The following is a 57,671-nucleotide window of genomic DNA, read 5'->3' as shown; positions in this document are numbered from 1 at the left end:
TCGACCAACACGTCTTCGAAGGTGCGACCCTTCTCGCGCATTTCCGTCAGGATGAAGTTGCCGGTGCCGTTGATGATGCCCGCCACCCAGTTGATACGGTTGGCAGACAGGCCTTCACGGATCGCCTTGATCACCGGAATGCCACCGGCCACGGCCGCTTCGAACGCGACAATCACGCCCTTCTCGCGCGCCTTGGCGAAAATCTCATTACCGTGAACGGCGATAAGCGCCTTGTTCGCGGTGACCACATGCTTGCCATTCTCGATGGCCTTGAGTACCAGCTCGCGGGCAACGGTATAGCCGCCCATCAGCTCTATGACGATGTCGATCTCAGGGTTCGTGGCCACTTCGAAGACATCGGTGGTAATCGCAATACCGGTCGTTTGGAACTGAGGCTTTGGCGTGCGAATGGCAATTTGTGCCACTTCGATCCCACGCCCGGCACGACGAGCAATTTCCTCGGCGTTGCGCTGAAGTACGTTGAAGGTTCCGCCACCGACGGTCCCTAACCCACAGATGCCTACTTTGACCGGTTTCACTGTGAACTCCCCATAAAACGGCCGACACGAGGCCGGCCGTGAAAACAGCCGCAGGTTCGCGGCTCTCTATTGATGGTCCGGCCAATACTGCCACCGGACCATGACCGCCAGGACCATGCCCTGGCGATGCGAAATCACTTCGCGCCCAGTGCCAGTTTGGCGACTTGTGGCGCAGGCTGATAGCCCGGAATCACCTGACCGTCGGCCAAAACGATGGCCGGCGTGCCGTTCACGCCAATCGACTGGCCGAGGGCAAACTGCTTGGAAACCGGGTTGTCGCACTTGGCGGCCTTGATTTCCTTGCCATCGACCATCTTGTCCATGGCCGCTTTCTTGTCTTTCGAGCACCAGACCGCCTGCAGTTGCTCGTCACCTGGCGAACCCAGGCCCTGGCGCGGGAACGCGACGTAACGCACTTCGATGCCGCGCTTGTTCAGCTCAGGCACTTCGGCGTGCAGTTTGTGGCAGTACGGGCAGGTGGTGTCGGTGAACACGGTGATGTGCGACTTGGTTTCGCCGATGGCCGGGTAGACCACGGTTTCGGCAACCGGGATGTCGTTGATCAGCTTGGAGATGCCCAGGCGTTCGGTCTTCTCGGTCAGGTTGACCGGCTTGCCGTCCTTGAGCTGGAACATGTAGCCCTGCACCACGTACTGGCCGTCGGCGCTGGCGTAGAGGACTCGGCTGCCCTTGAGCTTGACTTCGTACAGGCCGGGCAAGGGGCTGGCGGAAATGCTTTCTACCGGGACTTCGAGCTGGAGGTTTTCCAGGCTTTTACGGATGGCTTTGTCGGCCGCGTCATCGGCGACGGCAAAGGTGCTGACCAACGCAATGGCTGCGGCGGCGAAAATCTGGGTCAGACGCATGAGAACTCCTGAAGGCGGACAAATGGGACGATCAGAACGCCCGTGCCGAAACACCGGGTCATAATCGCCCATCGTGCAAACCGGCAAAGCCTACCACATAAGGGCCGCAGGGCCGAATGCCGGTGATACAAGGCGCTGGCGAACGATCAATTGCCATGAGGAACAGCTTGTCTGTGGGAGCGGGCTTGCTCGCGAAAGCGGTGTGTCAGTCACGTAATTTGTATCTGATACACCGCTTTCGCGAGCAAGCCCGCTCCCACTGGGGACCAGCGCTCACCCCCGCGGATGATGCCTGGCGTGCAGGTCCTGCAGCCGCGCCCGGGCAACATGGGTGTAGATCTGGGTGGTCGACAGGTCGCTGTGGCCGAGCAGCATCTGCACCACCCGCAAGTCGGCACCGTGATTGAGCAAGTGGGTGGCGAAGGCATGACGCAGGGTGTGCGGCGACAGCGATTTGCCGATCCCGGCGACCTTGGCCTGATGCTTGATGCGATGCCAGAAGGTCTGGCGCGTCATCTGCTCACCGCGCTGGCTGGGAAACAACACGTCGCTCGGACGGCCGCCCAGCAGTTCTCCACGGCCATCGCGCAGGTAGCGCTCGACCCAGACAATCGCCTCCTCCCCCATGGGCACCAGCCGCTCTTTGCTGCCCTTGCCCATCACCCGCAACACGCCCTGGCGCAGGTTGACCTGCTCCAGCGTCAGGCTGATCAGTTCCGTCACTCGCAAACCACAGGCGTAGAGCACTTCGAGCATGGCACGATCACGCTGGCCGATGGCTTCGCTCAGGTCAGGCGCCTTCAACAGCGCTTCCACATCCGCTTCCGACAGGGATTTGGGCAACGGTCTGCCCAGTTGCGGCATGTCCACACGCAGCGTCGGATCGACCGCGATCAGCTTTTCCCGCAGCAGATAGCGATAGAAGCCCCGCACGCCGGAGAGGAAACGCGCCGTGGAACGCGGCTTGTAGTTCTGCTCCAGGCGCCAGGCCAAGTGATCGAGGATCAACTCGCGACCGGCGTTGATCAATTCCAGGTTTTTATCCTGCAACCAGCCGTTGAACAGTGCCAGGTCGCTGCGATAGGCATCACGGGTGTTATCGGAAAGACCTTTCTCCAGCCACAGCGCATCGAGAAACTGGTCTATCAGTGGATGATCAATGGCAGGCATAGAGGCTCAGGCAAAAACCGGCAATACGGTTCGGAACGATAAATCGCGGGCAACAAAAAAGCAGCCCGCAGGCTGCTTTTTTTGCATCGGAAGCTGGACTTAAACCAGTTTTTCCTTGATGCGAGCTGCTTTACCCGACAGGTCGCGCAGGTAGTACAGCTTGGCTTTACGTACGTCACCGCGACGCTTGACAGCCATGCTGTCGATTTGCGGGCTGTAGGTCTGGAAAGTACGCTCTACGCCAACACCGTTGGAGATTTTACGAACGGTGAATGCACTGTTTACGCCGCGGTTACGCTTGGCGATAACAACACCTTCGAACGCTTGCAGACGCGAACGGTCGCCTTCCTTCACTTTCACCTGAACGACAATGGTGTCGCCCGGGGCAAAGGTAGGGATTTCTTTGGTCATCTGCTCTGCTTCGAGTGCAAGGATGATTTTGTTAGTCATGCTGTGCTCCTAAGGTAAATCGTCGGATCTACCATCGATACGTTGTTAACTATCGTCCCGCTCGCGGATGTATTCCTCGAGCAGCTTCTTCTCTTCTCCAGAAAGCGAGCGGCTTTCCAGAAGATCGGCGCGTCGTTCAAAGGTCCGACCAAGGGACTGCTGTAAACGCCAACGCCGGATGTGCGCGTGATTGCCACTTAGCAATACGTCGGGAACACGCTGATCCGCATACACCTCAGGTCGGGTGTAGTGCGGGCAATCCAGCAGACCATCCGTAAAGGAATCTTCCTCGGCGGAGTCCGCATGCCCTAAAGCTCCGGGCAGCAGTCGTGTAACCGCATCGATCAGGACCATCGCCGGCAGCTCGCCGCCAGACAGTACATAGTCGCCAATCGACCACTCTTCATCGACATGAGCCTCGATAAAACGCTCGTCAATGCCTTCATAGCGACCGGCAATCAGGATCAATGCATCCAGATTCGCCAACTCGCGTACCGCCGACTGAGTCAGTTGACGGCCTTGGGGGGACAGGTAAATCACCTTCGCCGCCTCCCCGGCTGCTGCCTTGGCCTGAACCAGAGCATCTTCCAGGGGCTTGATCTTCATCACCATGCCCGGACCACCGCCAAATGGGCGATCATCCACCGTGTGATGTCGATCCGTCGTGTAGTCTCGCGGATTCCAACAGGTCAGCTGCAACAGCCCCTGTTTCACCGCCCGACTGGTGATGCCGTACTCGCTGATGGCGGAGAACATCTCGGGGAACAGACTGATCACTTCTACGCGCAAGTTAGCCACGCTTAGAAGTCCGCGTCCCAATCCACCTTCATCTCGCCTGCGGCAAGGTCGATGGCCAACACGCATTGCTCGGTATAGGGCAACAGGCGTTCGCGATCATCCAGGCTGCCAGCGCAAGGCTTGACCACCATTACATCATTGGCGCCGGTTTCCAGAAGATGATCGATTTTCCCGAGCAATTGCCCGAGTTGATCAATAACCTTCAGACCTTCCAGCTGGTACCAGTAGTACTCGCCGTCGGTCAGTTCAGGGAACAGGTTACGCGGCACGCAGATCTCGTAACCGGCCAGAAGACGCGCTTCTTCACGATCATCAAGACCCTTGAGCTTTGCGACCAGGAACTTGTCGCTCCCACGTCCGCTGACCAGCTCGACCTGTTTCACACTTCCTTCGCGCTTGAGCGTCCAGGATTTGTACTGCAACAGGTTTTCAGTCGGATCAGTAAAGGAATACACCTTCACTTCGCCGCGAACGCCATGAACCGAATAAATTTTGCCGATAACGATCAAATCATCAGCAACAGCTGGCGTCGCGTTCATATTGCTCAGGCCGCAGCCTTAGCAGCGTCCTTCAACAACTGAGCAACGCGCTCAGAAGGCTGTGCACCAACGCTCAGCCAGTAGGCTACGCGCTCTTGGTTCACGGACAGACGAACTTCCTGACCACGGGCAACAGGGTTGAAGAAACCAACCTGTTCCTTGTGCGAACCGTCGCGCGGGTTGCGGCTGTCGGTTACGGTCAAGTGGTAAAACGGGCGCTTTTTGGAGCCGCCAAGGGCAAGACGGATTGTTAGCATGTGAACATCGTTCCTGTAGTCGGTGCTGCAAATCTAAAGGCACAGCGGGCATAGGTGCCCGAAAGGCCGCATATTCTAAGGAATATCCGGACTTTTGCAAATGACTTTTTCCGGCGGTCTATCGGCCGCCATCCAGATTTGCTATAGAGCCGTCGTTGACAACGGCCAGTCAGCTCCCGCCAAGTGCGGGTTTGCTGGAGATCCCGCCTCCCTGCGGGCCTGCGCCGATGCGATGACCGGCGCCTTCCTTATAGCTTCGGCATGCCGCCGCCGGGCAACATACCGCCCATGCCGCGCATCATTTTGGCCATGCCGCCTTTTGCGGAAAACTTCTTCATCATCTTCTGCATCTGCTTGTGCTGCTTGATCAAGCGACCGATGTCCTGCACCTGGGTGCCGGAACCCATGGCGATCCGGCGCTTGCGCGAACCGCTGATCATCTCGGGGTCGCGACGCTCGGCGGGGGTCATGGAGTTGATTATGGCCTCCATCTGCTTGAACTGCTTCTCTGCCGCGCCCTGGGCGTTGCCCATCTGCGCCAGGTTCACGCCGCCGATGTTGGGCAGTTTGTCCATGAGGCCGCCGAGGCCGCCCATGTTCTTCATCTGTTGCAACTGATCGCGGAAGTCTTCGAGGTCGAAGCCCTTGCCCTTCTTCAGTTTCTTGGCCAGCTTGTCGGCCTTGTCCTTGTCGAGGGTCGCTTCCGCCTGCTCGATCAGGCTGAGCACGTCACCCATGCCAAGGATGCGCGAAGCGATACGCTCAGGGTGGAACGGCTCGAGCGCTTCGCTCTTCTCGCCCATACCGATGAACTTGATCGGCTTGCCGGTGATGGCACGGACCGACAGCGCGGCACCGCCACGGGCATCGCCGTCGACCTTGGTCAGGATCACGCCGGTCAGGGGCAGCGCATCGCCGAAGGCCTTGGCCGTGTTGGCGGCGTCCTGACCGGTCATGGCGTCGACCACGAACAGGGTTTCGACCGGGTTGACCGCCGCGTGCAACGCCTTGATCTCGCCCATCATCTCTTCGTCGATGTGCAGGCGACCGGCGGTATCGACGATCACCACGTCGATGAATTTCAGCCGGGCTTCCTTGATGGCCGCCTGGGCGATGTCCACCGGCTTCTGGCTCAGGTCGGACGGAAAGAACGTCACGCCGATGTCGTTGGCCAGGGTTTCCAGCTGCTTGATCGCCGCCGGACGGTACACGTCCGCGGACACGACCATCACCGACTTCTTCTTGCGCTCTTTAAGGAAGCGCGCGAGCTTGCCGGCCGTGGTGGTTTTACCGGCGCCCTGCAGACCGGCCATCAAGACGACCGCAGGTGGCACGGCGCTCAGGTTCAGGTCTTCGTTGGCCGCACCCATCAGGCTTTCGAGTTCGGCCTGGACGATCTTCACGAAGGCCTGGCCCGGCGTCAGGCTGCGCGACACTTCGGTGCCGACGGCGCGTTCCTTGACCGAGTTGACGAAATCCTTCACCACCGGCAAGGCGACGTCGGCTTCGAGCAGCGCCATGCGCACTTCGCGCAGGGTGTCTTTGATGTTGTCCTCGGTCAGCTTGGCCTTGCCGGTGACATGGCGCAGCGTCTGCGAGAGACGGTCGGTTAGGTTTTCAAACATTGCGCGATCCTTTCAGGCCCTGTGTGGACCGGGATAATGGCGGCCCAGAGCGGAAAAACAGGTGCTCGGCGAGCTGGCGGCGTGGGCAGGTCGCGGATTATAGCGAAGACTGCGTCTGGCGCACACCTCGCACTTTCGTGCCGTGGGGGTTCTATGCCAAACTCAGCGCCTTTCGGGCTTGCCTAACAGGATTTATGCTCCCCTTGTCACCCAGTTTGCTCACCACGCTCGCCGCCGCCTGCTTGTATGCCGCTGCGACCATTTATCAGGGCACTCGCCTGGCCTCCGGCGCCAAGGCGAACAAGCGCCTGCTGGTCACGCTCGGCGTGCTGGCGGTCCTGGCCCACAGTGCCAGCCTGTTCACCCACCTGCTGACGCCGATCGGCCTGGGCCTGGACTTTTTCAGCGCCGCCAGCCTGATCGCTGCCGCCGTCATCGCCCTGACCCTGCTGGCGTGTTCACGAATCCCCGTGGAAAACCTGCTGATCCTGCTGTTCCCGCTGGGCGTCGCGACCGTGCTGCTCGCCCAGTTCGCACCTGCCGGCACGGTGCAGATCATCGACGAAGAGCCGGGCATCCTCGCGCACATCCTGTTGTCGATCCTCGCCTACGGCATGTTCACCATCGCGGTGTTCCAGGCCTTGTTGCTGCTGGTCCAGGACCATCAGCTCAAGCACAAGCACCCGTCCGGGCTGATCAAGAACTTCCCGCCGCTGCAAACCATGGAAAGCCTGCTGTTCGGTTTCCTCTGGGCCGGCTGGACCCTGTTGTCGCTGTCGCTGATTTCCGGATGGCTGTTCGTCGACAACCTGTTCGCCCAGCACCTGGTGCACAAGACCCTGCTGGCGTGCCTGGCCTGGATCGTCTTCAGCGTGCTGCTCTGGGGTCGCAATCGCCTCGGCTGGCGTGGACACAAGGCCATCCGCTGGACCCTGGCCGGTTTCTGCCTGCTGATGCTGGCGTACTTCGGCAGCAAACTGGTCCGTGAATACATCCTGCATATCTGACAGGCGGCATTAATGGACGACTTGCCCATAGGACCGATGCTCGCCGTGGTGGCCCTGCTGATTTTATGGTCGGGGCTGTTCACCGCCATCGAGGCTGCGCAACAGCATTTGCTGGCCCAACGCACGGCCTCGCGCTCCAGCGACAAGCCGGTGGCGAAACTGAGTTTCCCGCTGTCCAGCCTGATCTTCTGCAACACCCTGTGTCGCGCACTGGTGGTGGTCATCAGCACCCTGCTGGCGATTTTCACCTGGGCCGAAAACGGCCCGTGGGTCGCCTGCCTCGTGGCGGGCGCGATGCTCCTGGTGTTTGCCGACTACCTGCCGCGCGCCCTCGCTGCGCGTTATCCGGATGCCGTCCTGTCCCTGGGCAATACCCTGCTCGGCGTGCCACTGAAAATCGTCTACCCCGCCGCCTGGCTGCTCGATGGCCTCAGCCGGTTGCTGACGCGACCGTTTGCCCGCAGGGTCCGGGTGGTGCAGCAGAGCGAGGACGAAACGCCGACCGATCGCCATGATGACCCGCAGAGCCCGGTCTGCCGACCACACCCGCTGCCGGGCATTCATGCGCTGGACAACATCACCGTCAATGACATCCTGGTGCCGCGCAGCGATGTCGACGGGATCAACCTGGACGACTCCATCGAAGAGATCGTCGAGCAATTGCGGGCCAATCGGCGCACACGCCTGCCGGTGTTCCACAGCGACATCAATCAGGTCGAAGCGGTGCTCAACACCCGCCAGATCCGCCATCTGCTGACCGAGGGCAACCTGACCCGCGAAGCGTTGCTGGCCGCCAGCTACGACCCGTATTTCGTCCCGGAGAGCACCCCACTGCAACTGCAATTGCTGAATTTCCACAAGCAGCAACGGCGCCTGGGCATGGTGGTCGACGAGTACGGCGAGGTGCTCGGCATTGTGACCCTGGAAGACATCCTCGAAGAAATCGTCGGCGAATTCGAAAGCCAGCACAGCCTGCATAACCCGCACATCCATCCACAGGCCGACGGACGTCTGGTGATCGATGGCGCGGCGTCCATCCGCGAGCTGAACAAAAGCCTCGGCTGGCACCTGCCCAGCGACGGCCCGAAAACCCTCAATGGGTTGGTGACCGAGGCACTGGAGACGATTCCGGACAGCCCGGTGTGCCTGAAGATCGGGCGTTACCGGCTGGAGATTCTGGAAACCGAGGACAATCGCGTGACCCGCGTATTGATCTGGCACACCAGCGCCGTTCCCGTCACCCCATAACCCTCGCCGATCCAGCCTGGATGCACAGGGGTTTGCCCTTGTTCAATCGTTAGCCACCTTCCTATAATCGCACCACGCTTACCCAAGCCCCGCCCTACCCGTGCTACCCGCACCCCGCTGCAAACCCACATCCCTGGGTGTTCAACCATAATAATTCGCTCCACGGGAGCACATGACTGTCAGGGACAACCGCATGACGACCAGCACGACCTTTACCGAAACCACGCCCGAACAGCCGACGAACTCAGCCACTCGGGTCGCGACGGCGAGCTTCATCGGCACTGCCATTGAGTTCTACGACTTTTATGTGTACGCCACGGCCGCAGCGCTGGTGATCGGCCCGGTGTTTTTCCCGCAGACCTCCGGCACTGCCCAGATGCTCTCGGCGTTTCTCACCTTTGGCATCGCTTTTCTGGCGCGCCCCTTGGGCTCGGCGCTGTTTGGCCATTTCGGTGACCGCATCGGGCGCAAATCGACCCTGGTCGCCTCGCTGCTGCTGATGGGCATCTGTACCACCTTGATCGGTGTCCTGCCGGGTTACGACAGCATCGGTGCCTGGGCGCCGATCCTGCTCTGCGTGTTGCGCTTCGGCCAAGGCCTGGGGCTGGGCGGCGAATGGGGCGGTGCGGCGCTGCTGGCAACGGAAAATGCGCCCAAGGGCAAACGCGCCTGGTTCGGCATGTTTCCCCAACTCGGCCCTTCGATCGGTTTTCTCGCCGCCAACGGCCTGTTCCTGAGCCTGGCCATGGGCCTGGATGACGAACAGTTCCGTTCGTGGGGCTGGCGGATTCCCTTCCTGCTCAGCGCCGCGCTGGTGATGGTCGGCCTGTACGTGCGCCTGAAACTCCACGAGACCCCGGTGTTCGCCAACGCCATGGCGCGCCAGGAACGGGTGAAGCTGCCGCTGGTCGAGCTGTTCAGCCAATACTGGGCGCCGGTGTTGCTGGGGGCCGGATCGATGGTGGTGTGCTATGCACTGTTCTACATCTCGACCGTGTTTTCACTCAGTTATGGCGTGTCGACGCTGGGTTACACCCGCGAAACCTTCCTTGGGCTGCTGTGCTTCGCCGTGCTGTTCATGGCCGCCGCCACCCCGCTGTCGGCCTGGGCCAGCGACCGCTACGGACGCAAGCCGATCCTGATCATCGGTGGCGTGCTGGCGATTCTGTCCGGATTTCTGATGGAGCCGCTGTTGACCCAGGGTTCGACCTGGGGCGTGGCGCTGTTTCTGTGCATCGAGCTGTTTCTGATGGGTGTGACGTTCGCGCCCATGGGGGCGCTGCTGCCGGAACTGTTTCCGACACACGTGCGTTACACCGGTGCGTCAGCGGCCTACAACCTGGGCGGCATTGTCGGAGCCTCGGCGGCGCCGTTCTTCGCGCAGAAGCTGGTGGCGATGGGAGGGTTGAGTTATGTCGGCGGGTACGTGTCGGGGGCAGCGGTATTGAGTCTGCTGGCGGTGCTGTGCCTGAAAGAGACGCGCAACAACGATCTGAATCGGGTGGCTTGACCGGTCGCCATCGCGAGCAGGCTCGCCCCCACAAGATCATACCGATCTGCGGGGGCAGCCTGCCTCCACAAGCATCACCCCTGTGGGAGCGAGCCTGCTCGCGATAGCCGCGCTGCGGTTTAGAGCTCGACCACCACCGCCTGGGCAGCACGGGTCGCTTTGGCCCGGGCAGCTTCGATCGACTCGTCCCGCGCCAGGGCCACGCCCATGCGGCGCTGGCCGTTCACTTCAGGCTTGCCGAACAGGCGCAACGCCGTGTCCGGTTCGCTCAAGGCTGCGCCCAGGTTGGCGAACGCGGTCTGGGTCGACTGGCCTTCCACCAGAATCACCGCCGAGGCCGATGGCCCGAACTGACGGATCAACGGGATCGGCAAACCCAGGATGGCCCGCGCGTGCAGGGCGAACTGCGACAGGTCCTGGGAAATCAGGGTCACCAGGCCGGTGTCATGCGGACGTGGCGAGACTTCGCTGAACCATACCTGATCGCCCTTGATGAACAGCTCGACCCCAAACATCCCGCGACCGCCCAGGGCTTCGGTAACGGCTTTGGCAACGCGCTCGGATTCTGCCAGGGCAACCGGGCTCATGGCCTGTGGCTGCCAGGATTCCTGGTAGTCGCCCTTTTCCTGACGGTGACCGACCGGGGCACAGAACGTGGTGCCGCCAATGTGACGCACGGTCAGCAAGGTGATTTCGTAATCGAAATCGATGAAGCCTTCGATAATGACCCGGCCCTTGCCGGCACGGCCGCCTTCCTGGGCGTAATCCCAAGCGGCTTTCACATCATCGACGCTGCGCAGCAGGCTCTGACCTTTGCCCGAAGAGCTCATGACCGGCTTGACCACGCACGGGAAACCCAGGTCCTCGACGGCTTTGCTGTAGTCCTCGAAGGTGTCGGCGAAGTGGTAAGGCGAAGTCGGCAGGTCCAGCTCTTCGGCGGCCAGGCGGCGGATGCCTTCACGGTTCATGGTCAGTTGCGCGGCACGCGCGGTCGGCACCACGGTGAAGCCTTCGGCTTCCAGTTCGACCAGGGTCGCGGTGGCGATGGCTTCGATTTCCGGCACGATGAAGTGCGGCTTCTCGGCTTCGATCACGGCACGCAGGGCGGCGCCGTCGAGCATGTTGATCACGTGGCTGCGATGGGCAACCTGCATGGCCGGTGCGTTGGCGTAACGATCCACGGCAATCACTTCAACGCCCAGGCGTTGCAGCTCGATCACCACTTCCTTGCCCAACTCACCACAGCCACACATCAATACGCGGGTCGCGGTTGGCGACAATGGAGTTCCGATACGGGTCATCTCAGGTCCTCAAAGGAGCGGATCATCGAGGAAGGCGCCCAGTGCGCTTCCCACGGGAAGAAAGCGCGGCATTTTACATGAACCTGAGGGTTTGGCTTCAGCTGGCGACGGCCTGTTTGCGCAAGCGCCAGGCCATGATCAGCCAGACCGCCGTCACCCCGGCGAACTTCGACCCCATGGCCGTGAGAATCACGGCCGGCGTGAAGGCGTCGATCATGCCGAAAAAAATGAAGGTATCGAGCGGGATGCTCAAGGCCGAACTTATCCACAGGCGGTCGTGCAGCGGGCGCCGGGTAATGCTGAACACCAGCCAGTCGATGCACTCCGAGACCGCGAACGCAGTGGCGCTGGCCAGTGCGATGGAAGGGTCAGACGTGACGTACGACAGCACCAGCGCCACCAGCATTGCCACGATGGCGCCATGACCGAAACGGATCTGCACCATGTCGCGCAGCACGAACACCAGGCCACCCCAGGCCGACCAGATGATGTCCAGGTGTGGCGCAGAGGAAAAGGCGTAGTTGATCAGCACGACGCTGCCGATATAGGCGATCAGGAAGAACATGGTAGGCGTGGCATGACCTGAGGAGCGGGTGTGCAGGTTACTTCACGCAGGGCCTCAGGCCAATATCGGCGGTGGCTGTGCCGGCTTGCTGGCGACGGGTGCTGTCAGGCGCCGGACTTCCCAGGGAGCATCCACAGCAACCCGCTGGACTTGGCCCGCTCATGGCACAACCCCAGCACCCGGCGCCGTTCGTCGTTGTCCATCCGGCTCCAGCCCGTGATCTCCTGCACGGTGCGCTGGCAGCCGGTGCAGATGTCATCGTCGTCCAGCGCACAGATGTTCACGCAGGGCGAAAGGACCGGACGTTCAGGGCTGGTCATTGTTCCTGCTCGACCAGGTCGCGGGCATAACGCTGCGAGTTATGCACATAGTGAGCAGCGCTGGCCTCGAGCATTTTCTTTTGCGCCTCGGTCAACTCGCGCACGACCTTGCCCGGCGAGCCCATGACCAGCGAGCCGTCGGGGATTTCCTTGCCCTCGCCGATCAGCGAGTTGGCGCCGATGATGCAGTGCTTGCCGATCTTCGCGCCGTTGAGAATCACCGCGTTGATGCCGATCAGGCTGTAGTCGCCCACGCTGCAGCCGTGCAGCATGGCGTTGTGGCCGACGGTGACGCCGGTGCCCAGGGTCAGCGGGTAGCCCATGTCGGTGTGCATCACGGTGCCGTCCTGGACGTTGCTGTTCTGGCCGATCAGGATCAATTCGTTGTCGCCACGCAGCACCGCGTTGAACCAGACGTTGGCGCCCTCCTCCAGCTTGACCTTGCCAACCAGCACGGCATTGGGTGCGACCCAGCTCTGCGGATGGGTTTCGACGCGGGCGTCGCCCAGGCGGTATTTCATGGTGATGTCCTCGGGGCTCAGGCAGGCTCACGTGCTAAAAGCAGGGTTCGGGGCCATGCCGGCAATGGCTTCAGGTATTGATGAAACTCTTGGGCGGTTGATGCAGGCTGATGCGGGCGTCATAAAGCAGGTTGATCAACTCGACGATCATGATTGCCGTCAGCCCCCAGATCTTGTACTCCCCGTAGCGATAACTGGGCACGTACCAACTGCGCCCCTGGTAATCGATGCGATGCGTATGCTCGCGCGGATCTTCGCGGAAAAACTCGAGGGGCACACTGAACACGGCGGCGATCTCGGCATCGTTGGCCTGGTATTCGACGAAATCCGGAATCACCCCGACATAAGGCGTGACCTTGATGCCGTGCAGGGAGATCAGCGGGCTCAACGGACCTATCACCTCGACCAACCCGGGTGGCAAGCCGATTTCCTCCTCGGCTTCGCGCAGGGCGGTGAAAATCAGGTCCGGGTCTTCGGGATCGCGCCGCCCGCCGGGAAAGGCCACTTCGCCACCATGGGTCGAGAGCCCGCTGGCACGCAGGGTCAGAACCAGTTCCGGTTCGTCGCTGCGGGTGATGGGCACCAGAACCGCGGCCTCAGGGAAACGCTTGTCGGTCTCCAGTGTGCGGGGGGTATGGTTGCTTACTCGATGCAGTAGCTCGTCCAGCATGAGTCTTCTCGATGTGTGCTCTACCTCGCATCATGCACCAATCGCACCGACCGCCCAACCCCCGAACAGCCGTGTGTCGCGAAACGACAACTTGCCGACAGACACCGCCGCACGCCAAGATGCACGCAAAGATAGACGCGGCACCCAGGAACCCCAGCATGAAATTTTGCAGCCACTGCGGCCAGCCCGTGACCCAGCGCATTCCCGAAGGCGACTCGCGCCTGCGCTTCGTTTGCGACAGCTGTCAGACGATTCACTACCAGAACCCCAATATCGTCGCCGGCTGCGTGCCGACCTGGGGCTCGAAAGTGTTATTGTGCCGACGCGCCATCGAGCCACGCCTCGGCTACTGGACCCTGCCTGCCGGCTTCATGGAGAACGGTGAAACCATCGAGCAGGCGGCCATTCGCGAAACGGCCGAGGAAGCTTGCGCGCGGGTACGCAACCTGAGCATCTACACCTTGATCGATGTGCCGCACATCAGCCAGGTGCACGTGTTCTTCCGTGCCGAACTGGCGGACCTGGATTTTTCCGCCGGCCCCGAGAGCCTGGAAGTGGCGCTTTTCGACGAAGCCGAGATCCCGTGGTCCGAACTGGCTTTCCGCACGGTGGGGCGGACCCTGGAATGCTTCTTCGCTGACCGACGGACCGAGGTCTACCCCGTACGCTCGGAGTCGATCCCACCGCTTGCTCAGCCGGCGATCACCTGAATACATTCATCATCAAACTGTCTGCGTCACTTCTGGGGAATTGTTTCAATGCGCTGGTTGCTTGCCCTGTTTTGCCTGTCGTTCGTTGCAATGTCCCAGGCTTCGGCCGTGGGCACCTATAACGGCAAAGTCATCGAGAAGGTCCTGGTTCTCAAGTCCGCCCATCAATTGCAGTTGATCAACGACGGCAAGCCGCTCAAGACCTACCGCATCTCGCTGGGCAAGGGCGCGAAAAAGGGCCCCAAGCTGATAGAAGGCGACAAACGCACGCCCGAAGGCTTCTATTGGCTGGATTGGCGCAAGACCAGCGACAAATTCAACCTGTCGATGCACATTTCCTACCCGAACATCAGCGATTCGGCCCGCGCCCGGCGTGAAGGCGTCGATCCTGGCGGGATGATCATGATCCACGGCACACCGGACTCCGAAGAGAACCCGGAAGACCTGTTCCATACCCTGGACTGGACCGACGGCTGCATCGCCCTGCGCAACGTCGACATGCGCGAAGTGTGGAACCTGGTGCCGGACGGCACGATGATCGAAATTCGTCCGTAACGCCCTCCCCTCAGGGCTTCCACCGTCCGGCTGGAAGCCCGTCACACCGCTGGATACACAAGCGACAACTATGTATCGCTGATCCCCGACGCCGCACACACAGACTCATTCGATAACTATCCCGATTTTTCAAAAGGATTTTGATCATGAATGACGTGTCTGCTCATGACGGCCGCGCCGCTCCACCCCCCCAAAAAACCAGGCTGGCGAAACTGAGCCCCGGGTTCCTGACCGAAGAGGACGCCGCGCGCTGGGTTCAGCTCCGGATTCCGGCCGACTCCGACCGGGAGCATGGCAGTGTCATCCTGCGCCAGCGCGACGGCCAATTCGTGGCCACCGAGCCTGTGCCCGGCGAAGTGAACCGCTTTGACCTGCGCACCCTTCTCGATGTGGATGCCCAGGGCAATTACGTCCATCCGTCGGGTTATACCTGTGTCGCCAACGTCCACTCCCATCCCCCCGCCCACGATAAAATCCGCGCAGCCAACCCGGGACAGGATGAACTGACCCTCAGGCTGTTCCTGGGATTCTTCTCCGACATCGATTTCGTCGCCGACGTGTCCGAACGCACGTTCTTCGCCAGTGCCTATCTTTGCGGCCCCGACGGTTCGCTGCTGAAATATTCACCCAGCGGCTCCAGGGAAGAATTCAGCTACTACCTCTGGCTCAAGGCCGGTGCGCCCCGTGATAACCCGGTAGGCGTCTACGGGGTGGCCAATGTCATCCGGAAAATCGCCTCACTGGGTGAGCTGAAGGTGATCGTTTCGAACAAGGACTGGGGCGACTCCGTCGGCAAGGTGCCGACGGACTGGAAGCCCGGCCGGGCTTTCTCCAAGGGCGAGATCACACAAATGCCGGCATTGACGCGCGTTTGCATCAGCGCCGAGCATGCCGTGCTGGCGGCCTTGAAAGCCAAGGATGCGCTTTCCTGGGGGCTGGTGCTCAGGGACCGCTCGGCCCAGGCGTTCGTCGCGACACAGGCGCGCCGCCCGGGACGCGCCGCCTGGACGCCGGCGTCGTATTTCCCCGCCGGCGACGGCGGTCAATTGAAGCTGCCGGCCGGTTACCAACTGGAGGGTTTTTACTATGCGTCCCGGCCCGACCCCGCGCTGTACCCCCCTCGTGAACCGTGGCTCTACGAGAACTTCTTCACACCGCAGGACATGGCCCTCGCCGTCGCCTGCCACCGAGATATGCGGCATGATTCCGACATCCCATTGTCGCTGTACATGCAAGCAGGTGATTCCTCGCTGTTGAAATACAGTTTCAGCGACTCGGCACTCGAGTCGGCACTGAGCACGCCAGCCCCCGACGGCGCTGTTGGCGACGGAGGCCGGCACGCACGGTTGCGCGCCGGGGCGCTCAGGCCGAGCGAATACGTCAGCGAAGTGGCACTGGCCGGGCGACTCGATGTGTTGCGAGCCAGCGCACTGTGGGCCCGGCCGGGGCTTGTCGATCGCGACTGGCAATCCTTCGCCGGTTTTTCCTGGCCGATACTGAGCCCGCTGTTTCTGTCGGCCGACGACGCCGCCCGCTACCTGCACCGTCAGATCGGCCACCGCCGGGATCGTCAGTTTGCCGGCTACATCTTTCAACGCAGCGACCGGCGATTCGTCGCCACGCTGGCGCTGGAAGGCGGCATCGAATCGCTCGGCAGCGGCCACTTCTATCCCCACGACAATGCCGGCCGGCCTGTTTTTCCCGAGGGCCTGGTATTGCACAGCCGTTATGTGTCGCACCAGGCGCTGTCGCTGCTCGACCCCGAGAAAGTGCAAAGGTTGAAATGGACCCGGCAGGAGGCCGCCTTGAGCCTGCAAATGTTCAGCGTCGAAGAAATGCGCCAGGTGCTGCTGGATGAACGGCCGCTGTATCTCTCCGGCTCCGCCCATAGCCTGTTGCGCTTCGAGCCTTTTGAAACCGGCACCACACGAGCCTTCGACAAGCGCCTGGGCACCCACAGGCATCCGGGACCTCTGGCGACAGAACTGGAAACCGGCATGACCCTGCCCACCGCGTTCATCAAGGAACAGGCCGCCGCCGGGCGCCTGACCGTAGTGTTGAACAGCGAATTATGGGGTCCCCGAGGGCAACTGACGCCCGACTGGTCGGCAGCCTATTCGCCGTGGAAATGGAAACGCCCCGAACAGGTCGCGTTTGGCGCGGTGTTTGCCACGGCCGATGAAGCCGCCGAAGACCAGTACTCCCGCGATGTGCGCCTGCACGAACAGGAAAAAGCCTGGTTCGGTTTTATCCTCAAGCACAAGGACCGGGAAGAGTATGTCGCCAGTGAACTGATACCGATCGGCGAGGCCAGGAATGACGTGTTCCAGCCGCAAAGCCTGTTCGGCATCACCACGACCCCGCCCTGGTACACCTACCCGGAGGGCTTCCAGCGTCATGCGTTCTTTTACTCGCGCCAGCGCCTCAAACATTCGCTGGAACAACCGGCCTCCTGGCTGTCGCAGCACTTCATCCTGCCCGACGATCTCTTTCCCGCGGTCTACTATTCTCGGCGTCGACGAGCCTCGGAGCCTGCCACCCCCATCGCGCTGTACATTTCCACCCAGGATGGCGCCCTGTTGAAATTCGACAATCGCCAGGGCAACCGACTGTTCGACAACGATGTGCCGGGCCTGGGGCTCGACGATTTCAAGAGCCTGCTGACCAGCGGAAAAATGCAGCCTGACGCTTTTGTCCGGACCGTCATCAAGCAAGGCGGGCTGCACGTGATGCGCACCAGCTTGTGCTGGGATCGGCCGGGGCCGGTCGATCCGGACTGGCGCCCGTTCATGCACCTGCAACGCCGCTGGCTCAGCCCCGCCTTCAAAAACATGGATGACGCTGCGGTCTACGCCCGCTCCCGACTCCCCGAGCAGACGGGCAAAATCTTTGGCGGTCTGCTGCTGATCCGCCCGGACGGGCTGTACCTGAGCACCGAGCCGGTCGAGGTGGCCAGTGAGGATTTCGACGTCAGTGTCATCTATCCCGCACAAAGCGTTCTGAACGGGCTGTTTCCCGACGGGTGCAAGGTGGCAGGCCGCTATCGCTCCAGGGTCGTGCACGAGCCGTCGATGGTGCTGTCACACTTGCAGAAGCAGACCTACCTGAACCTGCTGTCCGTCGACACTCTGTTCACGGCATTCAACCGCAAGAGAATCCCGGCGCCCCAGGCCGATCCGGCACTCGATGAATACCTGTTTGGCCCGCAAGGCTCGATCATTCGCTACCGCAGCGGGCGGTTGGACGACTTGCAGGCGCAATTGAAGAGCGAGGTGCAGGGCGTCTCCAGCGACGCCTCGAAGCTCGATGGCAATGCCGTCAAGCAACTGCTTTACAGCGGCGCGCTCAAGCCCGGCGCCTGGTGCAATTGCCTGACCGGCGCCGGCGATCTGTACGTCGTGAGCGGTAGCCGTTTCTGGGGCCCGCGCCGCAAGGTGACCGAATGGCAGCCTTACCCCGTAGCCGCCACGGTCGACACCAAAGCCGACATCGCCCCCCTGTGCAGCCCGCTGTTCATTCAGGCAGACGCTGCAGCGCGCCACGTACATGAAGCGGCGGGCGAGCGAACCGCCGCGACCTTCGGGGTGATGCTGTGGGGCGCCCGGGACGGCTTGTTTTACGCCAGCCTGCCGTTGGAGACCCATTCTTCAGCGATCGCTACCGACCGTGTCCTGGTGCGAGGTGCGCCCCCCGCTCAATATGCCGTGCACGCGCTGTATGCCTGCGCCCGCCGCTCGCCCGCTGGAGAACAGACACCCGAGTGCCGGCTATTCCTGTTCTCGCCACTCGATATTCACCACCTGTGTTCGGCGGCCTACACCCCGCAAGGATACAGGTTGATCTACTTGTCCTGCGCCGATGGCGCGTTGCTGCGATTCGCGATGAGCAGCTTTGAACCCGGCGAATTTCACGACGCCCGGGGCCAACTGGACCTGCGGCCCAATCTGTTCGCCTCCAAGGCCCAGGCGGCGCAGGACGAAGAGGACCTTTCGCGAGACACCTTCAACCTGCCGGACTACATCCGGCGCATGGCACGTGCGGGAGAACTCGACGTCATCGTGACCAGCGCATACTGGTCGCGGCATGGCAGGGTCGACGAAAACTGGCAACCACGCATGGCTGACGTGCTGATCCAGGAACGCTGGAGGGCCAATCCGGAGCCGCCACTGGGGCCTGTCTTCGAGCACTGCGACGATGCGGCCCGCTATATCCAGCAACGCGCGGGCAGCGGTTATGCCCACGACATCGATGAGGGTTTCGACAGCGCGATCCTCGCCCGAGCGGCCTCGCCCTCCGGAATGGCCAACCGTTTCGTCCCCCTCGATCCCCTGAGCAGCAGCGCCACCGGCGAGAATTCGGTCAATCGAATCTTCCGCCCGAGGCATGATCCTTCCAGGACGCTCGTCGACCGCTACCCCACCTATCCTCAGGGATACGAGCCGGTGGCCTCGCATCAGCTGCATTTATCCGGCAACACCACACAAGCGCCGGATACCGAGCAGGTCTACGCCAACTTCGCCTCCCCGCTCATGGTTCGCGAACGGACCCATGACCTGAAAAACAAGGGCTTCGCGATCCGCCACTATTACTACTCCAGCCCTCACGATGTGCTGCTCAGGTACACCCCGGAATACACAGACGCCGAACGGGACCTGCTGTCCACGACGCCGGTGGTGTTTGAAGGGGGCCGATGGGTGACACGGCTGAAGCCGGAGGAATTCATTTCCAGACTGGTCGACCTGGGGGATTTTCGGGTGCTGATCGCCGGACATTACTGGCGGCAGGTCGGGCCCATGGGCAAACAGTGGAAGCTGCAACGTCAGCAAACGCCGAGCCCAGGCATTGTGCACACGCGGGACGAACTCTGATGTTCAGCGCTGAACGGCCAAGGCCATCCTGATCGACAGGCGTAAAAAAACCCGCTGGCCCTGATGGCCCAGCGGGTTTTCATTGCCGGCAGGCGGGATCAGAAATCCTCCAGCCGCCACACTTCATAAGCCGGTGTCTCGTAGGGGTGGCTGAGTTTCAACGCGGCCACAGCGGCCCTGATCAACTCATCCGCCACCACCAGCTCAACCTTCCATTCGTCCACCACTTCAACCTGACCGAGCTGCCCGATGTACGGCTGGCTGCCGTCCAACGCGCGGAACTGGCCCTGGCCCAGCACTTGCCAGGCACAGTGGTCGTAGTCGCCGATGCGCCCGCCGCCGGCTTCGAAGACGGCGGTTTTCACCGTCTCGACGTGGCTGTCGGGCACGAAGAAGCCGAGCTTGTACACCGCCTCAGTTCACCCAGACGCGAGCGTTACGGAACATGCGCATCCACGGTGCGTCTTCGTTCCAGTCGTCCGAACGCCACGAGTTCTGCACCGCACGGAACACACGCTCCGGGTGCGGCATCATGATCGTGACGCGACCGTCGCGACTGGTCAGGCCGGTGATCCCGCGCGGCGAGCCGTTCGGGTTGGCCGGGTAGGTCTCGGTGACCTTGCCGTGGTTGTCGACGAAACGCAGCGCCACGCAACCGGACAGGTCGGCTTCCAGCAGCGCTTCCTCGCTTTCGAACTCGGCATGGCCTTCACCGTGTGCGATGGCAATCGGCATGCGCGAACCGGCCATGCCTTGCAGGAAGATCGAGTTGGACTCCTGGACCTGGACCATCGCCACACGAGCTTCGAACTGCTCGGAACGGTTACGCACGAAGTGCGGCCAGAATTCGCTTCCCGGGATCAGCTCGTGCAGGTTGGACATCATCTGGCAACCGTTGCACACGCCGAGGGTGAAGCTGTCGTTGCGTTCGAAGAAACCCTGGAACGCATCGCGGGCACGGCTGTTGAACAGTGCGGACTTGGCCCAACCTTCACCGGCGCCCAGTACGTCGCCGTAGGAGAAGCCACCACACGCCACCAGCCCCTTGAATTCATTCAGGTCGACACGGCCGGCGAGGATATCGCTCATGTGCACGTCGATCGCGTTGAAACCGGCGCGGTCGAACGCGGCCGCCATCTCCACCTGGCCGTTGACGCCCTGCTCACGCAGCACGGCAACCTGTGGACGAACGCCTTTCTTGATGTAAGGCGCGGCAACGTCCTGGTTCACGTCGTAGCTGAGCTTGAAGTTCAGGCCCGGGTTGTCTTCTTCCAACAGGACGTCGAACTCCTGATCGGCGCAGTCGGCGTTGTCACGCAGACGCTGGATCTGGTAGCTGGTCTCGGCCCACTGGCGTTGCAGCAGACGACGCTGGCCTTCGAACACGGTATCGCCGTTGAAGGTGATGTTGATCTGGCCATTGTTGATGGGCTGACCGACCACCGATACGCAATCGCCCAGGCCAGCGGCGCTGAACTGCGCGAGGATGTCCGGCGTGGCGTCCTGGCGAACCTGGATGACCGCGCCCAGTTCTTCGTTGAACAGGATCGCGGCGATGTCGGCCGAGGTGTCCGCCAGGCTGTCGAGGTTCAGGTTCAGGCCACAGTGACCGGCAAAGGCCATTTCCACGACGCTGGTCAGCAGGCCGCCGTCGGAGCGGTCGTGGTAAGCCAGCAGGTGACCGTCGGCGTTGAGGCCCTGGATCACGGCGAAGAAGGCTTTCAGGTCTTCGGCGTCATCGACGTCCGGCGCGTGCCGGCCGAGCTTGCCGTGAACCTGGGCGAGGATCGAGGCCCCCATGCGGTTCTGGCCACGACCGAGGTCGATCAGGATCAGGTCGGTGGTGCCCTTGTCCATGCGCAGCTGCGGGGTCAGGGTCTGGCGGATGTCGGACACCGGTGCAAAACCGGTCACGATCAGGGACATCGGCGAGGTGACGGTCTTGTCTTCGCCCTTGTCGTTCCAGCGCGTGGCCATGGACATCGAGTCCTTGCCCACCGGAATGGTGATGCCCAGCTCCGGACACAGCTCCATCCCCACCGCCTTCACGGTGTCGTAGAGGCGCGCGTCTTCACCCGGATGGCCGGCGGCGGACATCCAGTTCGCCGACAGTTTGATGTCGGAGAGCTTGTTGATGCGCGACGCGGCCAGGTTGGTCAGGGTTTCGCCGATGGCCATGCGGCCCGATGCCGGAGCGTCGAGCAGGGCCAGCGGAGTGCGCTCGCCCATCGCCATCGCTTCACCGGTGTAGACGTCGAAGCTGGTGGCGGTGACGGCAACGTCGGCCACCGGGACCTGCCATGGGCCGACCATCTGGTCACGGGCCACGAGGCCGGTGATGGTACGGTCGCCGATGGTGATCAGGAAGCTCTTGCTGGCCACGGCCGGGTGGTGCAGGACACGCTCGATGCTGTCGGCGATGTCCAGGGTCGACGGATCGAAGTCATCGCCCAGCTCGGCTTCGCGCACGACCGAACGGTGCATGCGCGGGGCCTTACCCAGCAGCACTTCCAGCGGCATGTCCACCGGGTTGTTGCCAAAGTGGCTGTCGGTGACGGTCAGTTGCGGCTCGGCTGTCGCTTCGCCGACCACGGCGAACGGGCAACGCTCGCGTTCGCAGATCGCCTGGAAGCGTTCGAAGTCCGCCGGACCGACTGCCAGGACGTAGCGTTCCTGGGATTCGTTACTCCAGATTTCGTGCGGGGCCATGCCCGGCTCGTCGTTTGGAATGTTGCGCAGTTCGAAACGGCCACCGCGGTCGCCGTCGTTGACCAGTTCCGGGAAGGCGTTGGACAGGCCGCCCGCACCCACGTCGTGGATGAAGCTGATCGGGTTCTTGTCACCCAGTTGCCAGCAACGGTCGATGACTTCCTGGCAGCGACGCTCCATTTCCGGGTTTTCGCGCTGTACCGAGGCGAAATCCAGGTCCGCCGAGCTGGTGCCGGTGGCCATGGAAGAAGCGGCACCGCCGCCCAGGCCGATCAGCATGGCCGGGCCGCCCAGCACGATCAGCTTGGAACCGACGACGATTTCGCCTTTCTGGACGTGTTCTTCACGGATGTTGCCCATGCCACCGGCCAGCATGATCGGCTTGTGGTAACCGCGCACTTCGTCGCCGTGGGGGGTGCTGATCGACTGCTCGAAGGTACGGAAGTAGCCGGTCAGTGCCGGACGCCCGAATTCGTTGTTGAACGCCGCGCCGCCCAGCGGGCCTTCGATCATGATGTCCAGCGCGGTGACGATGCGCTCGGGCTTGCCATACGGCACTTCCCACGGCTGTTCGAAGCCAGGGATCTGCAGGTTGGAGACGGTGAAACCGGTCAGGCCGGCCTTTGGCTTGGCACCACGACCGGTTGCGCCTTCGTCGCGGATCTCGCCACCGGAACCGGTGGAAGCACCCGGGAACGGGGCAATCGCGGTCGGGTGGTTGTGCGTCTCGACCTTCATCAGGATGTGCACTGGCTCCTGCACCGCGCCGTACTGGCGGGTTTCAGGGTCCGGGAAGAAGCGGCCGGCCACGTTGCCGACGATCACCGACGCGTTGTCCTTGTAGGCGGACAGCACGCCTTCGCTGTGCATCTGGTAGGTGTTCTTGATCATGCCGAACAGGCTTTTTTCCTGGCTCTGACCGTCGATATCCCAACTGGCGTTGAAGATCTTGTGACGGCAGTGCTCGGAGTTCGCCTGGGCGAACATCATCAGTTCGATGTCGTGCGGGTTGCGCTTCAAGCCGACGAAGGCGTTGACCAGGTAGTCGATCTCGTCTTCGGCCAGGGCCAGGCCCAGCTCGACGTTGGCTTTCTCCAGGGCGGCGCGACCGCCGCCGAGCACATCGATCGCCGTCAGCGGCTTGGGCTCGGCGTGGCTGAACAGGCCGGCGGCCTGCTCCAGGTTGCCGAGGACGATCTGGGTCATGCGGTCGTGCAGCGTGTCCGAGATCGACTGGGCCTCGGCCTCGCTGAACTGGCCGGTGACGTAGAACGCGATGCCGCGCTCCAGGCGCTGAATCTTGCTCAGGCCGCAGTTGCGGGCGATATCACTGGCTTTACTGGACCATGGCGAGATGGTGCCGAATCGTGGCAATACCAGGAACAGGCGACCGGTCGGCTCCTGTACCGGAACGCTTGGGCCGTACTTCAGAAGGCGCGCGAGCACCTGCTGTTCGTCGCCGGTCAGGACGCCGGTAACTTCGGCGAAGTGAGCGAATTCAGCATACAAGCTACTGACAGCCGGAACCTTCTGGCTCAGTTGCTCAAGGAGTTTGCTGTGGCGAAAGGCAGAAAGGGCAGGAGCGCCGCGCAGGATCAACATCTTCGGGACAGCCTCGGGAAGGGGTGTGCTTTGAGGCCGTGCATTCTAGCCTAAACCGCCCGCGACATCACCCGAAACGGTACACACGGTCGTCCTCGGGCGCCGAGCCGTTTTTTTGCGCCGGGGACGGCGTTTCGCCCCGGGTTATTTTTACTGTCACAAATTGTCGTCAAAGCCCATTCCTGCGGGCTCCAGAGGGGTTTCTCCCGCTCTACCAGACAAGGCCCTCGCTGTCGATATATGGCGCTCGTGGTCCTTTGCGTATACTGCGCAGATGTTTTCCCCAACGGCTTTGCGTCCGCGATGCGCCAAATGGCTGATCGCTACCGGACTCTTCCTGGTGCTCAGTGGCTGTGTTGATAAACCCAACACGCTCGAGCGCGTAAAGGAGGATGGCGTGCTGCGGGTGGTCACCCGAAACAGCCCCGCCACCTACTTTCAGGATCGCAACGGTGAAACCGGCTTCGAATACGAGCTGGTGAAGCGCTTCGCCGACGATCTGGGGGTCGAACTCAAGATCGAAACCGCCGACAACCTCGACGACCTGTTCGACCAGGTGGGCAAGCCCAACGGTCCGGTCATCGCGGCGGCCGGCCTGGTCAGCAGCGAACAGCGCAAGAAGCAGGTACGGTTTTCCCACTCCTACCTCGAAGTCACCCCGCAGGTCATCTATCGCAACGGCCAGTCGCGGCCGACCGATCCCAAGGATCTGGTCGGCAAGAAGATCATGGTGCTCAAGGGCAGCACCCACGCCGGACAACTGGCGGAACTGAAGCAGAAATTTCCCGGTATCGAATACGAAGAGTCCGACGCGGTGGAAGTCGTTGACCTGCTGCGCATGGTCGATGAAGGCCAGATCGACCTGACGCTTGTCGACTCCAACGAAGTGGCGATGAACCAGGTCTACTTCACCAATATCCGGGTCGCCTTCGACCTGGGTGATGCCAGCGACCAGAGCTGGGCGGTGGCGGCCGGCGACGACAACAGCCTGCTCAATGAAATCAACGCCTACCTCGACAAAGTGAAGAAGAACGGCACCCTGCAACGGCTCAAGGACCGTTACTACGGGCATGTCGACGTGCTCGGCTACATGGGCGCCACCACGTTTGCCCAACACCTGCAGCAGCGGCTGCCCAAGTACGAGCAGCACTTCAAGAACTACGCGAAAAAGGAAAAGGTCGACTGGCGCCTGCTGGCGGCCATCGGTTACCAGGAATCGCTGTGGCAACCGGCCGTCACCTCGAAGACCGGCGTGCGCGGCCTGATGATGCTGACCCAGAACACCGCGCAGGCCATGGGCGTGTCCAATCGCCTGGACCCCAAACAAAGCATCATGGGCGGTGCCAAGTACCTGGCCTACATGAAGGATCAACTGGACGAGTCGATCCAGGAACCGGATCGCACCTGGTTTGCACTGGCGGCCTACAACGTCGGCAGCGGTCACCTGGATGACGCGCGCAAGCTGGCGGCCAAGGAAGGGCTGAACCCGGACAAGTGGCTGGACGTGAAGAAGATCCTGCCGCGCCTGTCGCAGAAGCAGTGGTACAGCAAGACCCGCTACGGCTATGCCCGGGGCGGCGAACCGGTGCACTTCGTGGCGAACATCCGCCGCTACTACGACATCCTGACCTGGGTCACGCAGCCGCAGCTTGAAGGCAATCAGGTCGCCGAGGGCAACCTGCACGTCCCGGCCATCGACAAGAGCAAGCCGGCGCAGGAAACACCGCCGCTTTAAAAGACACCATCACATCAAGTGTGGGAGCGGGCTTGCTCGCGAATGCGTCGTGTCAGTCGACATCACAGTTGACCGACATGACGCTTTCGCGAGCAAGCCCGCTCCCACATGGGTTTTGCATCAGCCCTCAGGCCTTGGCAGCGGCCAGGATCAACGCTTTCATCTCGGAAACCGCCGACTTGAAGCCAACGAACAACGCGTGCGCCACCAGTGCGTGTCCGATGTTCAGTTCATTGATGCCCTTGATCGCCGCGACCGCTTCCACGTTGTGGTAGTGCAAACCGTGGCCGGCATTGACGATCAGGCCCTGGGCCAGGCCAAACGCCACACCGTCGGCGACCCGCTTGAGCTCTTGCGCAACGTCGGTCGGTGTTTCGGCATCGGCATAGCGACCGGTGTGCAGTTCGATGGCCGGCGCGCCGACACGGCGCGAGGCTTCGATCTGCCGTTCATCGGCATCGATGAACAGCGACACCTCAGCGCCGAGCTTCGACAGGCGCTGCACCGCCGCCTTGATCCTCTCCTCCTGCCCCGCCACGTCCAGGCCGCCTTCGGTGGTCAGCTCCTGGCGTGTTTCCGGGACCAGGCAGATATGCGCCGGGCGAATGCGCTCGGCGAACGCCATCATCTCTTCGGTGACGCCCATTTCGAAGTTCATGCGGGTCTGCAGCACGTCCTTGAGCAGCAGTACGTCGCGCTCCTGGATGTGCCGACGGTCTTCACGCAGGTGCACGGTGATGCCGTCAGCGCCCGCCTCTTCCGCGTCCAGTGCCGCCTTGACCGGATCCGGGTAGCGAGTGCCCCGGGCCTGACGCAGGGTGGCAACGTGGTCGATGTTCACGCCAAGAAGAATGCGGGTGCTGGTGGTCACGGAAATGCTCCAGAAGAAGAGAAAGTTCGGTGCACAGCATACATGCTAGGGTCTGTTAATGCTGGATGCCGGCCGCGTTGCGCGCCAACGCGACTCGCCATACGGCATCAACAGCCCCTAGGGCTTTCGAAACAACTCTCGGGAAACCAGGGGACGACCGCCCAGATGAACCGCCAGCGCCTGACGCATCAGGCGCTTGGCGGCGGACAACGCACCGGGGGCCGACCAGTCGGCCTCGGCCATGGCCAGCAGTTCGGTGCCGTTGAACAGGCCGGGTTGCAGCAGGTAGACCTGCTCCAGGCCAGCATCCACTTGCAGGCGGTAGAGGCCGTTGGGCGCGATGGGCTCGCCGTGGATGTCGGTGGACAGCGCGAAGCCGTAGCCGAGATCGTCGAGCAGGCGCCATTCGAAGGAACGCAGCAAGGGCTCCAGCGGCCGGCCTTCGGCCAACGCGAGCAGCGTCGCGGCATAGTGATCGAACACCGAGGGATGGGGGTCTTCGGCTGGCAGCAGGCGAATCAGCAGTTCGTTCAGATAGAGGCCACTGAACAGCGCTTCGCCGTTGAGCCAGGTGGACACACCGCTGCTTTCCATGCGCCCGACATTCTTCAGTTCGCCCCGCCCGCGAAACTCGACTTCCAGTGGCACGAACGGCCGCGCCAGCGTCCCCGCCTTGCCCCGCGCGCTGCGCAACACCGCCCGCAGCCGCCCTTGCGGCGTGAGGAAGTCCACCAGCGCGCTGCTTTCACGGTAGGCGCGGGAGTGGAGGACGTAGGCCGGTTGGCCGATGGGCGGGCTTTGCGACATGGACTTCTCGTTCAAGAAACGCAGGATTGAACACTAGCCAAAAACACTGTGGGAGCGAGCCTGCTCGCGATAGCGACCTGCTGCCAACATGGGTGTCGACTGACAGTTCGCCCTCGCGAGCAGGCTCGCTCCCACAATGGGTATTGGCCAGAGTTCAGCGTTTACAAATCGCCATAACCCAGCGAACGCAGCGCGCGCTCGTCGTCGGACCAGCCGCCCTTGACCTTGACCCAGAGATTAAGCATGACCTTGGAGTCGAACAGCAGCTCCATGTCCTTGCGCGCCTCGGTGCCGATGCGCTTGATGCGCTCGCCCTTGTCGCCAATGATGATTTTCTTCTGGCCGTCGCGCTCGACGAGGATCAAGGCATGGATGTGCAGGGTTTTGCCCTGCTGCTTGAACTCCTCGATTTCCACGGTGATCTGGTACGGCAATTCGGCGCCCATTTGGCGCATGATCTTTTCGCGCACCAGTTCAGCCGCGAGAAAACGGCTGCTGCGGTCGGTGATCTGGTCTTCCGGGAAGAAGTGATCGTTTTCCGGCAACTGCTCGGCAATCACACGCTCCAGCGCATCGAGGTTGTGCCCGTGCTGCGCCGAAATCGGAATGATCTGCGCGTTGGGCAGTTGCTCCTGCAGCCAGGACAGGTGCGGCATCAGCTCGGCCTTGTCCTCGATGCGGTCGGTCTTGTTCAGCGCCACGATCAGCGGGCCGGTCACGTACTGGACGCGTTCGAGGACCATCTGGTCTTCTTCGGTCCACTTGGTCCGATCCACCACGAAAATCACCACGTCGACGTCTTTCAACGCCGCCGAAGCGGTCTTGTTCATGTAGCGGTTCAGCGCCTTCTCGCCGCCCTTGTGCATGCCGGGAGTGTCGACATAGACCGCCTGCACGTGGCCTTCGGTCTTGATGCCCAGCATGTTGTGGCGCGTGGTCTGCGGCTTGCGCGAGGTGATCGCGAGCTTCTGGCCGAGGATGTGGTTCAGCAGCGTGGACTTGCCCACGTTGGGACGGCCGACGATGGCAACATAGCCACAGCGTGTTGCGATTGAATCAGTCATTGCCATTCTCCACACCCAGGGCAATCAGTGCTGCGGCGGCCGCTACCTGTTCGGCAATACGACGGCTCACACCCTGACCCCGGCTTTTCTCATTCAGTAAGGTGACTTCGCATTCGACGAAGAACGTTCGGCAATGCGGTTCGCCCTGGATATCCACCACTTCGTAACGCGGCAGTTCGCAACCACGCGATTGCAGGAACTCCTGCAGGCGGGTCTTGGGGTCCTTGTTGGTGTCGACCAGCGTCAGGCCTTCGAACTCCCCGGCCAGCCAGGCCAGCACGCGCTCGCGTGCCACATCGATGCCAGCATCCAGGTAGATCGCACCGATCAGCGCTTCCAGGGCGTCGGCCAGAATCGACTCGCGACGGAAACCGCCGCTTTTCAGCTCGCCGGACCCCAGGCGCAGGTAGTCGCCCAGATCAAAACCACGGGCCAGCACCGCCAGGGTTTCACCCTTGACCAGCCGCGCGCGCAACCGTGACAACTGGCCTTCGCGGGCCAGCGGAAAGCGATCGAACAGCGCTTCGCCCGCCACGAAGTTGAGGATGGCATCACCGAGGAATTCCAGGCGCTCGTTGTTGCGTCCGGCAAAACTGCGGTGAGTCAGGGCCAGGACCATCAGTTCCTGATCCTTGAAGGTGTAGCCGAGCTGACGCTCTAGACGGCTTAAGGAGGCGCTCACGGTTTACCCACGCTGAGTTCGTGGCTGGATTCCAGCGCCATCACCAGGGTGCGGCGCAGGCTTGGGACATTTAACGCTGTGTTCAAAAATTACGTCCTGAATATCATTGTTTTCATGCATTGGACGCCGCGAGTGGCGGATCCAGAAATGCATTCGGCGCTGTGTTGAACAGCGCCGCGTGTGATTACTTGATCAGGCCAACCCGCGAGAAGTTCGGCAGGTGACTGAGTTTGGGTTCCGGCCAGCTCATCCAGACTGCGAAGGCCTTGCCGACGATATTCTTGTCGGGAACCATGCCCAGCAGGTCCTTGGGAATGGTCGGATCATCCCAGTAACGACTGTCGTTGGAATTGTCGCGGTTGTCGCCCATCATGAAATAGTGCCCGGCAGGCACGGTCCAGGTATGGTCCGGCGCGGCGCGGTAACGGCTCATTTCCTTGCGGATCAGGTGCTCGGCGGCACCGAGTTTTTCCTTGTAGAGCTCGGCGCTGCCCAGGGTGCCCGGCTCGGAACCGACCAGTTGCTCGGCAATCGACTCGCCATTGACGAACAGTCGCTTGTCGGCGGTGTAACGCACCTGGTCACCCGGCAGCCCCACCACACGCTTGATGTAGTTGACGTTGGGATCGCTCGGATAGCGGAACACCATCACATCGCCGCGCTGCGGATCACCCAGCTCGATGACTTTCTTGTCGATGACCGGCAGGCGGATCCCGTAGGAGAACTTGTTCACCAGGATGAAGTCGCCCACGTCCAGGGTCGGTTTCATCGAGCCGGACGGGATCTGGAACGGTTCCACCAGGAACGAACGCAGGACCAGCACGATGAACAGCACCGGGAAGAACGACTTGCCGTACTCGACCAGCAACGGTTCCTTGTTCAGTTTCTCGAGCACCACCCCGTCAGGCTGGCTGACGCTGCCCTGATAGGAGGCGATGGCGGCACGCCGGCGCGGCGCCAGGAAAACCAGATCGAGCAACGCCAGGAGGCCGCAGACGAACACGGCGATGACCAGCAACAGCGGGAAATTTAGTGACATAGGACCTAACTATCCAACCTGAGCACGGCGAGGAAGGCTTCTTGTGGGATTTCCACGTTACCGACCTGTTTCATGCGTTTCTTACCGGCCTTTTGCTTTTCCAGCAGTTTCTTCTTACGGCTGACGTCACCGCCGTAGCATTTGGCCAATACGTTCTTTCTGAGTGCCTTGACGGTTGTACGCGCCACAATCTGACCGCCAATGGCGGCCTGGATTGCCACATCGAACATCTGCCGGGGAATCAGCTCTTTCATTTTCTCGGTCAACTGGCGACCTTTGTAGTGCGAATTGTCACGGTGCACGATCAGCGCCAGGGCGTCGACTCTGTCACCGTTGATCAGCACATCCAGTTTCACCAGATTAGCCGATTGATAACGATCGAAATGGTAATCCAGCGAAGCATAGCCGCGGCTGGTGGATTTGAGACGATCGAAGAAGTCGAGCACGACTTCGTTCATCGGCAGGTCGTAGGTCACCTGCACCTGGGAACCGAGGAACAGCATGTCGACCTGCACACCGCGTTTTTCGATGCATAGGGTGATGACGTTGCCCAGATGTTCCTGTGGCACCAGGATGTTGGCGCGCACGATCGGCTCGCGCATGTCTTCGATCGCCGAGACATCCGGCAGCTTGGACGGGTTGTCGACGTAGATCGTTTCGCCGGTCTTGAGCACCAGCTCGAAGATGACCGTCGGTGCCGTGGTGATCAGGTCCAGGTCGTATTCGCGCTCCAGGCGCTCCTGGATGATTTCCATGTGCAGCATGCCGAGGAAACCGCAACGGAAGCCGAAGCCCAGGGCGTCGGAGCTTTCCGGGGTGTACTGCAGCGAGGAGTCGTTGAGGGTGAGCTTCTGCAACGCTTCGCGGAAATCCTCGAAGTCGTCGGAGCTGACCGGGAACAGGCCGGCATACACCTGCGGCTGAATGCGCTTGAAGCCCGGCAGGACTTCCACGTCAGGCGTGGAGGACAGAGTCAGGGTGTCACCGACCGGGGCACCGTGGATGTCCTTGATGCTGGCGATGATGAAGCCCACCTCGCCCGCCTTCAGGTCGGCCGTGGCGGTGTGTTTCGGGTTGAACACACCGACGCTGTCCACCAGGTGGATCTTGCCGGTGGACTTGACCAGGATCTTGTCGCCTTTCTTCACGCGGCCATGACGGACACGGACCAGGGACACGACGCCCAGGTAGTTGTCGAACCAGGAGTCGATGATCAACGCCTGCAGCGGATCCTCGATGTTGCCGGTCGGCGCCGGAATGGTGGTGACCAGGCGCTCCAGCACTTCATCGACGCCCAGACCGGTCTTGGCACTGCACGTGACCGCGTCGGTGGCATCGATGCCGATGATTTTCTCGATCTCTTCCTTGACGCGCTCGGGCTCGGCCTGCGGCAGGTCGATCTTGTTCAGCACCGGCATCACTTCCAGGCCCTGTTCGATCGCCGTGTAGCAGTTGGCGACCGACTGCGCTTCCACGCCCTGACCAGCATCGACCACCAGCAGCGCACCTTCACAGGCCGCCAGCGAGCGGCTGACTTCATAGGTGAAGTCAACGTGGCCGGGGGTGTCAATGAAGTTCAGCTGGTAGGTAATACCATCTTTGGCTTTGTAGTACAGGGTGACGCTGTGCGCCTTGATGGTGATTCCGCGCTCACGTTCAAGGTCCATGGAGTCCAGTACCTGGGCTTCCATTTCACGCTCGGCCAGGCCGCCGCACATCTGGATGAAACGATCGGCCAGCGTCGACTTGCCATGGTCAATGTGGGCGATGATGGAGAAATTGCGGATATGACTCAAATCACTCACGGATCAACACTCAAAAAGGCTGCAGGCATAGCCCGCCGAAAAATAGCCGGGAATTGTACCTGATCCACGGCGCAAGCGTCACGTTCGCAGGTCAGACGGCACCTGTAAAAAAGCCCCGGTCTGGCGACAGGGGCGTTTTTATCGGCTGCAAGGGCTGGAAACCGCCGGTATCAACCGGCGCGGCGCAACAACCAGACCCCGGCCAGGGCGCATATACCCGCCGGAACCAGCACCGCGAACAGCGGCGAAAAGCCGAACACCAGGCTCGAAGGCCCGAGCAGATCCTGGACGATGCGGAAGGTGAACCCCACCAACACGCCGGTGAACACCCGCTGACCGAGGGTCACCGAGCGCAGCGGACCGAAAATGAAGGAGATCGCCATCAGCACCAGGGCAGCGGTGACCAACGGCTGCAACACCTTGACCCAAAATGCCAGCCAGTAACGGCCGTTGTTGAGCCCCTGCTCCGCGAGGTAGTGGATGTAACCCCACAAACCGGTGATCGACAGCGATTCGGGGGCCATCACCACGGTGCTCAGCAATTGCGGGCTCAGGGCGACGTTCCAGCGCTCGACAGGCGAGTTCACCACTTCGGTACTGCGCTCATGGAACAGCGTGGTGGTGACGTCGCTGAGCTGCCAGTGATCCTTGTCGAACTCGGCACGCTTGGAAAAGCTCGCCGAGAGCATGTGCCGCTCCTTGTCGAAGTGATAACGGGTCACACCGTACAGAATGCCGTTGGGTTGCACCGAGTTGACGTGAATGAACTCGTCGCCCTGACGGTGCCACATACCGTGCTTGGCACTTTGCGCGTCGCCACTGCCCTGGGCCAGCGAACGATTGGCCTGGGCGGTGCTTTCGGTCGCCGGGGCGATGTATTCGCCAATCAGCACACCGACCAGCATCAGGACCAGCATCGGCTTCATGACCGCCCAGACGATCCGGCCAATCGACACGCCAGCGGCGCGCATGATGGTCAGCTCGCTGTTGCTGGCCAGGCTGCCGAGGCCGATCAGGCAACCGATCAACGCGGCCATTGGCAGCATGTCGTACAAACGACGCGGTGCGGTCAGCAAGACGTAGCTGAGGATATCGAGGAGCGTATAGGTATCGCTGGCATCGCCCATCTCGTCGATGAACGCGAACAATGTTGCCAGGCCGAGAATGATCCCCAAAACCGCGAGGATCGCCATGAACACGCTGCTGCCGATGTAGCGGTCGAGCTTAACCACGGGCCACCTCCAGCGCGCTGCGACGGCTTGCCATCTTCAAGCGCAAAGGTTCCCAGTACAGCAGGCCCAGACCGATGACCAGGAATATCCCGTGCACCCACCACAGCCCCAGTGCTGGCGCAATCTTGCCCTTTTCAAGGGCGCCGCGGGCGGCAATCAGGATGGTGAGGTAGGCCATATAAAGAAGAATCGCCGGCAGCAGCTTGAGAAAACGACCCTGGCGCGGATTCACCCGCGACAGCGGCACCGCCATCAGGGTCACGATGAACACCAGCAACGGCAGGGACAAGCGCCATTGCAGCTCGGTGCGCGAACGGATGTCATCGCTGCCCACCAGGGACGCGGTGGTCATGGCGTCGCGGTCGGTGACTTCATCGCTGACATCCGGCTTGGGCAGCAGGACGCCATATTCGTCGTACTTGATCGCCCGGTAATCGGCCTGCCCCGGGTTGCCGTCGTAACGGTAGCCGTTGTCGAGAATCAGGTAGCGGTTGCCATCAGGGCGGATTTCCTGACGGCCCTTCTCGGCCACCAGCACGGAAATCCCACGGTCCTTGTTATCCGAACCGAGATTTTTCTGGGAAATGAACACACCCGCCAGGTTGACGCGGTCATCGGACAGTTGCTCGGTGTAGGTCACCCGCGTCCCATCGCGCAACGCCTGGAAACGGCCGGGCTCCAGGGTGTCGAATTCGGTCAGGGCGTCCTGCTTGTTCAGCAGCAACTGAAACTGATTGGCACCCTGAGGGGCCAGGCTCAGGCTCAACCAGGCCACCACAACCGCCACGATCGCGGCCGGGAACAGGGTCATGCGCAGCAGGCGCTGCTGGCTCATGCCCGTGGCCGACAGCACGGTCATTTCGCTTTCGAGGTAGAGGCGGCCGTAGGACAGCAGGATGCCGAGAAACAGCCCCAGCGGCAGGATCAGTTGCAAGAAGCCCGGCAGGCGAAAGCCCATGATCAGGAACAACGAGCCCGGATCGAGCTGGCCCGAGGCTGCCTGCGCGAGGTATTTGATGAAGCGCCCGCTCATGATGATGACCAGCAGCACCGCACTCACGGCGCTCAAGGTCAACAGGACTTCGCGGGATAAATAACGGAAGACGATCAAACCAGACACTCCAGGGTTGTCAGGCGAAGGCGGCCAGACAAGCGAATGTATCAGGCAGCCCGCAAGACAGAGCCGCCGAAAAATTTGGCGCATTATCCTGTGATTGAGTGCGCCTGTCACTGCGCAATGCATCGACCCTGCGCGAGCGAGCCGGCTCGCGACGGGAGTCCAGACAACGCGGGCCATGAGTCGGCGCGCGTCATCCTTGATGTCCACAACGAGCACTCGAACGTGGATCGACCGCTGCACATTCATGCCGTCGAGGGTTGTCAGGCGCCGGTAGCGAGGTTCAAACTGCGGGCTTTGCCGCAGGCCCTCGCTTGCAGCGCTCTCTATTCATAAGCAGGCTCGGTCGCACGTCATCGAGCCCTTGCGTGTTGACCCATCACTCAGGGAACCGGACATGGAACTGGTTGTAAAAAGCGTTAACCCCGAAACGTTGAAAACCGCCACCCTGGTGGTCGCTGTTGGCGAGGGCCGCAAGCTCGGCGCTGCCGCCACCCAGATCGACGCCCTGAGCGGCGGCGCCCTCAGCGCCGTGCTCAAGCGCGGCGACCTGGCGGGCAAGGTTGGCCAGAGCCTGTTGCTGCACAGCTTGCCGAACCTTAAAGCCGAGCGCGTGCTGCTCGTGGGCGTGGGCAAGGACGAGGAACTGGGCGATCGCCCGTTCCGCAAGATCGTCGCCGGCATCCTCAACACCCTCAAGGGCCTGGGCGGCAGCGACGCAGTGCTGGCCCTGGACGAAGTCGTGGTCAAGGGCCGCGACAGCTACGGCAAGACCCGCCTGCTGGCCGAAACCCTGGTCGATGGCGAATACACTTTCGATCAGTTCAAGAGCCAGAAAGCCGAGCCGCGCGCCCTGAAAAAAGTCACCCTGGTGACCATCAAGGCCGCCCAGGCCGAAGTCGAGCGCGCCGTGGCCCACGCCCGCGCGATTGCCAACGGCATGGCGTTCACCCGCAACCTGGGCAACCTGCCGCCGAACATCTGCCACCCGACGTTCCTCGGCGAACAAGCCAAGCAGCTGGGCAAGGAATTCAAGAGCCTGAAGGTCGAGGTCCTTGACGAGAAGAAGATCAAGGATCTGGGCATGGGCTCGTTCTATGCCGTTGGCCAGGGCAGCGCCCAGCCTCCGCGCCTGATCGTCATGCAGTACAACGGCGGCAAGAAATCCGAGAAGCCGTACGCACTGGTCGGCAAGGGCATCACCTTCGACACCGGCGGCATCAGCCTCAAGCCGGGCCTGGGCATGGACGAAATGAAGTACGACATGGGCGGTGCCGCCAGTGTCTTCGGCACCCTGCGCGCCGTGCTCGAGCTGAAACTGCCGATCAACCTGGTGTGCATCCTGGCCTGCGCCGAGAACATGCCGAGCGGCAACGCTTCGCGTCCGGGCGACATCGTCACAACCATGAGCGGCCAGACCGTGGAGATCCTCAACACCGACGCCGAAGGCCGCCTGGTGCTGTGCGACGCCCTGACCTACTCCGAACGCTTCAAGCCGCAGGCGGTGATCGACATCGCCACCCTGACCGGCGCCTGCGTCGTGGCACTGGGCGCCCACACCTCGGGCCTGCTGGGCAACAACGACGTGCTGATCGACCAGCTGCTGAGCGCCGGCAAGGCAGCGGATGACCGCGCCTGGCAACTGCCGCTGTTCGATGAGTACCAGGAACAGCTGGACAGCCCGTTCGCCGACATCGCCAACATCGGCGGCCCGAAGGCCGGCACCATCACCGCCGCCTGCTTCCTGTCGCGCTTCACCAAGAACCTGAACTGGGCGCACCTGGACATCGCCGGCACGGCCTGGACCAGCGGCGGCAAGGACAAGGGCGCCACCGGCCGTCCGGTGCCTTTGCTGACCCAATACCTGCTGGACCGCGCCAAAGCCTGAAACCGATGACCTTGAGCAGCGTCCTCTATAAAGGACGCTGTTCCTGGCTCAGGAACCGCAATGACCAAAGTCGACTTTTATATCCTGCCCAGCGCCGATCCTTCGGCACGGATGGATTTCGCCTGCAAGCTCACCGAGAAAGCCTGGCGCATGGGTCACCGCATCTACCTGCATTGCAGCGATGCCGCCCAGCGTGACGATCTCGATGCGCGCCTGTGGACCTTCAAGGGCGAAAGCTTCGTGCCCCACGGCCCGGCCGACAGCGAGCCGGACGGTTCGATTGTGCTGGGTCTTGGCGACGACTGCGGCCAACACCAGGATCTGCTGGTCAACCTGGACCTGAAAGTCCCGGCCTTCGCCCGCCAATTCGCCCGCGTGGCGGAAGTGGTGGTGGAAGACCCGACGATTCGCGCAGCGGCGCGGGAGAGTTTCCGTTTCTACCGCGAACAGGGCTATCCTCTGCAAGATCACCGTTTACAGCGACTCTGAGCATTCCGATGGACACTCCAAAACCGCTGCAAAAACCCGCGCACCTGCTGGATGACCTCGAGTCGATCCGCCAGTTGCTCGGTGATGACAACCTGCAACCGCCGCTGCTGACCGACACGGTCGAGGCCGGCGAACAGGAACAGATTCCCATGCTGTTCGACACGGTCAGCGCCAGCCAGCCCACTGTCGAACCGCCGCCAGCCACGCCGAAGACCAGCGCGGGCCCTGACGCCCTGCTGCACCTGGACAGCGAACTGCGCGCCGCCGCGCAATTGATCATGCAGGACGTGATCGATGACTTCGCCCCGCACATCGAGACAGAAATCAAACGCCGCCTGAGTGCGCGGATGGAGCGGTTGCTCAGCCAGTACAACGACTGATTCACCTCCCCCCTGCTCGCGATGGCGATCCAACTGCCAGCTTGATCGGTCACCGACAGACCGCTATCGCGAGCAGGCTCGCTCCCACAGGTGACTCCAGCGCTTTCCAGGGCACGCCCTGTCCGCCCCCGCTCGCCCTGCGCCCCGCGCCCCGCTATACTCGTCGGCTTTTCCTGAATTGATGCCAATAGGGTCCCGCCGCGCATGGATAAGACCTACCAGCCGCACGCCATTGAAACTTCCTGGTACAACACCTGGGAGTCCGAGAATTACTTCGCCCCGCAAGGCGCGGGCGAGTCCTACACCATCATGATCCCGCCGCCGAACGTCACCGGCAGCCTGCACATGGGTCATGGCTTCAACAACGCGATCATGGACGCCCTGATCCGTTTCCGTCGCATGCAGGGTCGCAACACCCTGTGGCAGCCGGGCACCGACCACGCGGGTATCGCCACGCAAATGCTGGTGGAGCGCCAACTGGAAGCCCAGGGCCAGAATCGCCACGACCTGGGCCGCGAGAAATTCCTCGAGAAGGTCTGGGAATGGAAGGATCAGTCCGGTGGCAACATCAGCCGCCAGATCCGCCGCCTCGGCTCGTCCGTGGACTGGAGCCGCGAGCGCTTCACCATGGATGACGGGCTTTCCGAGGCCGTGAAGGAAGCCTTCGTGCGCCTGCACGAAGACGGCCTGATCTACCGCGGCAAGCGCCTGGTCAACTGGGACACCAAGCTGCACACGGCGATCTCCGACCTCGAAGTGGAAAACCACGACGAAAAAGGCTTCCTGTGGAACCTCAAGTATCCGCTGGCTGACGGCGCCAGGACCGCTGAGGACAAGGACTACCTGATCGTCGCGACCACTCGCCCGGAAACCATGCTCGGCGACTCCGCCGTCGCGGTGAACCCGAACGACGAACGTTACAAAGCCCTGATCGGCCACTTTGTCGAGCTGCCGCTGGTCGGCCGCCGCATTCCGATCATCGGCGACGATTATTGCGACCCTGAATTCGGCACCGGCTGCGTGAAAATCACCCCGGCCCACGATTTCAACGACTACGAAGTCGGCAAGCGCCACAACCTGCCGCTGCTGAACATCTTCGACAAGAATGCCAGCGTGCTGCCCGCCGTGCAGGCGTTCAACCTTGACGGCACGCTGAACGACAGCATCGACGGCAAGATCCCGGCCGAGTACGCCGGCCTCGACCGTTTTGAAGCGCGCAAGCAGATCGTTGCCGCCTTCGACGCCGCCGGCCTGCTGGTCAGCGTTGACGACCACAGCCTGAAAGTCCCGAAAGGCGACCGCTCCGGCACCGTGATCGAGCCGTGGCTGACCGACCAATGGTACGTATCGACCAAACCGCTGGCCGAGCCGGCGATTGCCGCCGTGGAAGACGGCCGTATCCAGTTCGTGCCCAAGCAGTACGAAAACATGTACTTCTCGTGGATGCGCGACATCCAGGACTGGTGCATCAGCCGTCAGCTGTGGTGGGGTCACCGCATTCCAGCCTGGTACGACGAGTCGGGCAAGGTCTACGTCGGTCGCGACGAGGCCGAAGTGCGCGCCAAGCACAACCTCGGCGCGGACGTGACGCTGCAACAGGACAACGACGTTCTCGATACCTGGTTCAGTTCCGGTCTGTGGACGTTCTCCACCCTGGGCTGGCCGGAGAAGACCGAATTCCTGAAGAAATTCCACTCCACCGACGTGCTGGTGACGGGCTTCGACATCATTTTCTTCTGGGTTGCCCGGATGATCATGCTGACCATGCACCTGATCAAGAATGAGGACGGCACCCCGCAGGTCCCGTTCAAGACCGTTTACGTGCATGGCCTGGTGCGTGATGGCCAGGGCCAGAAGATGTCCAAGTCCAAGGGTAACGTCCTGGACCCGCTGGACATCATCGACGGCATCGAGCTCGAGGCACTGGTGCAGAAACGCACCTCCGGCATGATGCAGCCAAAACTGGCGAAGAAGATCGAGAAGCAGACCCGCGACGAGTTCGCCGAAGGCATCGCCAGCTACGGCACCGACGCCCTGCGCTTCACCTTCTGCTCGCTGGCGTCCACCGGCCGTGACATCAAGTTCGACATGGGTCGAGTGGAAGGCTATCGCAACTTCTGCAACAAGATCTGGAACGCCGCGCGCTATGTGCTGGACAAGGGTGAGGACTGCGGCCAGAACGGCGAGGCCTACGAATTGTCGCTGGCCGACCGCTGGATCATTTCGCAGCTGCAACGGACCGAAGCCGAAGTGACCCGTCAGCTCGACCAGTTCCGTTTCGACCTGGCCGCACAAGCCTTGTACGAGTTCATCTGGAACCAGTACTGCGACTGGTACCTGGAACTGTCCAAGCCCGTGCTGTGGGACGAGAACGCGCCGGTCGAGCGCCAGCGCGGCACCCGTCGCACACTGGTTCGCGTACTGGAAGTGGCCCTGCGCCTGGCGCACCCGTTCATGCCGTTCATCACCGAAGAAATCTGGCAGCGCATCGCGCCGCTGGCGGGTATCGAAGGCAAGACGATCATGCTGCAAGCCTGGCCGGTGGCCAACGAAGAGCGCATCGATCCGGCTGCCGAAGACGACATCGAATGGCTCAAGGGCCTGATGCTCGGCACGCGTAACATCCGTGGCGAAATGAACATCGGCCCGGGCAAACCGCTGCCGCTGTTCCTGAAGAACGTCAGTGCCGAAGATCAGCGTCGCCTCACCGAGAACGAAGCGCTGCTGAAGAAACTGGCGCGCCTGGAATCGATCACCGTGCTGGCCGCTGGCGAAGAAGCTCCGCTGTCCGCCACTGCACTGGTGGGTGAGATGGAAGTGCTGGTGCCGATGGCCGGGCTGATCGACAAGGGCGCCGAACTGGCGCGTCTGGACAAGGAAATCCAGCGCCTGCAGGGCGAAGTCCAGCGGGTCGGCGGCAAGCTGTCCAACGCCGGCTTCGTCGACAAGGCCCCGGCTGAAGTCATCGAGAAAGAACGCGCCAAGCTGGCCGAAGCCGAACAGGCGCTGGGCAAGTTGGCCGAGCAGCACGCGCGGATTGCCAGCCTGTAACGGCAAGTCGTAACGAAAAAGGGAGGCCCGCAACGGCCTCCCTTTTTTGTGCCTGCCTTTTCTCCCCATGAAATCTCCATGTGGGTGCGAGCCTGCTCGCTCCCACAGTGGGCGGCCTGTATCTCGCGATTGGGTTCACACCCGCTGGATGTGGGACAATGCCCGCCACTTTCAGCCATGTCCGAATCGATCACCACCATGTCCGTCCCTCGTACACCCAGACCCGCGCACAAGAAGCCTGACCCAGAGGCCCCGGCCAAACACGTCGCACCCCGGGAAAAGGCCAGCCTGCATCCGCGCAATCGCCACCAGGGTCGCTACGACTTTGCGGCACTGATCAAAAGCACGCCGGAGCTGGCGAAGTTCGTGATCATCAATCCGTACGGCAAGGAAAGCATCGACTTCGCCAGCCCGGAAGCGGTGCGGGTGTTCAATCGGGCGTTGCTCAAGGCGTTCTACGGCATTACCCATTGGGACATTCCCGCCGACTACCTGTGCCCGCCGGTGCCTGGCCGTGCCGATTACGTGCACTTTCTCGCCGACCTGCTGGCCAGCGGCAATGACGGCATGATTCCCCGTGGCACCGCAGTCAAGGTGCTGGACGTGGGCACTGGCGCCAATTGCGTGTATCCGCTGATCGGCCACAGCGATTACCGCTGGCAATTTGTCGGGTCGGACATCGATACCACCGCCATCGCCTCGGCCAGAACCATTGTCGCGGCCAACGGTTTGAACAAGGCCATCCAGATTCGCCAGCAGACCGAGCGCAAACACATCCTGCTGGGCTTGCTCGAAAGCACCGAACAATTTGACCTGACGATGTGCAACCCGCCGTTCCACGCCTCCCTGGAAGAAGCCACACGCGGCAGCAGCCGCAAATGGCGGGCGCTGGGCAAGGCCGACCCGAAACGCAAGCTGCCGGTGCTGAACTTTGGCGGCCAGGCAGCGGAGCTGTGGTGCGAGGGCGGTGAGGCACGTTTCGTCACGCAACTGATCAGCGAGAGCGCACGGGTGGGCCAGCAGGTTTTATGGTTCAGCACGCTGGTGTCGAAAGCCTCGAACCTGCCGGCGATTCAGGCCGCGCTGAAAAAGGCCGGCGCCCTGCACAGCCAGGTGGTGGAAATGGCCCAGGGGCAGAAACAAAGCCGCTTCGTCGCCTGGACTTTCCAGACCCGGGAGCAGCAGCAGGTGTGGCGCCAGCGTTGGGCGAGCAAAAACTGACCAGCCCTCCCACAGAGGCTGAAACACAGGCACAAAAAAGCCGTGCCCGGATCGCTCCGGAGCACGGCTTTTTTTACTGCGTCTTACTTGTTGATCGCATCGGTCAGGCCTTTGGCCACAACCAGCTTGATCACTTTCTTGGCAGCGATTTCGATGGCAGCGCCAGTCGATGGGTTACGGCCAGTACGGGCAGGACGCTCGGTCACTTTCAGTTTGCCGATACCTGGCAGAGTGATTTCGCCGCCGTTTTCCAGCTGATCAGCAACGATTTGGCCCAGTTGGTCCAGAGCGTTACGCGCGGTGGTTTTTGGCGCGTCGATAGCTTCAGCGATGTCGGCGATCAGTTGGTCTTTAGTAAGAGCCATGTAGTGTTCCTTCCCTATCAAATTCATATGGATTGCAGAGTGCAGTGTCAGCCATCGAGCCCGATCTTCTGGATCTGGCACCCTCGGCCAATAACCGCGGGATCGGGGTTATAGATACCGAAATCAGGGTTTGGTTCGACCTGACATTTGCTGACTGCACGCTTAACGCAGTGACTTCGCGCAAGACCGGGCAAAACTAGCACAGAGACAAGGAAATATCCGCTTCTCCCTACCCATTTGGTCAGCTTTATTGCTCTAAATCGGGAAAAAAATGCATAAGGGCCGCCGAAGGCCGGCGAATTGCCCTTCGCACCGCGCCAAAACCAGTGGTTGCGGTACACTTGGCACTTTTTCGGGGAGCACGCCCTCCTCATCCCAATCAGCCGAGAAGCCCATGCCGATCCGTCATTGCATCGTCCACTTGATCGATAAAAAACCCGACGGTACGCCCGCAGTTCTCCACGCCCGCGACTCCGAACTGGCGGAGTCCGCAGCCATCGAGAACATGCTTGCCGACCTCAACGAGAGCTACAACGCCAAACAGGGCAAGGCCTGGGGTTTCTTCCACGCCGAGTCGGGGGCGCACCCGTTCAGCGGCTGGCTGAAGGAATACCTCGACGGCGGCAAGGACTTCACCGCGTTCAGCCGGGTGGCGGTGGAACACCTGCAAAAACTGATGGAAGAATCGAACCTCTCCGTGGGCGGGCATGTGCTGTTTGCGCATTATCAACAGGGCATGACCGATTACCTGGCCATCGCGCTGCTGCACCACAGTGAAGGCGTGGCCGTGACCGACCAATTGGACGTGACGCCCTCGCGCCACCTTGACCTGGGCCAATTGCACCTCGCTGCGCGGATCAACGTGTCCGAATGGCAAAACAACAAACAGTCCAAGCAGTACATTTCCTTCATCAAGGGCAAGAACGGCAAGAAGGTTTCGGAGTACTTCCGCGACTTCATCGGCTGCCAGGAAGGCGTCGACGGCCCCGGCGAAACCCGCACGCTGCTCAAGGCGTTCAGCGACTTCGTCGAGAGCGAAGACTTGCCGGAAGATTCCGCCCGGGAGAAAACCAAGACCCTGGTGGAATATGCCAGCAGCCAGGCAAAAATGGGTGAGCCCATGGGCCTGGAAGAGCTTTCCGAGCTGATCGACGAAGAGCGCCCGAAAGCCTTCTACGACCACATTCGCAACAAGGACTACGGCCTGTCGCCGGAGATCCCGGCGGACAAACGCACCCTGAACCAGTTCCGCCGCTTCACCGGCCGCGCCGAGGGCCTGTCGATCAGCTTCGAAGCGCACCTCTTGGGCTCGAAGATCGAGTACGACGAAGAAGCCGGCACGCTGATCATCAAGGGCCTGCCCACCTCGCTCACCGACCAGCTCAAGCGCCGTAACTGATGCTGCACGGTGTGCTGAAGAAGGTCCTGCTGATCCTGCTGGTGGTCGTGGTCTACCAGAACTGGGGCAAGATCGAGCGGGTGTTCAACCCTTCGCAAGGGGTTTCGGAGCAGGTCCGGGCCAGGGCCAACGTCGTGCTCTACAGCACCGAATGGTGCGGCTACTGCAAACAGAGCCGACGCTTTCTCGACCAGAAGGGCATTCCCTACAGGGAATTCGATATCGAAAAGGATGCCCAGGCGCGCAAGGCGTATGAGGCATTGGGAGGCGGCGGCATTCCGTTCATCGATGTCAACGGCACGCTGATTCGCGGGTATGACCCGGAGGCGATCCTCGCCGCCCTCAAATAGTCGCTCGGGACACAGGCCTCTTCGCGAGCAGGCTCGCTCCCACTGGGTTCATGCGTTGACTGACGGCCATTGTCGTCAGTGCTGGCATTTTTATAGTGAATGGTCATGGCCATTCACGCACTCGCGGATTATCGTGCTGGCCAAATGATGATCCTTGCGGAGCCAGTCCATGAATGATGCCCACGACGCCTTGATTACCCGGTTCTACCAGGCTTTCCAGCGACTGGATGCCGAAGCGATGAGCGCCTGCTACACCGACGACGTGGTGTTCAGCGACCCGGCGTTTGGCGAGTTGCGCGGGCGCGACGCCGGCGACATGTGGCGCATGCTCACCACCCGGGCCAAGGACTTTTCCCTGACCTTCGACAGCGTGCGCAGCGATGAGCGCAGCGGCGGCGCGCATTGGGTGGCGACCTACCTGTTCAGCCAGACCGGCAACACCGTGGTCAACGACATTCAGGCACGCTTCGTCTTTCGCGATGGCAAGATCTGCGAACATCACGACCACTTCGACCTGTGGGCCTGGTCGCGCCAGGCGCTCGGCTTCAAGGGCCTTTTGCTGGGCTGGACACCGCTGGTGCGAAACGCCGTGCGTGCCCAGGCCCTGAAGGGGTTGAAGGCATTTCAGGCCGGTCGCTGATAAGATCGCGGCTTGTTTCCTTCAAGCCCTGATCGTCACGTGAACTCCCAAAGCGAATCCTCCGTTGTTGCCACCGAGCCGGTGCCGGTCAGCAAACCCTGGTTTGTCTACCTCGTGCGGGCGGCCAACGGTTCGCTGTACTGCGGCATCAGCGACGATCCCGTGCGCCGGTTCGCCAAGCACCAGAGCGGCAAAGGCGCGCGCTTCTTTCTGTCCAGCCCGGCCATGGCGCTGGTCTACACCGAAGCCTGTCGCGACAAAAGCGAGGCGCTGCGCCAGGAACGGCTGATCAAAAAGCTCAGGAAAAGCGCCAAGGAATGCCTGGTGGCGACCTTTGCCGCCGGCTTATCAATCTGACTGATAGGTTCCCATCAGGCACATCGGTAGGCCGCCCGCCGATTGCGCGCTAAGCTGCGGACTCACCTTCTGTGCGGCGGAGCCGAGCATGTCCGAGTTGATTCTCCATCATTACCCGACGTCCCCTTTCGCCGAAAAAGCCCGCCTGTTGCTGGGCTTCAAAGGCTTGTCCTGGCGTTCGGTGAAGATCTCGCCGGTGATGCCAAAACCTGACCTGACGGCGTTGACCGGTGGCTACCGCAAGACCCCGGTGTTGCAGGTTGGCGCGGATATCTATTGCGATACGGCCTTGATTGCGCGCCGACTGGAACAGGAAAAAGCCTTGCCGGCGTTTTTCCCCGAAGGTCAGGAAATGATCGCCGCGACCTTCGCCGCGTGGGCCGACTCGGTGGTGTTCCAGCACGCGGTGAGCCTGGTGTTCCAGCCGGCATCGGTGGCCGTGCGTTTCGGTCATTTGCCGCCGGAAGCGATCAAGGCGTTTCTCGCCGATCGCGCCGGCCTGTTCAGTGGTGGCAGCGCCAGCAAGTTGTCGGCGGAACAGGCACGGCATCAATGGCCGACGATCATGGCGCGCCTGGAACAACAACTTCAGCGCGAGCAGGGTGACTTCCTGTTTGGCGCCCCGTCGATCGCCGACTTCGCCCTGGCGCACTGCCTGTGGTTTCTCAAGGCGACGCCCGTGACCGCACCGTTGGTCGATGCGTACCCGGCAGTTGCCGCGTGGCATGCGCGGGTAATGGGGTTCGGTCACGGCGCGTCCAGCGACATGACCGCCGAACAGGCGCTGGACGTGGCACGCACCGCCACACCCGCCGCCTTGCCGGATGAGCCGTTCGAGGAGCCGTTCGAGGAGCCGAACGGTTTCGAGGCGGGCCAGCAGGTGATCATCGCCGCCACGGATTACGGTGTCGATCCGGTGGCCGGAGAGCTGCTGTTTGCCGGGCGTGAAGAATTGATCCTGCGCCGTGAAGACGAGCGTGCGGGCGTGGTGCATGTGCACTTTCCGCGCTTTGGTTTTCGTATCGAAAAACGCTGAAACAGCCAATGTGGGAGCGGGCGCGCTCCCACAGGACCCGAACGCTGGGTTACAGATAGACGATGTCCAGCGTGGCGCTGCCATCTATGGGCATCTCTTCGGTAATGACCTTAGGTTTATAGAGCGTCGAGGCCACCACCAGATTGGCTACGAGTACCTGCATCGAAACCGGTGCGTAATCCGGACTGCCCGGACCACTGACAGACCTCATCCAGCCAGGCTGCCAGACGGTGCCGTCTGACGCAGGGAACCAGGTCTGGCCGTTGACCGACTCCACGACCGGGAGCGCCTCGCCGTCGGCCAGTGCATTGTTCATTTTCAACATGTACCAGCCGATTTTGTGATCGTTCTCACCCAGGCCCAGGCCGAAATAAGACCGACTGGGATTGATCCCGCCGACAGTGTTTTCCCTGTTGTCCTGGATATTAACGGCGAAAAAAGTAGCGGCATCACAACTGACGCTCATCTGCACAGTCACAGGCGGCAATTGTGTCGTAGCGGCCAGATCCTTGACTGAAATCTTCCCGTAATCGATCACACCACCGTTGGACAACTGGGGTGTGCACGCAGCCGGGGTGATTGTCCCCGTGACGCTCAGATCCGTACTGGATGCCGCATTGGCCTGTGCGGCAACCGCACACAACAGTACGGCCGCGAGACAGGTTAAATTGATGTTCATCCCTTGAAATCCCATTAGTTAATATTTAAACGCCGTGATGGCATGCAACTATTTAGTTACCGGCCAAACCCATCGGCCACGCCGCGGCAATATAAATCTGCAACTAATCTCAAGAAATACAACTAATACGAATTTACCTGACTCAATGCACCATGCCGCTGTCACGGGCATACGCAAACAAATCCACATCGGTGGAGATACCCAGCCGTTGCATGGCCATGTTTTTCTGTTTGCTGATCGTCGACACGCTGCGATTGAAATAGTCGGCAATCTCACTGACGGTCATGCCGCTGGCGAGCATTCTCACCACTTCATGTTCTTTGGCCGACAACGAAGGAGTACCAGACTGAGCCTTGGCGTTCGTCTGAAGCAGCGCAGCGCGCAACGACTCGCTGATAAATCGTCGCCCTTCGTTCACTGCCTTGATCGCCATCGGCAGCTCCTTCGCCGAAGCATCCTTGGCGATGATCGCCATCACCCCCTGGGCGAGCGCTGCCCGCAACGCCATGACGTTGGCGAACATGGTCACCAGGATGATCGAGGTCGCCGGGTGGTGACGCCTGACCATGCTGAGCATCTTCAAACCGTCGGCCTGCACGTTGCCCGGCATGCAGAAATCCGTGATCAACAGCTCACAAGGCGTGGTTGAAAGCAGCCTCAGCAGGCTGTCCGGCCCCTCTGCCTCCCCCACGATCACACAGGTGCCGCTCAGATCGGTGAGCATTCGCATGCCGATCCGAACGACAGGATGGTCGTCAGCAATGATTACGCGCATTGTCAGATTTATCCTGTTGGGTGATTGGAATGCGCGAAAAATAGCGCCACCTTGTTGCCATCACAACGACCCATACAGCGATAAAAAATGCCGCACCCAATGTATCCGGGGCGTAGTTATTTGTCCTATATAACAATAAGAACCGCCCTACATTACACAGGCACAATGGACTACTTACAAAACCTACAGACATCACCTTCAAGCAATACAAATTGTAGTCATAAAGAACCTTTCCCACAGTAACGCAATCATTTTCGTATTAGTTGCATTTCACCTGACCGACTCGATCGATAAATTGCGCCGTGCCCACAGAGGGTACTCACCCACCGTCGTATTTCGAGGAAAAGTGAATTTCATGAACAATCGTTTATCCGCACAGACCGCTGCACCGCAAAACACGTCTCTGTAGTTGCGTCGCCTGCAACTGGCCGCGCCGATTCCGGCATGCCCAACTCAATCAAAGGACGACCCATCATGGACAGATACTCTTTTGCACTTTCCACCAGCCTGTTGCTGGGTTTTACATCGGCGGCGCTCGCCGCCAGCAGTACCGACCTGAGCGTCATCGGCGCCATTACGCCCAGTTCCTGCACGCCTTCGCTGTCGGACGGCGGCATCGTCGATCACGGCAAATTGACCTCGAAGGACCTCGACCAGACGTTGCCGACCCGGTTGCCGGTGGGCGAAATGTTGCTTCAGGTCGATTGCGAAGGCCCGACAAGCTACACCCTGACCACCATCGACAACCGGGCCGGCACCTCGGTGATCAACCCCAATTACCACGGGCTGGGTACGGTCAACGATGACCAGAACCTGGGCAGCGTGGGCTTCGGGATATTCGAGGCGCAAGCCGATGGCAACAGCGTGGTCACGATCATGTCCCGCGACAACGGCGCCAGTTGGGGAGCGTCCAGTTATCTGGGTCATGCCGGCTGGACGGCGTTTGCCGCGCCGGGCGACCCGCGTACGCCCATCGCCGTACAGCACCTCAGTGCCCGTCTGCGCGCCTTCACCATCATTGCGCCGGCCAGTGACCTGACCTTGCTCGACGAGCTGCCCATCGACGGACACGCCACCGTGCAGATCACCTACTGATCAACCACTTTCCACGCAATTTGCCATTCAGGATCCACACCATGAACAAGACCCTCAACACTCTCTTCGGTGCCCTCTTGCTGACCGGCAGCGTCAGCGCGTTCGCCGCCTCCAGCGTCGACCTGACCGTCACCGGGATGATCACCCCGAGTGCCTGCGAACCCACCTTGTCCAGTGGCGGACTGGTGGATTACGGCAAGATTTCCGCGAAGGACCTGAACGCGGACCGGGAAACGCCATTGGCCGGCCAAACCCTGCAGTTCACGCTGATCTGCGACGCCCCCACACCGGTGGCCGTACAGGCCCAGGATAACCGCGCCGGCTCGTCCTCTCGCGAAGATGACTATTTCGGTCTGGGGAAGATCAACACCGACGAAAAACTCGGTTACATGACATTGCAACTGAGTTCCCCGGTGGCCGATGGCGTCACGGTCAGCACCATCGGTTCTGTCGACGGCGGTTCGACCTGGGCCAACGAACGCACCTTCTGGACCGACAACATGATCGCGGCGGCCGTGCCCGGCAGCCTGACCCCCCTGTCGCTGCAGCAGCTCAATGTCGACCTGCGGGTCTCGCCGTCCATCGCCCCCACCAACCAGCTCACCCTGACCAATGAAGTGTCCATCGACGGCTCCGTGACCCTGTCCGTGGTTTACCTGTGATCGCCCGATAACCCGAAGAGCGGCAGGCCTTCCTGACCGCTCTCACCTGCACCGTGCTGACAAGGATTTCAGACCGTTATGAAACTTGCGACTTCACACCTGCTGGCGATGCTTGGTCTGCTGAGCGTCGGGCCAATGGCGATGGCCGCCTCCGAGGTCGAGCTGAACGTGGTGGGCCAGATCACCCCGAACGCCTGCGACGTATTGCTCTCGGACGACGGCATTGTCGACCACGGCAAGGTGCCCGCCCGTACCCTCAATCAATACGAGCTGAGCCCGCTGCCAGGGCGGCAACTGGAGCTGCACGTAAGTTGCAACGAACCCTTGCTGTTCGTGCTCGTGGGCATGGATAACCGGGCCGACTCGTCACTGGGGCCCGGGTTCTACTACGGTCTGGGATGGAACGTCCACGCCCCGGAGGAACGCCTGGGCGCGGTGAGCCTGGCTTACCGCAATGCAATGGCCGATGGCGAACCCGCGCTGGTGCTGGCATCGAGCAACCAGGGCCTGACCTGGTTTCCGGAAACCAATGCCTACCCGAACAACTACATGGGTTTCGCCCGGCCCGGCACGCTGGTGCCCGAGCCTCATCGCCTGGTGACCGCGACCCTGCACATCAACACCTCGATCAACGCCGCGAGTTTCCTGACCCTGAATCAGGAAGTGCCGCTGGACGGCGCCATCGTGCTCGACCTGAGATACCTCTAGCCATGCTGACCTTTCCTTCCTCCCTAAAGGCGTTAACCATGAACCTTTTCCACAGCGCGCGGCGCCCGAGTTTCTGCGTGGGCATCCTGGCCTTTGTCCTCTGCGGTCAGGCACTGGCCGACGGCATGGTGCCCGACACCTCGGTGGTGATCGTCAACGAGGCCGACGGCGAGGCCTCGGTGTCGGTGACCAACACCGATAAGACCCTGGCCTTGCTGCACGTCACCCTCGAAGACATTCCCGAGGACAAGGACCCGCTGGTGTTTGTCACGCCGCCGCTGGCACGGGTCGAGCCATCCAAGAGCCAACTGGTGCGGTTCATCCTGCAGACGTCGGAGCCGTTGAAGACCCAGCGTCTGAAACGGGTGATCTTCGAAGGCATGCCGCAGGACCGTCCGCCGGCAGAAGCCGGGCATGCGCGGGTCGGTGTGACGGTGCGCCAGAACCTGCCGGTGATCTTGCACCCCAAGGGCCTGGCGCCCAACCGCACGCCGTGGACCGGGCTGACCTGGCGCCTGAAAGACAACCAACTGAGCGTGCACAACCCTTCACCCTACGTGGTGCGCCTGGCCCAGGAACTGACGCTGCTGCCCGGTAACGGCTCTGCCTTGCTGCCGCGCACCTATGTGCTGCCGGGCGAAACCCTGAGCGTGAGCGCCAATGGCGCGACCGGCACCGCCGTGCGATTGCAGCCGGCCACGGTGTACGGTTTTGCCGTGCCGCACTTCGAGGCCCCGATCGAATCCTGATACCACCACAACTGCGCGACGAAGGAACGCCAAGCGCCGAAGTTTCCGGGTGACGGTTTCAAGCCGTTACAACTCGCGTGCCTGACCCCCTCAGATCGGTCAGGCCGGCACAACCCAAGTGAACCCCATGAACACAGTATCTTCTTACCGTGATGGCGAAGCCGTGCCCGTTGTTCGCTGCGTACCCTATCGCCGCGCAGGCCGTCGGGCCCTTGCAGCCTTGCTCCTGGTCAACGCACTGACGGTGCTCGACGCCCACGGTGATCCGTTGTTGCTGGCACAGTTCGACACCAGCACGCTGCGCCAGCGCGGTATCGATCCGGCGCTGGCCAGCTTGCTGATGCAGGCGCCACGCTTTGCCGCCGGCCGGCATTCGGTGACGCTGAGCGTCAATGGCCAGCGTCAGGGCCGCGTCGACATCGCCTTCGATCGCCAGGGCGCGCTGTGCTTCGACCGCACCCTGCTCGACAAGGCCAACCTCACGGTGCCCGAGCACACCCTCGACGATGGCCGTTGTCATGATTTCCAGGGGGCCTGGCCGCAAACAGCCATCGAGCAGGACCCGGCCAACCTGGCCCTGGCGCTGATCGTTCCCACCGACGCCATTCGCCCGGCCGTGCGAGATGTGTCCGGCTATCAGACCGGTGGCTTCGCGGCGCTGATCAACTACGACGTGACGGGTCAGAACAGTCGCTTCGGCGATGATTCGAGCCGCTACGCATCGGCCAACACCGAGTTGGGTTTCAATGCCGGCGACTGGATCGTACGCAGCCGTCAGGTGCAGACCTGGCAGGACGATGTGTCCCGGACCACGCATATCGCGGCCTACGCGCAACGCACCTTCGCCGAATATGAAGCGGTGTTGCAGGCGGGTCAGATCAACCTCTACAACCCGGTGCTGGCCGGTGCGCAGATCACCGGCGTGCAGCTGCTCAACGAGCAGGCCCTGCAAGCCGAAGGGCAAAGTGCGGTCATCGAAGGCATCGCCAACAGCCAGGCGCAGGTCGAGGTGCGGCAGAACGGTTCGCTGATCTATTCCACCGTGGTGCCCGCCGGGCCGTTTGCCCTGAATAACGTTCGCCGCCTCAATAGCCGCTCGGACGTGGAAGTCACCGTCAAGGAAGAAGACGGCAGCGAACGCAGCTTCACCATCCCGGCTGCCCTGCTCGGCGTCGGCCTGCCCGCGCCGGGGTACTCGCTGGCGGCCGGCCATGTGCGGCGGGTGGGCGATGAACAGGGCGATGAACCCTGGGTGATCAGCGCTGGCTGGAGTGGCGCGTTGAATCCGCAGGTGCTGATCAGCGGCGGCATCACCGGAGCCGCCGACTATCGCGCGGCCGGGGCCAGCCTGGGCTTGCTGCCCACGCCCGATACGCAGCTCCAGGCGACACTGACCGGGGCGCAGGCCACCGGCAACGAATCCGGCAAGGGGCTGCAGGCCGACCTGACTGCGTCGCACCGGTTAAGCGATCAATGGGCACTCAATGCCGGCGGTTCCTACCGCACCCTGGGTTACCGCGAACTGGAAGACGCGGTGTTCGACAACACCAGCGACGACCGCAAATCCCGTTACCGCGACCAGCAAAGCCTGTCTCTGTCGTGGTCCCATCCGTGGCTGGGTGCCTTCAGCGGCGGCTTCAGCCAATCGAACTCATTCGATGGCCGGAACAGCAGCCGCGCCCTCGCGTCCTGGGGCACCAACATCGGCGCCGTGTCGGTATCGGCGACGGCGGAATGGCAACTCAGCGGGTCGAACCGCACCGGCGACAGCGTCTATGTGAACCTGAGCATTCCCCTGGGCGAAAACCGCCGGGCGCGCACCTGGGTGCGCAACACCGGTGGCGAGTACCGCAGTGGAGTGGGCGTCAGTGAGCAGATCAACGATCAACTGGCCTACCGGGTGGGTGTCGAGCACGACACCCGTGACAAGGAAGTGCAGTCCACGGCCGGCGTTTCGCTGCTGCCGCGCTACACCCAGCTGGACCTGAACTACACCCGCGCCGACGCCGAGCGCTCCAGCTACCAGGCCAGCGCCCGAGGCGGTGCGGTACTGCATGGCGGCGGCCTGACGCTGTCGCCCTACCCGATCAGCGACACCTTCGGCCTGCTCTCGGTGGGCGACATGGGCGCGATCAAGGTCTCGACCCCGAGCGGTCCGGTGTGGACCGACTGGCAAGGCCAGGCGGTGATCCCGCAGCTGTCGGCCTACGGCAAAAGTCCGGTGGAAGTCGATACCCGCACCCTGCCGCGCAATGCCGACATCAGCAACGGCCTGGCGGTGCTGTCCGCCGGACGCGGCGCGGTCGACAAGGTCGAGTTCGGCGTCACCCTGACCCGTCGCGCCCTGCTCAAGGTCACCACCGACAACGGCGCGGCGCTGCCCCGGGGCGCTTCGGTGAAAACCCGTGACGGTGAGTTCGTGACCCTGGTGCAGGAAGGCGGCCTGGTGTTCCTGCCCAACGCGCTCGACACCCGTGCGCTGTTGATCAATGCACCGGGGCTGGCGCCTTGCGAACTGCTTTTCGAGCTGCCGGCGGACGCCGACACCCATGCCTATTACGAAACCGCTCCCGCCAGATGCCGGGCGCTTTGAGGATGACACCCATGAACCTGTTCCGCTGCTTAATGGCCAGCCTGGTCGCCCTGGTGTTCACGCCACAGGCCTTGGCTTCGACCGACGACTGCCAGCTCAACCTGAGTCAGCCGGTGCTCGACTACGGCTTGATGAACCGGGCGATCCGCCCTGATTCGGCCCCCGAACGAAACCTCGGCGAGCGGCGTTTGAGCCTGAGCCTGAGTTGTGCAACCGCCACCGACCTGAGCCTGTTTTACCGGGCCATGGCCGCGACCGCCGAGCGCTTCCATTTTGCCGAGCGCGGCAGTTACCAGTTGCGCGTTCGTGATGCGGTGCTGGATGGCCGGTCGGTGGAACTCGGATTGATCGCCGGTGCCGGCCAGCCGCCCTCGGAAATCGCGTCGAGCCTGATCTGGCGGCCCGCACATGGCATTGCCCCGGTGCAGGCAGGCACGTCGTTGCAGGGTCGCACGCTCTCGGCCCAGGTCGAGGTGACGGCGTGGGTCCAGGAACAAGGGATGCACGTACGCGACGCAGTGACCTGGGAGGCTTCCGGGGTGTTCGACGCCATCGCCACCGGACGCAGCCGCGAGGCGACCCTGCGCGCGCGTTTCGCGCCGGCGGCTTGCGAACCGGGACTGTCCAACGGTGGCGTGGTGGATTTCGGCAACCTGACGATCAACGACCTCAGCGCCGACAAGCCCACACGCCTGCCACCGCGCTCATTGAACCTGCGTGTCGGCTGCGATGCCCCGACCGCATTCGCCTTGATCATGCATGACAACCGCGCCGGTTCGGCGACCATCGACAGCGACTTCCAGTACGGCCTCGGCACGGACGGTCGCCAGAACAAAATCGGCTTTTTCTCGCTGAACATCGACCCGGCCAACGCCAGCGCCGACAGCGTCGCCCGCCTCTATCGAACCGAGTCAACTGGCGGCGGTGCGGCGTGGAGCAGCGCGGGCGCCAATCCGATCGCCCTCGCCAAGACCCGTTACCTGAGTTTCACCGACCGCGCCGGCAGCCACGCGGGCCCGGCCATGATCCAGAACTTCAACGCCAGCGTGACCGTCGACGCCGTCGTTGCCCCCCTCAACAGCCTGGACATGAGCAACGCCATCGACCTCGATGGCGCGGGGACGATCGAGATTATTTACCTGTAACACGCCAGCCGCGCCGCGCTTACCCGCAAGACCCGGCTCGCTGGCAACGGACTTTTTATCAACCCTGGAAATGAGTAAGACAAATGAAAAAGTACCTCGCAACACTGTCGGCCACGGCCCTGATCGGCATGGCGCCGCATGTGCTGGCGGCTTCGAGCACCGACCTGAGCGTGACCGGCAAAATCACGCCAAATGCTTGCACGTTGAGCTTGTCCGGGGGCGGAATGATCGATATTGGCAAATTCTCGGCGGCGGATCTTGACCTCCACGTGAATACGGAAATAAGCAGAGACCCCCTGCAATTGACCATGGCGTGTGATGGCTCCACGCCCTTTGCCCTGAGATCAATCGATAACAAACACGGTACGGAATCAACCAGCGGCTGGTTTGGCCTGGGATTGAGCAACGCGGGAGAAAAACTCGGTTTTGTCTATGTCGGGATCAAACAGACCTCGGCAGATGGACAGGCGGCTCAGGCTATCAAGTCTGAGGATGAAGGCGTGTCCTGGTCGAAGGGCACCAGCCTGAACAAAACAGTGCTCGTATCGGCTGGCACTCCCGCAGACCAGGAAACCCCAATCATGGTGAAAGACCTCACCATGGATCTGGAAGTCAGTACGTTCATCGCGCCTTCCAAAACCCTGACATTGACCGACGAAACCATCCTTGATGCTTCCGCGACAATCGAAGTCGTGTACCGCTGAAGCCATGACCCACGCTTTTGTAGGAGCGAGCTCGCTCGCGAAAAATCCATGGCCGCCGCGTCGAACCAGACAGCGCGCGTCATCGTTGACGCCCATCGCGAGCAAGCTCGCTCCTACAGAGGCAAAATTTCAAATCGATGAGAACCTGGAAATGAAAAAGTACTTCGCAGCACTGACCGCCACCGCATTAATCGGCCTGGCGCCACATACACTGGCAGCTTCGAGCACGGATCTGAGCGTCACCGGCTCGATCATCCCGAGCGCCTGCCTGCCAACCCTGTCCGAAGGGGGTGTCGTCGAATACGGCAAGATTTCGTCGAAGGATCTGAATCAAACCACCGGCACCTACCTCGAAAAGCGCACCGTAATCCTGAGCGTCAAATGCGACGCGCCCCAGCGTTTTGCGCTCAAGGGCGTCGATAACCGTCTCGGTTCGAGCAACCTGGCATCGGCCTTCGGTCTCGGCAAAATCAATGGCAGCCAAAATCTGGGGCATTTCATGGTGTCGATGTTCAACGCGGTGGCCGATGGCGTGTCGGTCCTGCCGATCAAATCCAAGGACGGCCAAACCGGCTGGGAGGGCCATGTGTTCTGGATGCCGGGGGATTACGCCTCGGTGGCCGACAGGAGCGATACCAGCCAGCCGATCCTCGTTCAGGACGTTGCCATGGAGCTGGACATCGCCCCGTTCATCCTGCGCGCCGACGGCCTGGACCTGACCAATGAAGTCCAGATCGACGGTTCGGCCACGCTGGAAATGAATTACCTCTGAGCCGGACTCGCTCCCTCGGGGGCGCTTTTCAACGACATAAGGATGTGAAAAATGAAGCACTGCTTAGCAGCACTGACCGCCACCGCCCTGATCGGCCTCGCGCCTTCTGCGCTGGCGGCCTCGAGCACTGACCTGAGCGTCACCGGTGCCATCACCCCGGCGGCCTGTACCCCGAGCCTGTCGGATGGCGGGGTGATCGATCACGGAAAAATCTCGAAGAAAGACCTGAACGCGGCCACCTACACCAACATCGGCGTCCACACGATTCGCCTTTCCGTCAGCTGTGAGGCACCGGGTACTTTTGCCCTGCGCTCGATCGACAACAGGGCCGGGACCCCGTCGAACCGGGACTGGTATGGCCTGGGCAACACCCCGGCCAACGAAAAAATCGGCTTTGTCATTCCGATGATGAAAGGCGTCGTGGCGGACGGACAGCCGGCCCGGACCATCATTTCCTGGGACAACGGGGCCAGTTGGGGCGCTCATCACCACCTGCGTCCGAACATTCTCATCGCCGCCGGCTCACCCAGCGACACCACCACGCCGATGATCGCGCAAGACGTCGCTTTCGAGATCGACGTCTCTACCCATATCGCCGCCACCGACGGCCTCACGCTGAACGATGAAGTCAGCTTCGACGGTTCGGTGACTTTCGACATGACCTACTTCTGACACCGTCGCCGCTCGCACCGCAATCGGTGCGAGCGGCTCAGTGTCCGATCCAACACAAGGGACTTTCGCGAATGAACACTCACTTCGCCTTGCTCGTGCTCACTTTACTCGTCGGCGCCACGCCCGGCGCCCGCGCCGCCTCGACGGTGGACCTGACCGTCAAGGGACGGATCACCCCCATCGCGTGTACGCCCGCCCTGTCCAATAACGGCCTGGTGGATTACGGGAAAATTTCCTACAAAAGCCTGAGCGTCGACAAGCGTACGCAACTGCACGACAAGCACCTCGACTTCACCCTCCAGTGCAACGGTCCTGCGCGTTTCGCGTTGGTGATGCGCGACAACCGCGACGGCTCGGCCATCGTCAACAGCGAGATTTACTATGGACTGAACCACGACAGCCGGGGCAACAAGATCGGTTTGTACTCGCTGAATTTCGACCCGACGCAAACGGTGGTGGATGACCTGTCCCAGGTGTTTCGCACCGACTCCACCACGGGCGGCGTGGCCTGGAGTTCATCGAACAGCCGGCCGATCCCGATTGGCGCTCGAAGCTACCTGGGCTTTACCGACATCGCCGGCAGCAACGCCGGGCCGATCTTCATCCAGCACCTGACGAGTCGGGTGACCGTCGAAACCGTCATCGCCCCGACTTCCGAGCTGGACGTGAGCACCGACATCCAGCTCGACGGTTCGGCGACGCTGGATGTGGTGTACCTGTGAGTCAGACTTTTTCGCTGACCACCTGGACGTACAACGAGCGCCCGGCGCCGAGCCCCGCGATGATGGCGCCGAGGCCGATCACGCCGAAGATCCAGCCGACGGCGCTCCAGCCGCCGGTCCAGTCATGGACGATGCCGACCGCGAACGGACCCAGGGACGCCAGGGTGTAACCGAAGCCCTGGGCCATGCTCGACAGGTTCGCCGCGACGTGGGAATCGCGTGAACGCAGCACGATCAGGGTCAGTGCCAGACTGAAGGTGGCGCCCTGCCCCAGACCGAGCAGAATCGCCCAGCCCCACAGGCCTTCGATCGGCGCGTAGAGGCAACCGAACAGACCCCCGAGGGTCATCAGCATGACGATCACGATGGCCGGGCGTTGATCCTTGCCCCGGGTGGCCAGCCAGGGGGCGGCCAACGAACTGACCAGTTGCACGATTACCGAACCCGACAGCACCAGGCCGGCCTGGGTCGGGGTCAGGCCGCGACCGATCAGGATCGACGGCAACCAGCCGAAAACGATGTAGGCCAGAGACGATTGCAGGCCCATGTACGCGGTCACTTGCCAGGCCAAGCGGTCGCGCAACAAACCGCGCACCCGATAGGCCACGTTGTGCGCGCCGTGTTTCTGGCCAACTTGCGGCAGCCAGAACAGTACCGCGATCAACGCCGGCATCGCCCAGAAGCCCAGGCCCGACGCCCAGCTTTTATCGAAATGCTCGCTCAACGGTACGGTCGCACCGGCCGCCATGGCCGCGCCCAGGCACAGGGCCATGGTGTAGACACCGGTCATGGTCCCGGCCTGTTTCGGGAAGTCGCGCTTGACGATACCCGGCAGCAAAACGCCGATGATGCCGATGCTGGCACCTGCCAGCACGCTGCCGCCGAACAGGCCGATGGTGCCGAACGAGCTGCGCAGGATGATGCCGCCTGCCAGCGTCAACAGAATGCCCAGCACCACCCGCTCCGCGCCGAAACGCCGCGCCAGAACCGGTGCCAGCGGCGCAAACAGGCCCAGGCAAAGGACCGGCAACGTGGTC

Annotated in this window: 54 protein-coding genes (2 of these 54 only partly in view); 27 read left to right on the top strand and 27 right to left on the bottom strand. The window is 61.9% G+C overall.

Annotation, left to right across the window (positions count from 1 at the left end; translation table 11 throughout):
• The 8 genes from IB249_RS13080 to ffh form a co-directional block, all read right to left on the bottom strand.
• Positions 1-539 carry the 5' end (the start) of a homoserine dehydrogenase gene (locus IB249_RS13080; RefSeq protein ID WP_192305268.1) on the bottom strand. It extends 766 nt beyond the left edge of the window, so 539 of the gene's 1,305 nt are visible here — the first part of the coding sequence; it begins with the start codon at positions 537-539; its stop codon lies beyond the left edge, outside the window.
• Positions 540-673: 134 nt separating this feature from the next.
• Positions 674-1,405, bottom strand: coding sequence for a bifunctional protein-disulfide isomerase/oxidoreductase DsbC (gene dsbC / locus IB249_RS13075; protein WP_192305266.1), 732 nt, complete (start codon positions 1,403-1,405; stop codon positions 674-676).
• A 273-nt stretch (positions 1,406-1,678) separates the two neighbouring features.
• Positions 1,679-2,575 (bottom strand): site-specific tyrosine recombinase XerD, encoded by an 897-nt coding sequence (xerD, locus tag IB249_RS13070; RefSeq protein WP_192305264.1) that lies wholly within the window; start codon positions 2,573-2,575, stop codon positions 1,679-1,681.
• 99 nt (positions 2,576-2,674) lie between these two features.
• Positions 2,675-3,025 carry a 50S ribosomal protein L19 gene (rplS, locus tag IB249_RS13065; RefSeq protein WP_054593850.1) on the bottom strand — a complete coding sequence of 117 codons (351 nt, stop codon included), beginning with the start codon at positions 3,023-3,025 and terminating at the stop codon, positions 2,675-2,677.
• Positions 3,026-3,070: 45 nt separating this feature from the next.
• On the bottom strand, positions 3,071-3,823 hold the full coding sequence (gene trmD, locus IB249_RS13060) for a tRNA (guanosine(37)-N1)-methyltransferase TrmD (protein WP_010463006.1): 753 nt from the start codon (positions 3,821-3,823) through the stop codon (positions 3,071-3,073).
• A gap of 2 nt (positions 3,824-3,825) precedes the next feature.
• Positions 3,826-4,362, bottom strand: coding sequence for a ribosome maturation factor RimM (rimM, locus tag IB249_RS13055; RefSeq protein ID WP_192305262.1), 537 nt, complete (start codon positions 4,360-4,362; stop codon positions 3,826-3,828).
• A 5-nt stretch (positions 4,363-4,367) separates the two neighbouring features.
• On the bottom strand, positions 4,368-4,619 hold the full coding sequence (gene rpsP, locus IB249_RS13050) for a 30S ribosomal protein S16 (RefSeq protein ID WP_007944872.1): 252 nt from the start codon (positions 4,617-4,619) through the stop codon (positions 4,368-4,370).
• Positions 4,620-4,867: 248 nt separating this feature from the next.
• The gene (gene ffh / locus IB249_RS13045) at positions 4,868-6,244 is read right to left on the bottom strand and encodes a signal recognition particle protein (RefSeq protein ID WP_192305260.1); all 1,377 of its coding nucleotides are present in this window, start codon (positions 6,242-6,244) and stop codon (positions 4,868-4,870) included.
• 194 nt (positions 6,245-6,438) lie between these two features.
• On the opposite strand from ffh, the gene IB249_RS13040 reads away from it, so the two are divergent.
• The 3 genes from IB249_RS13040 to IB249_RS13030 all read left to right on the top strand — a co-directional run bounded on the left by IB249_RS13040 (position 6,439) and on the right by IB249_RS13030 (position 10,009).
• A complete protein-coding gene (locus IB249_RS13040; RefSeq protein WP_192305258.1) occupies positions 6,439-7,251 on the top strand; it encodes an inner membrane protein YpjD in 813 nt (270 codons plus the stop codon).
• A gap of 12 nt (positions 7,252-7,263) precedes the next feature.
• Positions 7,264-8,499 carry a transporter associated domain-containing protein gene (locus IB249_RS13035; RefSeq protein ID WP_192305256.1) on the top strand — a complete coding sequence of 412 codons (1,236 nt, stop codon included), beginning with the start codon at positions 7,264-7,266 and terminating at the stop codon, positions 8,497-8,499.
• Positions 8,500-8,692: 193 nt separating this feature from the next.
• Positions 8,693-10,009, top strand: a complete 1,317-nt coding sequence (locus IB249_RS13030) for an MFS transporter (protein WP_192305254.1) — start codon at positions 8,693-8,695, stop codon at positions 10,007-10,009.
• A gap of 119 nt (positions 10,010-10,128) precedes the next feature.
• Here the strand turns inward: IB249_RS13030 and purT are convergent, their stop codons facing one another.
• The 5 genes from purT to IB249_RS13005 all read right to left on the bottom strand — a co-directional run bounded on the left by purT (position 10,129) and on the right by IB249_RS13005 (position 13,386).
• A complete protein-coding gene (gene purT / locus IB249_RS13025; protein ID WP_192305252.1) occupies positions 10,129-11,310 on the bottom strand; it encodes a formate-dependent phosphoribosylglycinamide formyltransferase in 1,182 nt (393 codons plus the stop codon).
• Positions 11,311-11,407: 97 nt separating this feature from the next.
• Positions 11,408-11,875 (bottom strand): preQ0 transporter, encoded by a 468-nt coding sequence (locus IB249_RS13020; RefSeq protein WP_192305250.1) that lies wholly within the window; start codon positions 11,873-11,875, stop codon positions 11,408-11,410.
• Between the two features lie 104 nt (positions 11,876-11,979).
• Positions 11,980-12,195, bottom strand: coding sequence for a DUF1289 domain-containing protein (locus tag IB249_RS13015; protein ID WP_192305248.1), 216 nt, complete (start codon positions 12,193-12,195; stop codon positions 11,980-11,982).
• Positions 12,192-12,716, bottom strand: a complete 525-nt coding sequence (locus tag IB249_RS13010) for a gamma carbonic anhydrase family protein (protein WP_192305245.1) — start codon at positions 12,714-12,716, stop codon at positions 12,192-12,194. Before IB249_RS13010 ends, IB249_RS13015 begins: the two co-directional genes overlap by 4 nt.
• Before the next feature lie 70 nt (positions 12,717-12,786).
• The gene (locus tag IB249_RS13005; RefSeq protein WP_192305243.1) at positions 12,787-13,386 is read right to left on the bottom strand and encodes a CoA pyrophosphatase; all 600 of its coding nucleotides are present in this window, start codon (positions 13,384-13,386) and stop codon (positions 12,787-12,789) included.
• 158 nt (positions 13,387-13,544) lie between these two features.
• Here IB249_RS13005 and IB249_RS13000 point away from each other — a divergent pair, with 158 nt between their 5' ends.
• The 3 genes from IB249_RS13000 (at position 13,545) to IB249_RS12990 (ending at position 19,519) form a co-directional block, all read left to right on the top strand.
• Complete coding sequence (locus tag IB249_RS13000) at positions 13,545-14,096, top strand: NUDIX hydrolase (protein WP_192305240.1); 552 nt, start codon at positions 13,545-13,547, stop codon at positions 14,094-14,096.
• Between the two features lie 48 nt (positions 14,097-14,144).
• Positions 14,145-14,651 carry a L,D-transpeptidase family protein gene (locus tag IB249_RS12995; RefSeq protein ID WP_192305238.1) on the top strand — a complete coding sequence of 169 codons (507 nt, stop codon included), beginning with the start codon at positions 14,145-14,147 and terminating at the stop codon, positions 14,649-14,651.
• A 146-nt stretch (positions 14,652-14,797) separates the two neighbouring features.
• The gene (locus tag IB249_RS12990; protein WP_192305236.1) at positions 14,798-19,519 is read left to right on the top strand and encodes a DUF4329 domain-containing protein; all 4,722 of its coding nucleotides are present in this window, start codon (positions 14,798-14,800) and stop codon (positions 19,517-19,519) included.
• 98 nt (positions 19,520-19,617) lie between these two features.
• Here the strand turns inward: IB249_RS12990 and IB249_RS12985 are convergent, their stop codons facing one another.
• Positions 19,618-19,929, bottom strand: a complete 312-nt coding sequence (locus IB249_RS12985) for a YqfO family protein (RefSeq protein ID WP_192305234.1) — start codon at positions 19,927-19,929, stop codon at positions 19,618-19,620.
• A 4-nt stretch (positions 19,930-19,933) separates the two neighbouring features.
• A complete protein-coding gene (gene purL / locus IB249_RS12980) occupies positions 19,934-23,830 on the bottom strand; it encodes a phosphoribosylformylglycinamidine synthase (RefSeq protein WP_192305232.1) in 3,897 nt (1,298 codons plus the stop codon).
• 274 nt (positions 23,831-24,104) lie between these two features.
• On the opposite strand from purL, the gene mltF reads away from it, so the two are divergent.
• Positions 24,105-25,565 (top strand): membrane-bound lytic murein transglycosylase MltF, encoded by a 1,461-nt coding sequence (gene mltF, locus IB249_RS12975; protein ID WP_192305230.1) that lies wholly within the window; start codon positions 24,105-24,107, stop codon positions 25,563-25,565.
• 127 nt (positions 25,566-25,692) lie between these two features.
• Here the strand turns inward: mltF and pdxJ are convergent, their stop codons facing one another.
• The 8 genes from pdxJ to lptF form a co-directional block, all read right to left on the bottom strand.
• On the bottom strand, positions 25,693-26,436 hold the full coding sequence (pdxJ, locus tag IB249_RS12970; protein WP_192305228.1) for a pyridoxine 5'-phosphate synthase: 744 nt from the start codon (positions 26,434-26,436) through the stop codon (positions 25,693-25,695).
• Positions 26,437-26,553: 117 nt separating this feature from the next.
• Positions 26,554-27,243, bottom strand: a complete 690-nt coding sequence (gene recO / locus IB249_RS12965) for a DNA repair protein RecO (RefSeq protein ID WP_192305226.1) — start codon at positions 27,241-27,243, stop codon at positions 26,554-26,556.
• Positions 27,244-27,404: 161 nt separating this feature from the next.
• Positions 27,405-28,307, bottom strand: a complete 903-nt coding sequence (era, locus tag IB249_RS12960; RefSeq protein WP_192305224.1) for a GTPase Era — start codon at positions 28,305-28,307, stop codon at positions 27,405-27,407.
• Positions 28,300-28,989: a ribonuclease III gene (gene rnc, locus IB249_RS12955; protein WP_192305220.1), complete on the bottom strand. Its 690-nt coding sequence runs from the start codon at positions 28,987-28,989 to the stop codon at positions 28,300-28,302. Before rnc ends, era begins: the two co-directional genes overlap by 8 nt.
• Positions 28,990-29,173: 184 nt before the next feature.
• The gene (gene lepB, locus IB249_RS12950) at positions 29,174-30,028 is read right to left on the bottom strand and encodes a signal peptidase I (RefSeq protein WP_192305218.1); all 855 of its coding nucleotides are present in this window, start codon (positions 30,026-30,028) and stop codon (positions 29,174-29,176) included.
• A 5-nt stretch (positions 30,029-30,033) separates the two neighbouring features.
• Positions 30,034-31,833, bottom strand: coding sequence for a translation elongation factor 4 (gene lepA / locus IB249_RS12945; protein ID WP_192305216.1), 1,800 nt, complete (start codon positions 31,831-31,833; stop codon positions 30,034-30,036).
• A gap of 170 nt (positions 31,834-32,003) precedes the next feature.
• Positions 32,004-33,065 (bottom strand): LPS export ABC transporter permease LptG, encoded by a 1,062-nt coding sequence (lptG, locus tag IB249_RS12940; RefSeq protein ID WP_192305214.1) that lies wholly within the window; start codon positions 33,063-33,065, stop codon positions 32,004-32,006.
• Complete coding sequence (lptF, locus tag IB249_RS12935) at positions 33,058-34,176, bottom strand: LPS export ABC transporter permease LptF (RefSeq protein ID WP_192305211.1); 1,119 nt, start codon at positions 34,174-34,176, stop codon at positions 33,058-33,060. Before lptF ends, lptG begins: the two co-directional genes overlap by 8 nt.
• Before the next feature lie 403 nt (positions 34,177-34,579).
• Here lptF and IB249_RS12930 point away from each other — a divergent pair, with 403 nt between their 5' ends.
• The 5 genes from IB249_RS12930 to rlmF all read left to right on the top strand — a co-directional run bounded on the left by IB249_RS12930 (position 34,580) and on the right by rlmF (position 41,211).
• Complete coding sequence (locus IB249_RS12930; RefSeq protein ID WP_192305207.1) at positions 34,580-36,070, top strand: leucyl aminopeptidase; 1,491 nt, start codon at positions 34,580-34,582, stop codon at positions 36,068-36,070.
• Positions 36,071-36,130: 60 nt separating this feature from the next.
• Entirely contained in the window at positions 36,131-36,559 is a 429-nt protein-coding gene (locus IB249_RS12925) for a DNA polymerase III subunit chi (protein ID WP_192305206.1), read from the top strand.
• Positions 36,560-36,567: 8 nt separating this feature from the next.
• Positions 36,568-36,939 (top strand): DNA polymerase III subunit chi, encoded by a 372-nt coding sequence (locus tag IB249_RS12920; protein ID WP_192305205.1) that lies wholly within the window; start codon positions 36,568-36,570, stop codon positions 36,937-36,939.
• Between the two features lie 204 nt (positions 36,940-37,143).
• Entirely contained in the window at positions 37,144-39,990 is a 2,847-nt protein-coding gene (locus IB249_RS12915; protein WP_192305204.1) for a valine--tRNA ligase, read from the top strand.
• 198 nt (positions 39,991-40,188) lie between these two features.
• Positions 40,189-41,211: a 23S rRNA (adenine(1618)-N(6))-methyltransferase RlmF gene (rlmF, locus tag IB249_RS12910; protein WP_192305203.1), complete on the top strand. Its 1,023-nt coding sequence runs from the start codon at positions 40,189-40,191 to the stop codon at positions 41,209-41,211.
• Positions 41,212-41,294: 83 nt separating this feature from the next.
• Here the strand turns inward: rlmF and IB249_RS12905 are convergent, their stop codons facing one another.
• On the bottom strand, positions 41,295-41,576 hold the full coding sequence (locus IB249_RS12905; protein WP_192305202.1) for an HU family DNA-binding protein: 282 nt from the start codon (positions 41,574-41,576) through the stop codon (positions 41,295-41,297).
• A 394-nt stretch (positions 41,577-41,970) separates the two neighbouring features.
• Between IB249_RS12905 and yejK the strand changes: the two genes are divergently transcribed.
• From yejK to IB249_RS12880, 5 genes are all read left to right on the top strand, one after another.
• On the top strand, positions 41,971-42,975 hold the full coding sequence (gene yejK, locus IB249_RS12900; RefSeq protein ID WP_192305201.1) for a nucleoid-associated protein YejK: 1,005 nt from the start codon (positions 41,971-41,973) through the stop codon (positions 42,973-42,975).
• Positions 42,975-43,325, top strand: a complete 351-nt coding sequence (locus IB249_RS12895) for a glutaredoxin family protein (protein ID WP_192305200.1) — start codon at positions 42,975-42,977, stop codon at positions 43,323-43,325. Before yejK ends, IB249_RS12895 begins: the two co-directional genes overlap by 1 nt.
• 169 nt (positions 43,326-43,494) lie before the next feature.
• Entirely contained in the window at positions 43,495-43,965 is a 471-nt protein-coding gene (locus tag IB249_RS12890; RefSeq protein ID WP_192305199.1) for a nuclear transport factor 2 family protein, read from the top strand.
• Positions 43,966-44,004: 39 nt separating this feature from the next.
• Positions 44,005-44,322: a GIY-YIG nuclease family protein gene (locus tag IB249_RS12885; RefSeq protein ID WP_192305197.1), complete on the top strand. Its 318-nt coding sequence runs from the start codon at positions 44,005-44,007 to the stop codon at positions 44,320-44,322.
• An 88-nt stretch (positions 44,323-44,410) separates the two neighbouring features.
• A complete protein-coding gene (locus IB249_RS12880; protein WP_192305195.1) occupies positions 44,411-45,358 on the top strand; it encodes a glutathione S-transferase family protein in 948 nt (315 codons plus the stop codon).
• A gap of 49 nt (positions 45,359-45,407) precedes the next feature.
• On the opposite strand, the gene IB249_RS12875 is transcribed toward IB249_RS12880, so the two are convergent.
• A complete protein-coding gene (locus IB249_RS12875; RefSeq protein WP_192305193.1) occupies positions 45,408-46,037 on the bottom strand; it encodes a DUF1120 domain-containing protein in 630 nt (209 codons plus the stop codon).
• Positions 46,038-46,179: 142 nt separating this feature from the next.
• Positions 46,180-46,812 carry a response regulator gene (locus IB249_RS12870; protein WP_192305191.1) on the bottom strand — a complete coding sequence of 211 codons (633 nt, stop codon included), beginning with the start codon at positions 46,810-46,812 and terminating at the stop codon, positions 46,180-46,182.
• A gap of 474 nt (positions 46,813-47,286) precedes the next feature.
• On the opposite strand from IB249_RS12870, the gene IB249_RS12865 reads away from it, so the two are divergent.
• From IB249_RS12865 to IB249_RS12820, 10 genes are all read left to right on the top strand, one after another.
• Positions 47,287-47,907: a DUF1120 domain-containing protein gene (locus tag IB249_RS12865; RefSeq protein ID WP_192305189.1), complete on the top strand. Its 621-nt coding sequence runs from the start codon at positions 47,287-47,289 to the stop codon at positions 47,905-47,907.
• A gap of 41 nt (positions 47,908-47,948) precedes the next feature.
• Positions 47,949-48,569 carry a DUF1120 domain-containing protein gene (locus IB249_RS12860; RefSeq protein WP_192305186.1) on the top strand — a complete coding sequence of 207 codons (621 nt, stop codon included), beginning with the start codon at positions 47,949-47,951 and terminating at the stop codon, positions 48,567-48,569.
• A 78-nt stretch (positions 48,570-48,647) separates the two neighbouring features.
• A complete protein-coding gene (locus tag IB249_RS12855) occupies positions 48,648-49,277 on the top strand; it encodes a DUF1120 domain-containing protein (RefSeq protein ID WP_192305184.1) in 630 nt (209 codons plus the stop codon).
• Between the two features lie 38 nt (positions 49,278-49,315).
• A complete protein-coding gene (locus IB249_RS12850; RefSeq protein ID WP_192305182.1) occupies positions 49,316-50,026 on the top strand; it encodes a fimbria/pilus chaperone family protein in 711 nt (236 codons plus the stop codon).
• A 127-nt stretch (positions 50,027-50,153) separates the two neighbouring features.
• On the top strand, positions 50,154-52,619 hold the full coding sequence (locus IB249_RS12845; RefSeq protein WP_192305180.1) for a fimbria/pilus outer membrane usher protein: 2,466 nt from the start codon (positions 50,154-50,156) through the stop codon (positions 52,617-52,619).
• Between the two features lie 11 nt (positions 52,620-52,630).
• Positions 52,631-53,764 carry a DUF1120 domain-containing protein gene (locus IB249_RS12840; protein WP_192305178.1) on the top strand — a complete coding sequence of 378 codons (1,134 nt, stop codon included), beginning with the start codon at positions 52,631-52,633 and terminating at the stop codon, positions 53,762-53,764.
• A gap of 83 nt (positions 53,765-53,847) precedes the next feature.
• Positions 53,848-54,468, top strand: coding sequence for a DUF1120 domain-containing protein (locus IB249_RS12835; protein ID WP_192305176.1), 621 nt, complete (start codon positions 53,848-53,850; stop codon positions 54,466-54,468).
• Positions 54,469-54,619: 151 nt separating this feature from the next.
• Positions 54,620-55,240 (top strand): DUF1120 domain-containing protein, encoded by a 621-nt coding sequence (locus IB249_RS12830; protein WP_192305174.1) that lies wholly within the window; start codon positions 54,620-54,622, stop codon positions 55,238-55,240.
• Between the two features lie 51 nt (positions 55,241-55,291).
• Positions 55,292-55,912 carry a DUF1120 domain-containing protein gene (locus tag IB249_RS12825; protein ID WP_192305172.1) on the top strand — a complete coding sequence of 207 codons (621 nt, stop codon included), beginning with the start codon at positions 55,292-55,294 and terminating at the stop codon, positions 55,910-55,912.
• A gap of 71 nt (positions 55,913-55,983) precedes the next feature.
• Positions 55,984-56,634 (top strand): DUF1120 domain-containing protein, encoded by a 651-nt coding sequence (locus tag IB249_RS12820; protein ID WP_192305169.1) that lies wholly within the window; start codon positions 55,984-55,986, stop codon positions 56,632-56,634.
• Position 56,635: 1 nt separating this feature from the next.
• Here the strand turns inward: IB249_RS12820 and IB249_RS12815 are convergent, their stop codons facing one another.
• On the bottom strand, positions 56,636-57,671 hold the 3' portion of the coding sequence (locus IB249_RS12815) for a CynX/NimT family MFS transporter (protein WP_192305167.1). It continues 272 nt past the right edge of the window; the window shows 1,036 of its 1,308 coding nt (coding positions 273-1,308); its start codon lies beyond the right edge, outside the window; the stop codon is at positions 56,636-56,638.

The organism is Pseudomonas sp. PDM04, from assembly GCF_014851765.1.
GTDB lineage: Bacteria > Pseudomonadota > Gammaproteobacteria > Pseudomonadales > Pseudomonadaceae > Aquipseudomonas.
Note: the sequence above shows the minus strand (reverse complement) of the source record. Positions and strands in the feature narration are given on the sequence as shown.

Bases quoted from the DNA above. Each gene is read 5' to 3' on its own strand.
- purT (WP_192305252.1), bottom strand. From the start codon at position 11,310: ATGACCCGTATCGGAACTCCATTGTCGCCAACCGCGACCCGCGTATTG.
- IB249_RS12920 (WP_192305205.1), top strand. From the start codon at position 36,568: ATGGACACTCCAAAACCGCTGCAAAAACCCGCGCACCTGCTGGATGAC.
- mltF (WP_192305230.1), top strand. From the start codon at position 24,105: ATGTTTTCCCCAACGGCTTTGCGTCCGCGATGCGCCAAATGGCTGATC.
- IB249_RS13020 (WP_192305250.1), bottom strand. From the start codon at position 11,875: ATGTTCTTCCTGATCGCCTATATCGGCAGCGTCGTGCTGATCAACTAC.
- IB249_RS12840 (WP_192305178.1), top strand. From the start codon at position 52,631: ATGAACCTGTTCCGCTGCTTAATGGCCAGCCTGGTCGCCCTGGTGTTC.
- lepB (WP_192305218.1), bottom strand. From the start codon at position 30,028: ATGTCACTAAATTTCCCGCTGTTGCTGGTCATCGCCGTGTTCGTCTGC.
- rplS (WP_054593850.1), bottom strand. From the start codon at position 3,025: ATGACTAACAAAATCATCCTTGCACTCGAAGCAGAGCAGATGACCAAA.
- IB249_RS12830 (WP_192305174.1), top strand. From the start codon at position 54,620: ATGAAAAAGTACTTCGCAGCACTGACCGCCACCGCATTAATCGGCCTG.
- yejK (WP_192305201.1), top strand. From the start codon at position 41,971: ATGCCGATCCGTCATTGCATCGTCCACTTGATCGATAAAAAACCCGAC.
- IB249_RS12875 (WP_192305193.1), bottom strand. From the start codon at position 46,037: ATGAACATCAATTTAACCTGTCTCGCGGCCGTACTGTTGTGTGCGGTT.
- IB249_RS12855 (WP_192305184.1), top strand. From the start codon at position 48,648: ATGAAACTTGCGACTTCACACCTGCTGGCGATGCTTGGTCTGCTGAGC.
- rlmF (WP_192305203.1), top strand. From the start codon at position 40,189: ATGTCCGTCCCTCGTACACCCAGACCCGCGCACAAGAAGCCTGACCCA.
- IB249_RS12895 (WP_192305200.1), top strand. From the start codon at position 42,975: ATGCTGCACGGTGTGCTGAAGAAGGTCCTGCTGATCCTGCTGGTGGTC.
- IB249_RS12905 (WP_192305202.1), bottom strand. From the start codon at position 41,576: ATGGCTCTTACTAAAGACCAACTGATCGCCGACATCGCTGAAGCTATC.
- IB249_RS12860 (WP_192305186.1), top strand. From the start codon at position 47,949: ATGAACAAGACCCTCAACACTCTCTTCGGTGCCCTCTTGCTGACCGGC.
- IB249_RS12925 (WP_192305206.1), top strand. From the start codon at position 36,131: ATGACCAAAGTCGACTTTTATATCCTGCCCAGCGCCGATCCTTCGGCA.
- IB249_RS12825 (WP_192305172.1), top strand. From the start codon at position 55,292: ATGAAGCACTGCTTAGCAGCACTGACCGCCACCGCCCTGATCGGCCTC.
- era (WP_192305224.1), bottom strand. From the start codon at position 28,307: ATGACTGATTCAATCGCAACACGCTGTGGCTATGTTGCCATCGTCGGC.
- xerD (WP_192305264.1), bottom strand. From the start codon at position 2,575: ATGCCTGCCATTGATCATCCACTGATAGACCAGTTTCTCGATGCGCTG.
- IB249_RS12870 (WP_192305191.1), bottom strand. From the start codon at position 46,812: ATGCGCGTAATCATTGCTGACGACCATCCTGTCGTTCGGATCGGCATG.
- IB249_RS12880 (WP_192305195.1), top strand. From the start codon at position 44,411: ATGTCCGAGTTGATTCTCCATCATTACCCGACGTCCCCTTTCGCCGAA.
- purL (WP_192305232.1), bottom strand. From the start codon at position 23,830: ATGTTGATCCTGCGCGGCGCTCCTGCCCTTTCTGCCTTTCGCCACAGC.
- rpsP (WP_007944872.1), bottom strand. From the start codon at position 4,619: ATGCTAACAATCCGTCTTGCCCTTGGCGGCTCCAAAAAGCGCCCGTTT.
- ffh (WP_192305260.1), bottom strand. From the start codon at position 6,244: ATGTTTGAAAACCTAACCGACCGTCTCTCGCAGACGCTGCGCCATGTC.
- IB249_RS12990 (WP_192305236.1), top strand. From the start codon at position 14,798: ATGAATGACGTGTCTGCTCATGACGGCCGCGCCGCTCCACCCCCCCAA.
- rimM (WP_192305262.1), bottom strand. From the start codon at position 4,362: ATGAACGCGACGCCAGCTGTTGCTGATGATTTGATCGTTATCGGCAAA.
- IB249_RS13000 (WP_192305240.1), top strand. From the start codon at position 13,545: ATGAAATTTTGCAGCCACTGCGGCCAGCCCGTGACCCAGCGCATTCCC.
- IB249_RS13035 (WP_192305256.1), top strand. From the start codon at position 7,264: ATGGACGACTTGCCCATAGGACCGATGCTCGCCGTGGTGGCCCTGCTG.
- IB249_RS12890 (WP_192305199.1), top strand. From the start codon at position 43,495: ATGAATGATGCCCACGACGCCTTGATTACCCGGTTCTACCAGGCTTTC.
- IB249_RS13030 (WP_192305254.1), top strand. From the start codon at position 8,693: ATGACGACCAGCACGACCTTTACCGAAACCACGCCCGAACAGCCGACG.
- IB249_RS12995 (WP_192305238.1), top strand. From the start codon at position 14,145: ATGCGCTGGTTGCTTGCCCTGTTTTGCCTGTCGTTCGTTGCAATGTCC.
- IB249_RS12850 (WP_192305182.1), top strand. From the start codon at position 49,316: ATGAACCTTTTCCACAGCGCGCGGCGCCCGAGTTTCTGCGTGGGCATC.
- IB249_RS13040 (WP_192305258.1), top strand. From the start codon at position 6,439: ATGCTCCCCTTGTCACCCAGTTTGCTCACCACGCTCGCCGCCGCCTGC.
- IB249_RS13010 (WP_192305245.1), bottom strand. From the start codon at position 12,716: ATGAAATACCGCCTGGGCGACGCCCGCGTCGAAACCCATCCGCAGAGC.
- IB249_RS12915 (WP_192305204.1), top strand. From the start codon at position 37,144: ATGGATAAGACCTACCAGCCGCACGCCATTGAAACTTCCTGGTACAAC.
- IB249_RS12865 (WP_192305189.1), top strand. From the start codon at position 47,287: ATGGACAGATACTCTTTTGCACTTTCCACCAGCCTGTTGCTGGGTTTT.
- IB249_RS12845 (WP_192305180.1), top strand. From the start codon at position 50,154: ATGAACACAGTATCTTCTTACCGTGATGGCGAAGCCGTGCCCGTTGTT.
- dsbC (WP_192305266.1), bottom strand. From the start codon at position 1,405: ATGCGTCTGACCCAGATTTTCGCCGCCGCAGCCATTGCGTTGGTCAGC.
- IB249_RS13005 (WP_192305243.1), bottom strand. From the start codon at position 13,386: ATGCTGGACGAGCTACTGCATCGAGTAAGCAACCATACCCCCCGCACA.
- IB249_RS13015 (WP_192305248.1), bottom strand. From the start codon at position 12,195: ATGACCAGCCCTGAACGTCCGGTCCTTTCGCCCTGCGTGAACATCTGT.
- recO (WP_192305226.1), bottom strand. From the start codon at position 27,243: ATGTCGCAAAGCCCGCCCATCGGCCAACCGGCCTACGTCCTCCACTCC.
- IB249_RS12930 (WP_192305207.1), top strand. From the start codon at position 34,580: ATGGAACTGGTTGTAAAAAGCGTTAACCCCGAAACGTTGAAAACCGCC.
- IB249_RS12820 (WP_192305169.1), top strand. From the start codon at position 55,984: ATGAACACTCACTTCGCCTTGCTCGTGCTCACTTTACTCGTCGGCGCC.
- IB249_RS12835 (WP_192305176.1), top strand. From the start codon at position 53,848: ATGAAAAAGTACCTCGCAACACTGTCGGCCACGGCCCTGATCGGCATG.